The sequence below is a fragment of the Pantoea allii genome (assembly GCF_046529425.1).
GTDB classification, from domain to species: domain Bacteria; phylum Pseudomonadota; class Gammaproteobacteria; order Enterobacterales; family Enterobacteriaceae; genus Pantoea; species Pantoea allii.
On record NZ_CP125960.1, the window covers coordinates 1 to 57,173 of the forward strand.

The 57,173-nt window shown below is 51.8% G+C and carries 54 protein-coding genes and 2 pseudogenes; 20 read left to right on the forward strand and 36 right to left on the reverse strand.

The window, feature by feature from the left end; all coding sequences use genetic code 11:
- The first annotated feature begins 3 nt into the window (after window positions 1-3).
- The 3 genes and pseudogenes from QNH99_RS22570 (at window position 4) to QNH99_RS22580 (ending at window position 2,435) form a co-directional block, all read left to right on the forward strand.
- Window positions 4-879, forward strand: a complete 876-nt coding sequence (locus QNH99_RS22570) for a RepB family plasmid replication initiator protein (RefSeq protein ID WP_088901104.1) — start codon at window positions 4-6, stop codon at window positions 877-879.
- 121 nt (window positions 880-1,000) lie between these two features.
- Entirely contained in the window at window positions 1,001-1,648 is a 648-nt protein-coding gene (locus tag QNH99_RS22575; protein ID WP_109718021.1) for a hypothetical protein, read from the forward strand.
- A 95-nt stretch (window positions 1,649-1,743) separates the two neighbouring features.
- Window positions 1,744-2,435 (forward strand): annotated as a pseudogene (locus QNH99_RS22580) (SOS response-associated peptidase family protein).
- A gap of 27 nt (window positions 2,436-2,462) precedes the next feature.
- Here the strand turns inward: QNH99_RS22580 and QNH99_RS22585 are convergent.
- From QNH99_RS22585 to lsrR, 4 genes are all read right to left on the reverse strand, one after another.
- Window positions 2,463-3,398, reverse strand: a complete 936-nt coding sequence (locus QNH99_RS22585) for an omptin family outer membrane protease (protein ID WP_088901102.1) — start codon at window positions 3,396-3,398, stop codon at window positions 2,463-2,465.
- 182 nt (window positions 3,399-3,580) lie between these two features.
- Window positions 3,581-3,853 (reverse strand): helix-turn-helix transcriptional regulator, encoded by a 273-nt coding sequence (locus QNH99_RS22590; protein WP_088901101.1) that lies wholly within the window; start codon window positions 3,851-3,853, stop codon window positions 3,581-3,583.
- A gap of 218 nt (window positions 3,854-4,071) precedes the next feature.
- Entirely contained in the window at window positions 4,072-5,664 is a 1,593-nt protein-coding gene (lsrK, locus tag QNH99_RS22595) for an autoinducer-2 kinase (RefSeq protein ID WP_410517847.1), read from the reverse strand.
- Between the two features lie 177 nt (window positions 5,665-5,841).
- Window positions 5,842-6,807 (reverse strand): transcriptional regulator LsrR, encoded by a 966-nt coding sequence (lsrR, locus tag QNH99_RS22600; protein WP_088901099.1) that lies wholly within the window; start codon window positions 6,805-6,807, stop codon window positions 5,842-5,844.
- Between the two features lie 243 nt (window positions 6,808-7,050).
- On the opposite strand from lsrR, the gene lsrA reads away from it, so the two are divergent.
- The 6 genes from lsrA to lsrG are packed head-to-tail and all read left to right on the forward strand — an operon-like array spanning window position 7,051 to window position 12,920.
- On the forward strand, window positions 7,051-8,586 hold the full coding sequence (gene lsrA / locus QNH99_RS22605; RefSeq protein WP_410517848.1) for an autoinducer 2 ABC transporter ATP-binding protein LsrA: 1,536 nt from the start codon (window positions 7,051-7,053) through the stop codon (window positions 8,584-8,586).
- A complete protein-coding gene (gene lsrC / locus QNH99_RS22610; RefSeq protein ID WP_410517849.1) occupies window positions 8,580-9,626 on the forward strand; it encodes an autoinducer 2 ABC transporter permease LsrC in 1,047 nt (348 codons plus the stop codon). The genes lsrA and lsrC overlap by 7 nt, the downstream gene beginning before the upstream one ends.
- Window positions 9,623-10,621, forward strand: a complete 999-nt coding sequence (gene lsrD / locus QNH99_RS22615; protein ID WP_410517850.1) for an autoinducer 2 ABC transporter permease LsrD — start codon at window positions 9,623-9,625, stop codon at window positions 10,619-10,621. Before lsrC ends, lsrD begins: the two co-directional genes overlap by 4 nt.
- Window positions 10,622-10,649: 28 nt before the next feature.
- Complete coding sequence (gene lsrB, locus QNH99_RS22620) at window positions 10,650-11,672, forward strand: autoinducer 2 ABC transporter substrate-binding protein LsrB (RefSeq protein WP_088901095.1); 1,023 nt, start codon at window positions 10,650-10,652, stop codon at window positions 11,670-11,672.
- A gap of 18 nt (window positions 11,673-11,690) precedes the next feature.
- The gene (gene lsrF, locus QNH99_RS22625) at window positions 11,691-12,572 is read left to right on the forward strand and encodes a 3-hydroxy-5-phosphonooxypentane-2,4-dione thiolase (RefSeq protein WP_088901094.1); all 882 of its coding nucleotides are present in this window, start codon (window positions 11,691-11,693) and stop codon (window positions 12,570-12,572) included.
- A gap of 54 nt (window positions 12,573-12,626) precedes the next feature.
- Entirely contained in the window at window positions 12,627-12,920 is a 294-nt protein-coding gene (lsrG, locus tag QNH99_RS22630; RefSeq protein WP_058702570.1) for a (4S)-4-hydroxy-5-phosphonooxypentane-2,3-dione isomerase, read from the forward strand.
- A 72-nt stretch (window positions 12,921-12,992) separates the two neighbouring features.
- On the opposite strand, the gene QNH99_RS22635 is transcribed toward lsrG, so the two are convergent.
- From QNH99_RS22635 to QNH99_RS22665, 7 genes are all read right to left on the reverse strand, one after another.
- Window positions 12,993-13,403: a hypothetical protein gene (locus tag QNH99_RS22635; RefSeq protein WP_088901093.1), complete on the reverse strand. Its 411-nt coding sequence runs from the start codon at window positions 13,401-13,403 to the stop codon at window positions 12,993-12,995.
- A 307-nt stretch (window positions 13,404-13,710) separates the two neighbouring features.
- Window positions 13,711-14,055 carry an immunity 8 family protein gene (locus QNH99_RS22640; RefSeq protein WP_410517851.1) on the reverse strand — a complete coding sequence of 115 codons (345 nt, stop codon included), beginning with the start codon at window positions 14,053-14,055 and terminating at the stop codon, window positions 13,711-13,713.
- A gap of 169 nt (window positions 14,056-14,224) precedes the next feature.
- Window positions 14,225-14,608: a hypothetical protein gene (locus QNH99_RS22645; RefSeq protein ID WP_088901091.1), complete on the reverse strand. Its 384-nt coding sequence runs from the start codon at window positions 14,606-14,608 to the stop codon at window positions 14,225-14,227.
- Between the two features lie 188 nt (window positions 14,609-14,796).
- The gene (locus QNH99_RS22650) at window positions 14,797-15,318 is read right to left on the reverse strand and encodes an SMI1/KNR4 family protein (RefSeq protein WP_088901090.1); all 522 of its coding nucleotides are present in this window, start codon (window positions 15,316-15,318) and stop codon (window positions 14,797-14,799) included.
- A gap of 19 nt (window positions 15,319-15,337) precedes the next feature.
- Window positions 15,338-19,537 carry an RHS repeat-associated core domain-containing protein gene (locus QNH99_RS22655; RefSeq protein WP_410517852.1) on the reverse strand — a complete coding sequence of 1,400 codons (4,200 nt, stop codon included), beginning with the start codon at window positions 19,535-19,537 and terminating at the stop codon, window positions 15,338-15,340.
- A gap of 17 nt (window positions 19,538-19,554) precedes the next feature.
- Entirely contained in the window at window positions 19,555-19,992 is a 438-nt protein-coding gene (locus tag QNH99_RS22660) for a DcrB-related protein (protein ID WP_410517853.1), read from the reverse strand.
- A gap of 288 nt (window positions 19,993-20,280) precedes the next feature.
- Entirely contained in the window at window positions 20,281-22,797 is a 2,517-nt protein-coding gene (locus QNH99_RS22665; protein WP_235213027.1) for a heavy metal translocating P-type ATPase, read from the reverse strand.
- 193 nt (window positions 22,798-22,990) lie between these two features.
- Here QNH99_RS22665 and cadR point away from each other — a divergent pair, with 193 nt between their 5' ends.
- The 4 genes from cadR (at window position 22,991) to arsC (ending at window position 25,918) form a co-directional block, all read left to right on the forward strand.
- On the forward strand, window positions 22,991-23,449 hold the full coding sequence (gene cadR / locus QNH99_RS22670; RefSeq protein ID WP_033755771.1) for a Cd(II)/Pb(II)-responsive transcriptional regulator: 459 nt from the start codon (window positions 22,991-22,993) through the stop codon (window positions 23,447-23,449).
- 263 nt (window positions 23,450-23,712) lie between these two features.
- A complete protein-coding gene (locus QNH99_RS22675) occupies window positions 23,713-24,066 on the forward strand; it encodes a metalloregulator ArsR/SmtB family transcription factor (protein ID WP_028722306.1) in 354 nt (117 codons plus the stop codon).
- Between the two features lie 90 nt (window positions 24,067-24,156).
- Entirely contained in the window at window positions 24,157-25,446 is a 1,290-nt protein-coding gene (locus QNH99_RS22680) for an arsenic transporter (protein WP_019106253.1), read from the forward strand.
- A 43-nt stretch (window positions 25,447-25,489) separates the two neighbouring features.
- Entirely contained in the window at window positions 25,490-25,918 is a 429-nt protein-coding gene (arsC, locus tag QNH99_RS22685; RefSeq protein ID WP_028722307.1) for a glutaredoxin-dependent arsenate reductase, read from the forward strand.
- Window positions 25,919-25,984: 66 nt separating this feature from the next.
- On the opposite strand, the gene arsH is transcribed toward arsC, so the two are convergent.
- From arsH to QNH99_RS22705, 4 genes are read right to left on the reverse strand one after another with little or no spacing between them, the layout of a single operon-like run.
- Window positions 25,985-26,698 carry an arsenical resistance protein ArsH gene (gene arsH, locus QNH99_RS22690; RefSeq protein ID WP_028722789.1) on the reverse strand — a complete coding sequence of 238 codons (714 nt, stop codon included), beginning with the start codon at window positions 26,696-26,698 and terminating at the stop codon, window positions 25,985-25,987.
- A gap of 5 nt (window positions 26,699-26,703) precedes the next feature.
- A complete protein-coding gene (locus QNH99_RS22695) occupies window positions 26,704-27,036 on the reverse strand; it encodes an ArsR/SmtB family transcription factor (protein ID WP_028722790.1) in 333 nt (110 codons plus the stop codon).
- A gap of 48 nt (window positions 27,037-27,084) precedes the next feature.
- Window positions 27,085-28,266 carry an MFS transporter gene (locus QNH99_RS22700; RefSeq protein WP_282476122.1) on the reverse strand — a complete coding sequence of 394 codons (1,182 nt, stop codon included), beginning with the start codon at window positions 28,264-28,266 and terminating at the stop codon, window positions 27,085-27,087.
- Window positions 28,267-28,307: 41 nt separating this feature from the next.
- The gene (locus QNH99_RS22705) at window positions 28,308-28,835 is read right to left on the reverse strand and encodes a GNAT family N-acetyltransferase (RefSeq protein ID WP_014606056.1); all 528 of its coding nucleotides are present in this window, start codon (window positions 28,833-28,835) and stop codon (window positions 28,308-28,310) included.
- A 98-nt stretch (window positions 28,836-28,933) separates the two neighbouring features.
- Between QNH99_RS22705 and QNH99_RS22710 the strand changes: the two genes are divergently transcribed.
- Window positions 28,934-29,839 carry a LysR family transcriptional regulator gene (locus QNH99_RS22710; RefSeq protein WP_410517854.1) on the forward strand — a complete coding sequence of 302 codons (906 nt, stop codon included), beginning with the start codon at window positions 28,934-28,936 and terminating at the stop codon, window positions 29,837-29,839.
- Window positions 29,840-30,675: 836 nt separating this feature from the next.
- On the opposite strand, the gene QNH99_RS22715 is transcribed toward QNH99_RS22710, so the two are convergent.
- The 3 genes from QNH99_RS22715 to QNH99_RS22725 form a co-directional block, all read right to left on the reverse strand.
- Window positions 30,676-30,819, reverse strand: coding sequence for a hypothetical protein (locus tag QNH99_RS22715; RefSeq protein ID WP_157179224.1), 144 nt, complete (start codon window positions 30,817-30,819; stop codon window positions 30,676-30,678).
- A 19-nt stretch (window positions 30,820-30,838) separates the two neighbouring features.
- A complete protein-coding gene (locus QNH99_RS22720; RefSeq protein WP_019105492.1) occupies window positions 30,839-31,000 on the reverse strand; it encodes a hypothetical protein in 162 nt (53 codons plus the stop codon).
- A 93-nt stretch (window positions 31,001-31,093) separates the two neighbouring features.
- Window positions 31,094-31,786, reverse strand: coding sequence for a GntR family transcriptional regulator (locus QNH99_RS22725; RefSeq protein ID WP_019105491.1), 693 nt, complete (start codon window positions 31,784-31,786; stop codon window positions 31,094-31,096).
- Between the two features lie 104 nt (window positions 31,787-31,890).
- Here QNH99_RS22725 and QNH99_RS22730 point away from each other — a divergent pair, with 104 nt between their 5' ends.
- The 3 genes from QNH99_RS22730 (at window position 31,891) to QNH99_RS22740 (ending at window position 34,639) form a co-directional block, all read left to right on the forward strand.
- Window positions 31,891-32,820 carry an L-dopachrome tautomerase-related protein gene (locus QNH99_RS22730; protein WP_110268828.1) on the forward strand — a complete coding sequence of 310 codons (930 nt, stop codon included), beginning with the start codon at window positions 31,891-31,893 and terminating at the stop codon, window positions 32,818-32,820.
- 91 nt (window positions 32,821-32,911) lie between these two features.
- A complete protein-coding gene (locus QNH99_RS22735; RefSeq protein ID WP_019105490.1) occupies window positions 32,912-33,751 on the forward strand; it encodes a fumarylacetoacetate hydrolase family protein in 840 nt (279 codons plus the stop codon).
- 60 nt (window positions 33,752-33,811) lie between these two features.
- A complete protein-coding gene (locus tag QNH99_RS22740) occupies window positions 33,812-34,639 on the forward strand; it encodes a helix-turn-helix transcriptional regulator (RefSeq protein ID WP_110268827.1) in 828 nt (275 codons plus the stop codon).
- 13 nt (window positions 34,640-34,652) lie between these two features.
- Here the strand turns inward: QNH99_RS22740 and QNH99_RS22745 are convergent, their stop codons facing one another.
- On the reverse strand, window positions 34,653-35,216 hold the full coding sequence (locus QNH99_RS22745) for a YbhB/YbcL family Raf kinase inhibitor-like protein (RefSeq protein WP_019105488.1): 564 nt from the start codon (window positions 35,214-35,216) through the stop codon (window positions 34,653-34,655).
- A gap of 448 nt (window positions 35,217-35,664) precedes the next feature.
- Here QNH99_RS22745 and QNH99_RS22750 point away from each other — a divergent pair, with 448 nt between their 5' ends.
- The 3 genes and pseudogenes from QNH99_RS22750 (at window position 35,665) to QNH99_RS22760 (ending at window position 40,272) form a co-directional block, all read left to right on the forward strand.
- Window positions 35,665-37,227, forward strand: coding sequence for a DUF4041 domain-containing protein (locus tag QNH99_RS22750; protein WP_019105487.1), 1,563 nt, complete (start codon window positions 35,665-35,667; stop codon window positions 37,225-37,227).
- Between the two features lie 203 nt (window positions 37,228-37,430).
- Window positions 37,431-37,829 (forward strand): annotated as a pseudogene (locus tag QNH99_RS22755) (transposase); the annotation flags it as partial.
- A gap of 505 nt (window positions 37,830-38,334) precedes the next feature.
- Complete coding sequence (locus tag QNH99_RS22760) at window positions 38,335-40,272, forward strand: methyl-accepting chemotaxis protein (RefSeq protein ID WP_014606782.1); 1,938 nt, start codon at window positions 38,335-38,337, stop codon at window positions 40,270-40,272.
- Window positions 40,273-41,814: 1,542 nt separating this feature from the next.
- Here the strand turns inward: QNH99_RS22760 and repA are convergent.
- The 17 genes from repA to QNH99_RS22845 all read right to left on the reverse strand — a co-directional run bounded on the left by repA (window position 41,815) and on the right by QNH99_RS22845 (window position 57,113).
- Window positions 41,815-42,678, reverse strand: coding sequence for a plasmid replication initiator RepA (gene repA / locus QNH99_RS22765; RefSeq protein ID WP_410517855.1), 864 nt, complete (start codon window positions 42,676-42,678; stop codon window positions 41,815-41,817).
- Window positions 42,671-42,742, reverse strand: a complete 72-nt coding sequence (gene tap / locus QNH99_RS22770) for a RepA leader peptide Tap (protein WP_088901001.1) — start codon at window positions 42,740-42,742, stop codon at window positions 42,671-42,673. The genes repA and tap overlap by 8 nt, the downstream gene beginning before the upstream one ends.
- Window positions 42,743-43,144: 402 nt before the next feature.
- Entirely contained in the window at window positions 43,145-43,678 is a 534-nt protein-coding gene (locus tag QNH99_RS22775; RefSeq protein ID WP_088900910.1) for a phospholipase D family protein, read from the reverse strand.
- On the reverse strand, window positions 43,675-43,914 hold the full coding sequence (locus QNH99_RS22780; RefSeq protein WP_088900911.1) for a hypothetical protein: 240 nt from the start codon (window positions 43,912-43,914) through the stop codon (window positions 43,675-43,677). Before QNH99_RS22780 ends, QNH99_RS22775 begins: the two co-directional genes overlap by 4 nt.
- A 198-nt stretch (window positions 43,915-44,112) precedes the next feature.
- The gene (locus QNH99_RS22785; RefSeq protein ID WP_410517856.1) at window positions 44,113-44,616 is read right to left on the reverse strand and encodes a hypothetical protein; all 504 of its coding nucleotides are present in this window, start codon (window positions 44,614-44,616) and stop codon (window positions 44,113-44,115) included.
- Window positions 44,606-44,986, reverse strand: coding sequence for an HNH endonuclease (locus QNH99_RS22790; protein WP_410517857.1), 381 nt, complete (start codon window positions 44,984-44,986; stop codon window positions 44,606-44,608). The genes QNH99_RS22785 and QNH99_RS22790 overlap by 11 nt, the downstream gene beginning before the upstream one ends.
- A 1-nt stretch (window position 44,987) precedes the next feature.
- Window positions 44,988-45,494: a hypothetical protein gene (locus QNH99_RS22795; RefSeq protein ID WP_410517858.1), complete on the reverse strand. Its 507-nt coding sequence runs from the start codon at window positions 45,492-45,494 to the stop codon at window positions 44,988-44,990.
- Between the two features lie 90 nt (window positions 45,495-45,584).
- A complete protein-coding gene (locus QNH99_RS22800) occupies window positions 45,585-46,073 on the reverse strand; it encodes a hypothetical protein (RefSeq protein ID WP_088900915.1) in 489 nt (162 codons plus the stop codon).
- Between the two features lie 214 nt (window positions 46,074-46,287).
- A complete protein-coding gene (locus tag QNH99_RS22805) occupies window positions 46,288-46,947 on the reverse strand; it encodes a hypothetical protein (protein WP_410517859.1) in 660 nt (219 codons plus the stop codon).
- Window positions 46,913-47,353, reverse strand: coding sequence for a macro domain-containing protein (locus QNH99_RS22810; protein WP_088900917.1), 441 nt, complete (start codon window positions 47,351-47,353; stop codon window positions 46,913-46,915). The genes QNH99_RS22805 and QNH99_RS22810 overlap by 35 nt, the downstream gene beginning before the upstream one ends.
- Before the next feature lie 519 nt (window positions 47,354-47,872).
- On the reverse strand, window positions 47,873-48,736 hold the full coding sequence (locus QNH99_RS22815; protein WP_410517860.1) for a glycosyltransferase family A protein: 864 nt from the start codon (window positions 48,734-48,736) through the stop codon (window positions 47,873-47,875).
- A gap of 447 nt (window positions 48,737-49,183) precedes the next feature.
- Window positions 49,184-51,391, reverse strand: a complete 2,208-nt coding sequence (gene trbC / locus QNH99_RS22820; protein WP_088900919.1) for an F-type conjugative transfer protein TrbC — start codon at window positions 51,389-51,391, stop codon at window positions 49,184-49,186.
- 143 nt (window positions 51,392-51,534) lie between these two features.
- Entirely contained in the window at window positions 51,535-52,587 is a 1,053-nt protein-coding gene (locus tag QNH99_RS22825) for a thioredoxin fold domain-containing protein (RefSeq protein WP_088900920.1), read from the reverse strand.
- Between the two features lie 31 nt (window positions 52,588-52,618).
- Window positions 52,619-53,869, reverse strand: a complete 1,251-nt coding sequence (locus QNH99_RS22830; protein WP_410517861.1) for a conjugal transfer protein — start codon at window positions 53,867-53,869, stop codon at window positions 52,619-52,621.
- A gap of 54 nt (window positions 53,870-53,923) precedes the next feature.
- Window positions 53,924-54,613, reverse strand: coding sequence for a plasmid IncI1-type surface exclusion protein ExcA (gene excA, locus QNH99_RS22835; protein ID WP_410517862.1), 690 nt, complete (start codon window positions 54,611-54,613; stop codon window positions 53,924-53,926).
- A 70-nt stretch (window positions 54,614-54,683) separates the two neighbouring features.
- Window positions 54,684-56,747 carry a DotA/TraY family protein gene (locus QNH99_RS22840; RefSeq protein ID WP_249278229.1) on the reverse strand — a complete coding sequence of 688 codons (2,064 nt, stop codon included), beginning with the start codon at window positions 56,745-56,747 and terminating at the stop codon, window positions 54,684-54,686.
- A 162-nt stretch (window positions 56,748-56,909) separates the two neighbouring features.
- On the reverse strand, window positions 56,910-57,113 hold the full coding sequence (locus tag QNH99_RS22845) for an Hha/YmoA family nucleoid-associated regulatory protein (RefSeq protein ID WP_088900924.1): 204 nt from the start codon (window positions 57,111-57,113) through the stop codon (window positions 56,910-56,912).
- Window positions 57,114-57,173 lie beyond the last annotated feature (60 nt).

A 57,173-nucleotide genomic window follows, 5' to 3' on the forward strand; every position in this document is an offset into this window, starting at 1 on the left:
ATTATGGATAACAGTAAGTTAAGCCTTGTTATCGAAGAAACATCCCGGGATACAGGTGAAGTTATCAACCTGTTACCTACCCTCAGACAGACCATTCAGCCCAAAGTTTTGCTCCGGTTGGGGGTATTTGTACCTACTCTTAAATCCACTGGAAAGGGTGGTCGAAAGAATCACAGCATCGATGCCACCGCTTCTCTGTCTCGCTTATCCATTGTAGAGGGTGAAGGTTACAACCAGATCCAGATTTATGGCCCCCGGCTGGACATGGATACAGACTTTAAGGTCTGGGTTGGCATTATCTATGCTCTTTCAAATAAGAAACTGGATGCTGACAATCAGCTGTCGCTCAATTTTGCTGATTTTGCTAAGTACTGCGGCTTTGATACCAAGCGCATTGACAGGCAGCTTAAGGAACGTTTTGATGCTTCTCTGACGCGTATTGCCCGCACCAGTATCAGCTTTGTCAAAGCGTTACCCGGTACAGACGATCGCATAACCATCAACATGCATCTGGTGGATTCTACCTATTACGACAGCAGCACCGGTAAGATCTTCATCAAGCCTAACTCAAAGCTCAATACACTGTACCGGGTAGACGGCAAAACGCGACTGTATCTGAAAGCGTTGCAGAAACTGTCACGAAAGGAATCGGCGCAGGCACTCTATCTCTATCTTGCTGAACTTCCCCCCACGTTCTACCGTATCGGCTTTGACAGGCTTCGTGAACGCCTACAGCTGACCTCACACCTGGGTAACCAGAACGCCACCGTTAAAAAAGCGCTACAGCAACTCAACGACATCGGTTTTCTTGAATACTCTGTGGATAAAGAGGGTTCTGACTATGTGCTCAATATCCTTAAACGGAACACCAAGTTGTGATCCACCCGGTATAGTGGATGCATCTTTTTTCTGAACCTGTCGGCAGTTATGGCTTATTTCCTCCCCGCTCAATCAACCATGTTCTGATGACAGTCAGTTGGTACCAACAGGAGTGGTGGCAATGTGGAATGACGTATTAAGTGAAGCAATCAGACATGGCTGGCGTTTGCAGACTCTGTCTGTGTTGATTTTACTTGCACTTGTTTATAAATGGCTTGCAAGGGCTAACCCGGCAGCACTCTTCAAAAGTCTTTTCAGCTTTCGGAAGTACAGGCTGGAAAGGATGAAATCCCTTGATTATCTGGCTCAGGATGAGCGGGTATGCATCGATCAGGAACTGAGGATGATAAATAACCTCGCTCTGACCGGTCTCAGCACACCAGGTCTGCAAAAAGCGGCCGTTAAATTTGCGTCTTACTGCGGAGTGCGTGGTAAGTATCTTATAAGCTGGAGGAGGTATCTTTCAGAAAAAGATGGAAAAATACTTTTTAATCGTGCTCGATATGATCGCAACCTGAAAATCTCTATACGTATAATCCTTCCTGTTAGTCTGATATTGTTGGCGATTATTGTCGCGTTACTCACCTGGCATTTTGGCAGAAAGAATTTCATGGGCATCCTGCTTTTGAACTTGGATCTCTGGGTGGTTCCTCTGAACTATTTCACATCCCCCGTCTCGATCAAGCTCACGGATGAGATGGAGTCCTACCTCAGGGACTTTAACGCTCGTCCTGATTCTGACGCGTCAGCCATCACAGCTAAATACTGACTATACTCGGAGTCAGTTATGGAGCACGTCAAAGATTACTACCTGACGGACTTGTGTTGGCTGTAATCAACCGTTTGAATTTTCAGGAGGTGCCTGTGTGCGGACGCTTCGCGCAGTTTAGCTGTCGGGACGACTATTTTGAATCAGCCGGCATCTCACCGGATGAACTGCCTTTTGACGCTGAGCCCCTGGAACGCTTTAACGTTGCTCCTGGCACCCGCGTACTTTTGCTGAACGAACGCGATGACCGGCTTCATTTTGAGCCGGTTTACTGGGGATACTCCCCGGAATGGTGGCAACATTCTCCACTCATCAATGCCAGAGGCGAGACTGCCTCAACTGGACGGATGTTCAAACCTTTATGGCGTCAGGGCAGGGCGGTCGTGCCTGCTGACGGATGGTATGAATGGGCAAAAACGGAAAAGGGTAAGCAGCCGTATTTTATTTTTCATAAAGCTCATCAGCCCCTTTTTTTGCCGCGATTGGAAAGGCTCCCTATGACCGCAATCACGGTAAAGAAGGGTTTGTCATCGTCACTGCTGAAAGCAGCAAGGGTATGGTTGATATACATGACAGGCGGCCACTTGTTCTCAGCCCGGACAGTGTCAGGGAGTGGCTAAGCAAAAAAACAAGCCCTGAGCGTGCTGAACAAATCGCTCATGAGGCAGCTCTACCGGAAAGCGATTTTAGCTGGTACAAAGTGACTAAGGACGTGGGCAGTATAGGAAATCAGGGCAGGGAACTGATTGAGGAGTTAGCTGGTCCGGATTTAAAAGACAACGGGTGAAGGTTTTTCACCCGTCAGGTAATAAAATCAGAATCGGTACTGCAGGCCTGCCGTCACGGTATAGTTATGGTTCGCTATTCCCGCTGCATCACCATCTATATTCGCCGATTCGCCGCTGGTGTTATCAATGATCTGCGTCCCACCTTTGCCTTCTTCATATTTACTGTATGTGAATTCAGCAAATACTTTGGCATTAGGCGTAACATAATAACCAGCATCGACAGATGCGCCGTAGTATCGCGAGCTGGATGTTTTTTCTCGGAAGGTCAGTTGACGGACGTAATGCTCGTCATTGTCGTGAGCATTCACCCAGTCACTGAATTTGAGCAGAGCACCAAATTCAAAGTCATTAATGCGGTAGCGGCCAGTTAATCCTACATACGGCATTGAAAAGCGCTGGCTGTAGCCAATACCCGTCTGGTCGCGAGGGAAATCTCCGACCCGCGTACCGTTGTCATAGTCAAATGATCCGCCAATGGCTGTCCAGCTGAACCGGGTTTCCTGATAGCCTGCCACTGCGCCTAAACGATAGTTGTCGCCCTGCAGGAACCACCCTTTGAGATTGAGGTCGTACTCGTTTGCATGGTTCATCCTGGTGTGGGGATGAGAGGAATGATCCGTCCAGTCTCCTTGGTTACTGTTCTGCCAGTCATAGTCGTCAAGATGGCCAGATCCTGAAGCCAGAGAAGTCCATCCACGTGCATTCAGCGTCAGGAACGAATAGGCATCCCACGAAATGTCGCCTTTCAGGATGGCAACGTTCTTTATTTTCCAGTCCAACTGGCTTATTTTACGGCCGGTATCCGGATCATAAACCAGCTCCCCTGATTTACCGCCGAGCATGCCTGTCGAGGCTGATACACTGAGACTGCCGGGTGAAAAGTCCGGTGTGTAGGGACTTTTTTCAGCATGTGCCGCACCTGCAAATACCATCATCATCATTGCTAAAACTTTCTTATCCATTTAAGCACCCTGTTTATTATTATTGAATCAATTAGATATAGATAACTCATGTAAAAATTGATGAGTCTATGTTTACTTACCGCTCCTCCTTCATTAAGTCCAGTTATAAGTGAATCAGCTTAGAGAACCTGAAAAATATAAAAGTTTTCTTTTTCAGAATGAATATTCCGATGTTTTAAGCGTTACTTTTTTTCAGGAATAGCGAGAGCGAGCCTCATTAGCACACGATTTGTAACGGCCACTTTCAGATCTTTGATCGAACTGACCCGAAGCTTCTTTTGAGCAGCGCACATTGATTCTTTAACAGTATTTACAGAAACCCCTCTGAAATCAGCCAGCTCCTCAACGGTAAGATGGCAGAAAACCAGCATGCACACCTGACTGGACTGTAGAGGCGTCAGTTCAGGAAAGAACTTACTTAAAGGTGCAAACTGTTGAGGATCGATTTCAGCCATGATGACCTCCTGGGTGATAAATCAGGCCAGCTGTCTGCTTGCGTGCAGATGCTGTGCAGACTTTGTTTTGCCCCATTCGGTATTGACAGAAAAAATAAGTCATAGTTTTTAGTGAACTGTCTGTCTTTTTAAGCACACTTTACGTTTTGTGAGTAGGGCGTCAGAGATAGCTGTGAGACATCATTAATCAACTCAACCTTGTAGTATCTGCAATTTTTTCAGAGGCCTGGTGCTTTCCACAGAGAGGTTGTTAGGCCTCCGTCTACCAGCCCCAGCTGGTCCTGGTAGATAGCCAGCCATTTCTCCCGGGTCTGCTGATAGATCTCATAATTACGTTGATCGGGTACATGTTCGCGTTCCCAGCGAACGAGACTCTCTCCGACTGAGGCCAGTTCTGGCCAGATGCCTGCGCCAACGCCGGCAGCAATGGCGCATCCCAGCGCGGTGGCCTCCTTGACCACCGGAACGCGAACAGTTGTCCCCGTCGTGTCGGCCAGTATCTGGCTCCAGAGTTTTCCCTTGGCCCCGCCGCCGGCAAAGACCAGAGAGTCAGCCTTCACGCCTGAGAACCTGGCTATCTGCTGCAGATTACAGGCTGAAACAATGGCGGCATTCTCTTCAAGCGCGCGGAACAGCGTGGCCTTATTGCATTTTTCCGGATCGAGCGAAAGGTTGATAAACGACGGCGCGGCGTGGTACCAGTTTTTGTAATGCATCATGTCGGAGAATACCGGCATCACGCCCCAGGCACCTGGCGGCACGGGACTGGCCATATCCTCAAGCAGTGAATAGGCATCTACGCCAAGCCGCTCAGCAATGAGCTTTTCTTCGGCGCAAAAAGCATCACGAAACCAGCGCATCGTCAGCCCGGTAAAGAAACTGATCGACTCTCCCTGAACCATCCCGGGAATAACGTGCGGGTTCACACGCACGTTCATGTCAGGATCGGTCACCGGCGCAGGAAGATTCACCACCTGCTGCCAGAAGGAACCGCCCAGTACTGCCGTCTGACCGGGCCGGACGACACCCAGTCCCAGACAGCCCAGCTGAACATCGCCGCCGCCCACAATGACCGGTGTGCCAGCCATCAGACCACACTGCTCTGCAGCGGCGCGGGTGACCTGTCCCAGTCGCGTGCCGGTTTCTTTAACCGGCGCCAGGATGTCAGCGCGCAGACCGGCCATCTGCAGCAGGCAGCTTTTCCAGTCACGGGTGGACAGGTCAAGCAGCCCCGTGGTCCCGGCATTGGAAGGATCCACGGCCAGCTCACCGCTGAGCCTGTAGGCCAACCAGTCACTGATCATTGTGACCACAGACGCCCGCCGGTATATGTCCGGGCTGTTATGCGCCAGCCACAACAGCCGCGGCAGGGCACTGAGTGCCAGAGTCTGTCCGGAGCAGCGGTAAACATCATCTTCAAAGGTACGGTTTTTCAGCGCTTTAAGGCTACTGACTTCCCGGGCCGCCCGTGCATCCACGTTGGCACAGGCCCAGACCGTTTCCCCGTTTTTATCGTAAAGCACTATACCTTCCCGCATCGAGCAGGCTGAAACCGCCGCTATGGCAGACGCAGGTATGCCTGCTGAGCCGAGCGCTTCACGTATGCACTGGCAGGTAAGCTGCCAGTTCCGGGTCAGATCAAATTCCATCGATCCCGCCACACCGTCTACGGGCAGATGGTGCCATTCGGCCTGGCCTGTTGCTTTCTGGTTGCCGTTCAGGTCAAAAATCACCGCTCTGACGCTGCCGGTGCCGGCATCTATTGCCATCAGATAGTGGTCTGCTGCAGTCGGGTTACTGAGTCGGGCCATGTGCGTGTCCTCGGCTGAAAGTTTCACGCTGTGCGACCGGCTGCGCCGCTTACTGCGTGGCTGGCCGGGCTGTCGCATACAGGTGAAGGCTGTGTGCTTAAACGAAATAGCTGTAATAACTTGATCACATTACTGTCTTTCGCCTGACGCCCGGGTAAACCGCAGGTCTTTTTATGTTCAGGCAAACGGCAGCTTAAGCATCCTTTCTGCTGTAACTTCGTCCGTAACCAGTGCATTGATATAGCCGCCATTCATGGCAGCAACGATGGCTTCTGCTTTTTCAGGACCGGCAGCAACGCCTATCCGGACCGGAATGGTGACAAGTGAGGACAGACACAGGCCGACCAGTTCACGGTGAATGCTGATGTCCGGAATGATCTTTCCGTTTGCGTCAAAAAAGTATCCGAGAATGTCCCCGACGGCCCCTTTGCGACCCAGCATCAGCTGCTCGCCGGCCGTCACATAGCCGGTCCGTGAAATGGTGGCGTCTTCCCTCTGACTGATGGCGCCGATCCCCACGATGGCCACGTCGGCCGCCTGCGCCGTCATCAGCACATCCCTGACGCTGTTTTCATCCCGCAGCGTCAGCGCGATCTCGGCCGATGAAGCCCGCAGCGGAGCGGGCATGATGCTCACGCTGCATGCCGCATCGAGCTGTCCGATACCCGTCATATATGGGCCCACGCCCCCGGACAGCGTGACCAGACGAATTTCGTTCGCGGAGATAAACCCGCTCAGCCGCTTAAGCGTGTTCATGGCGGCCTCACCAAAGCCTATGGCCAGCAGTTGCTTAGGCTGCAGGGATTCCATCAGCATCTGTGCAGCGCCGGTACCGAGCCGTGTGTTCGCTGGCATATCCTGCAGGACCGGCAAAACGCGTACGCTTTTGAGCGAGAAGCGCCTCCGCAGCGCCTCTTCATACTTAAGGCAGCCCTCAAACCGTGAATTAATCTGAATTCTGATAATGCCTGACTGGCGACCTTTCTCAAGGAGCCGGGATACCTTGAGCCGCGTCAGCCCCAACCGCGTGCTGATGTCACCCTGTGTCAGGCCATCGTAGTAGTAGAACCACGCAATCCTTGCGACCAGCTCTTCCTCACACATGGCGTGTTCGGGGACAGGGGTCACGCTCTCCTTTGTCATATCAGGCTCCGGTTGAACATTTAAGTTAGATGAAAACAATTGTTCAGATTGAAATGAGATTATCCGTGATTTATTTCACAAAAAATACAGCGTTTGAACTTTTTACAAAATAAATATCAGTTATTCATAAATTGTGATGTTTGTGGTGTTTTTATAGGGTATGAGTGACTAGTGTTTGAACAAAACTGTTGCATTAAAACTTTTGTTCATCCAGAACGGCCGACCTGACAGTGCGGAGGAAGCATGCAGACCCTGAATAATCCCGAACCTGAACTGATTCATGCGAGTGACATCCGTAAGCAGTATGACGGCGTGGAGGTCCTGAAGGGCGTCGAATTCTCTGTTCTCTGCGGCGAGGTGCATGCGCTTCTGGGCGGAAACGGTGCCGGCAAGTCCACACTGATGAAAATTCTGGCTGGTATCGTGCAACCGGATGGCGGCACCCTGACTGTCTCGGGCAAAGCCTGCCCTCCTTTAACGCCCGCGCGGGCACACCAGTCGGGTATTTACCTCGTACCACAGGAGCCGCTGCTGTTTCCCAGCCTCAGTGTGCAGGAAAACATCCTCTTTGGCCTGCGCGAGACGCAGGCGTCAGCGGATAAAATGCATCTGCTGCTCCGTACGCTGGGCTGCCAGCTCGACACCGCTTCGCTAGCCGGTGCGCTCGACGTCGCGGACCGCCAGATGGTGGAAATTGCGCGCGGACTGATGCGCGATGCGCGTCTGCTTATCCTGGATGAGCCTACAGCCTCCCTGACGCCCGCGGAAACCAGCAGGCTCTTTACGCGTCTTAGTGAACTGCTGAGCACCGGCGTGGGGATCGTCTTTATCTCTCACAAACTGCCGGAAATACGGCAGCTGGCTGACCGTGTCAGCGTAATGCGGGATGGCCGGATTGCACTGACCGGCAAAACGCAGGATCTGTCTGACGATCAGATCATCCGGACCATTATGCCGGCAGCGGCTGAAGCATGTGAAACGGAATGCTCTCCTGCTGCACCTGACCTTCCCGTGGACCTCGGCAGAAATGAGGCTGGCGAGCCTGTTCTCTTGCTGAAAAACGTGACGGGTGAGGGATTCATGCACATCAGTCTCGACATTCGCGCCGGTGAGATATTTGGTCTGGCCGGCCTCGTGGGTGCCGGTCGCACGGAGCTGGCTGAAACACTGTATGGAATCAGGCCGCTTAGCGGTGGACAGATAACGCTGAACGGAGAAGAAATCAGCCGCCTGACCACCCGTCAGCGCCTGGACAGGGGGCTGGTATACCTGCCTGAAGACCGTCAGTCATCGGGTCTGCATCTTGATGCGCCACTGGCCTGGAATGTCGGTGCACTTACCCTCAGCCGGGGGAGTCTCTGGGTCAACACCCGGCGGGAAAACGCCACGCTGGAACGCTATAAGCAGGCCTTGAACATCCGGTTCAGCAGGCAGGACCAGGCGGCACGAACCCTGTCGGGAGGTAATCAGCAGAAGCTGCTCATTGCCAAATGTCTTGAGGCCTCGCCCCGGCTGCTGATTGTTGATGAGCCTACCCGTGGGGTCGATGTCTCCGCCCGTAATGACATTTACCGCCTGCTGCACCTGCTGGCGGCTCAGAATGTCGCTGTGCTGCTCATTTCCTCTGACACCGATGAGGTTGTGCAGCTGGCCACCCGTGTCGGCGTGATGCACCAGGGGGAACTGGCCGGTCCGGTGCTCAGCGGCAGCGCCATCAGCGTTGAGAATATTATGCGCGTGGCCTTCAGCGGGCAGGGCGCAGAGGAGGCGGCATGCTAAACCTTGTTCAGAAACACCGTGAGGCCACCGCGCTTGTGGCTGTGCTGAGCCTGTTTATTATCCCCGGCGCGTTCAACCGTCAGTACCTGAGCGTGCAGACCCTGACCATGATTTTCAGCAGTGCGCAAATCCTGATCCTGCTGGCGGCGGGTGCCACCTTCGTCATGCTGACGCGCAACATTGATGTCTCTGTCGGTTCAATAACCGGGCTGTGTGCGGTGGCGCTGGGCCTGATGCTGAACGGCGGCGTGAGCCTGCCTGTGGCCTGTCTGGCAACACTGCTGCTGGGCATGGTGGCCGGCTGTTTTAATGGTCTGCTGGTTGCCTGGCTGAAGATACCGGCGATTGTGGCCACGCTGGGGACCCTGGGACTGTACCGGGGAATGATGCTGCTCGGGACCGGCGGGCGGTGGATTGAAAGTTTACCGGCCAGCCTGAAAGAGCTGTCAGCGCCGGTCTTTCTGGGGGTGTCAGTACTGGGCTGGTGCACGCTGGCCGTGGTGACCCTGGTGGCCTGGGGACTCGGCCGCACAACGGCTGGCCGGTGGTTTTACGTTACCGGCGACAATCTGCAGGGAGCACGTCAGCTGGGTGTACCGACAGAGGGCGTTCGCATTCTTGCCTTCGCGCTCAACGGCGGCATGGCTGCACTTGCCGGGATCGTCTTCGCCGCCCAAATCGGCTTTATCCCCAATCAGACCGGAACCGGGCTGGAAATGAAAGCGATCGCTGCCTGTGTGCTGGGAGGCATCAGCCTGCTGGGTGGCTCCGGCAGGGTGACGGGGGCCGTGCTTGGCGCATGTTTTCTGACTCAGATAGACAGCGTCCTCGTTCTGCTGCACATCCCGGCCTGGTGGAACAACTTCATTGCCGGACTGGTTCTCCTGCTTGTTCTGGTTGCCGACGGGCGGCTGCGGCTTGCCCTGCAGAGACGGCTGCGGCGTCAGAAGTATGCCCGCTTTGTCCCCACAGCACACATGCAGCAGGCACCGCGTCCGTCAGAGTCTCATATGGCGAAGAAACAGGAGGCGGCACAATGAACCTTTTCCGACGCTGCAGCTGGGAAATCACACTGGGGACGCTGCTTGTACTGGAAGTTCTGCTTTTTGGCGAGATAAACCCGCGCATGCTTGACGTGAATGTCCTGCTCTTCAGCACCAGTGACTTCATCTGTACCGGCATCGTTGCGCTGCCGCTGACGATGGTGATTGTCAGTGGCGGGATTGATATTTCTTTCGGCGCAACGGCCGGCCTGTGTGCGATAGTGCTGGGCATTATGCTGAAAACGGGGGCACCGGTTCCTGTCGCCGTCATCGCCACCCTGACGGTGGGGGCGGGCTGCGGGCTGCTCAACGCCGGGCTGATTATCTTCACCGGCATCAGCCCTCTGGTCATCACGCTCGGCACCATGTATCTGTTTGGCGGCGGGGCACTGCTGCTTTCAGGATTTGCGGGCGCAACCGGATATGACGGTATCAGCGGGTTCTCTGACGCGTTTACCGGCTTTGCCAGCCTTGCCCCCTTCGGCATACCGGTCCCGCTGCTGGTTTTTCTGGCCATGACTGTTGTCTTCTGGCTGCTGCTTCACCGTACCCACGCCGGCCGTAACGTCTTCCTGACGGGGCAGAATGCCCGGGCTTCGGTTTACAGCGCGCTGCCCGTGAACCGCCTGCTCTGCGTTCTCTATGCCCTGACAGGGGTTGCCGCCGCTGTCGCTGCCGTACTGCTTACCTCGTATTTCGGCTCCGCCCGTTCCGATACCGGATCGTCACTGCTGATGCCCGCCATCACCGCCGTGGTCCTGGGCGGTGCCAGCATTTACGGCGGCTCGGGTTCGGTCACCGGCACGGCGCTCGCAACCCTCCTGGTGGGATTTCTTCAGCAGGGACTGCAGATGGCGGGCGTTTCAGATCAGGTTTCCGGTGCGCTGTCCGGCGCACTGCTCATCGTTGTTGTCGTGGGACGTTCAGCCAGTCTGCACCGTCGCCACATTGCTGAGTGGATTGCGCGCCGGCGTTCTCATCGCCAGGCGTGAGGTTATGTTGACATTACGGAGAGTAAGAATGGCAAGACTGAACAGGAAAACACTGGCGCTGCTGATTGCATCCGGCCTGAGCGCACTGGCCGTCACCGCGCCGGCAGCAGAGCGGATTGCGTTCATCCCCAAGCTGGTGGGCGTTGACTACTTTACCAGTGGCGGTAACGGTGCAAAGGAGGCCGGCAAAGCGCTGGGGGTGGACGTCACCTATGACGGGCCGACAGAGCCCAGCGTGGCAGGGCAGGTGAGGCTAATCAATAACTTTGTGAACCAGGGATACGATGCCATTATCCTTTCGGCCGTTTCCCCTGACGGCCTGTGTCCGGCGCTGAAGCGAGCCATGCAGCGCGGGGTGAAAGTCCTGACGTGGGACTCCGACACGAAACCGGAATGCCGGTCGTACTACATTGATCAGGGTACGCCGAAACAGCTCGGCGGTATGCTGGTGGACATGGCCGCACACCAGGTCAGTAAACCCGACGCCAGAGTTGCGTTTTTCTATTCCAGCCCGACGGTGACCGACCAGAACCAGTGGGTGCAGGAAGCTAAAGCCAGAATCGCGAAAGATCATCCGGGCTGGAAAATTGTCACTACCCAGTTTGGCTATAACGACGCCACCAAATCACTGCAGACCGCCGAAGGTATCCTGAAAGCCTACAGTGACCTCGACGTCATTATTGCGCCCGATGCAAATGCCTTACCTGCCGCGGCGCAGGCGGCCGAAAACCTCAAACGTACCAACGTCGCCATCGTTGGCTTCAGCACACCAAACGTGATGCGCCCTTACGTCAAACGCGGCACCGTCAAAGAGTTTGGCCTGTGGGATGTTGTGCAGCAGGGCAAGATATCTGTTTACGTCGCGGATGCCGCCCTGAAAAAAACGCCTCTCAACCCCGGCGACAGGCTGACGGTCCCGGGCGTCGGGCCCGTGGTGGTGTCACCCAACAGTGTGCAGGGCTATCAGTACGAAGCTAAAAACAACGGCATCGTCCTGCTGCCGGAGCGCGTCGTCTTCAACAAAGACAACATCGACAAATACAACTTTTGATATCTGAGGGCTTACACCATGGCTGACCTGGATGACATCAGAGACGGAAAGAATTTTCATACAGACAAACCCCAGACAAATACACTGTTTGCGCTGAAAGGGTGTGGTGCGCTGGACTGGGGAATGCAGTCGCGTCTGTCGCGTATCTTCAGCCCGCGTACCGGTAAAACGGTGATGCTGGCCTTTGATCACGGCTATTTTCAGGGACCGACCACGGGCCTGGAGCGCATCGACGTTAACATCGCTCCCCTGTTTGCGCATACCGACGTGCTGATGTGCACCCGCGGTATTCTGCGCAGCGTCGTCCCGCCAGCTGTCGGTAAGCCGGTGGTGCTGCGCGCATCCGGTGCCAACTCCGTGCTGACTGAACTGAGCAACGAGGCGGTTGCGGTGGCCATGGATGATGCCGTGCGTCTGAACAGCTGTGCAGTGGCAGCGCAGGTCTATATCGGATCTGAGAACGAGCATCAGTCGGTTAAAAACATCATACAGCTGGTGGATGAGGGGATGCGGGTGGGCATGCCCGTGATGGCCGTTACCGGTGTGGGAAAAGACATGGCGCGCGACCAGCGCTATTTTTCTCTGGCCACGCGCATCGCTGCTGAAATGGGCGCGCATATCATCAAAACCTACTACGTTGACGACGGGTTTGAGCGTATCGCGGCGGGCTGTCCGGTCCCCATTGTGATTGCCGGCGGTAAGAAGCTGGCTGAGCGTGACGCGCTGGAGATGTGTTACCGGGCCATCGACCAGGGAGCAAGCGGAGTGGATATGGGGCGCAATATTTTCCAGTCTGACGATCCCGTGGCCATGATCAAGGCGGTACATGCCGTGGTTCACGATAATGAAACGGCTGAAAAGGCACACGCGCTGTATCTGAGTGAAAAAAACGGAGGCTGAGATTACTCAGCCTCGTTTGCGTCTGTTACGTGAACCACAATGAGGAGAGGAATGATGCACGTCACGCTGGTAGAAATTAACGTTCATGCTGACAAAATAGCCCAGTTTCTTGATGTCTTCCGCCAGAATCACCTGGGTTCGGTGCAGGAAGAAGGCAATCTGCGGTTTGACGTCCTCCAGGATCCTGTGACGCCCACGCGATTTATCATTTACGAAGCCTATGTTGACGAAAAAGCAGTGGCACTGCACAAAACCACACCGCATTACAAAACCTGCGTGAGCCAGCTGGAGTCACTGATGAGTGCCCCCCGTAAAAAGACGGAACTCATCGGTCTGCTGCCGGAGTGATCGCCTGACCACTTTAACGATTGGTTTTTAAAAACGGATGACCTGTTTTCCGGGCCATCCGTTATAGAATTTTTAATTATTATATTTCATATACCCGCATTTTATCAGGTAAGGTTCGACAGAATGTTGTGCCCAGAGCGCAGCAAGTATTTCGCGATCTTTTTGACCATGAGCTATGTAATCTTCAATGAAATCATTCTTGATTTTTTTCGATAAAATTACATTCTCAAGAGTGTCTTTCATCGTTTGCTTTACTTCTTCAGGCGCAGATTTGTAGTTTTCGTTGTTATAAACATTGCTTGATATATTGTCCCACTGCGTTGATGCTTGTTTGCCAACATCATGTTCAACGGAATCGAGTGCTGCCTGGAGTAAGGGAATTGATGTCTTGTGGCAATAAGATTGTACTGCTTCAAGTGAAGGGTTTTGAGATGCCAGAGCACCCAGTGAAGTTAGCATAAGTGGCAGAATTAAAAATTTCATAATGACGTCATCCTTGTTGGTTTAATACGTTAATAATCAATGAGTTAGTTCACATAGCGTAAATTATGTTAAATTAAATTTCTGTCTCGCAGTACATTCTGGCCATGCAACAAGTCTTTTCAGATCCGCCAGCGTACCCATTTAAAATTTTTCAGAACCCGCTACCCTTTCTTGGGGTGTTTTAGAGGCCTGCCGTAAGGCGGTACTCCAAAAGCACATCTTGTCCGTCCGTCTAACTCGTTGTGACGAAATCAGAGCAAAAATCCCGACAGCTTGAACTGACCCCATAAAAGACGGGGTTTATAGCTTATGGCTGGTAGTCTTCAAATTCCCAGGCAAAAACGCGGGAGAGTTTTTGCGCTATCTCCATCCAGTCCTTACCTTCGCACTGGTCAATATAATCGGTGATGGTTTTGGTGATCTCATCCAGATCATATTTACGAACTAGAAGCGTGTGGCGCATCAACTCTGGCAACCATTGGTGCTTACAGAGCCATTCGGGGGTGCAAATAAAAATATCAAAGTTGTCACCTGCTTCAGAATCGTTAGAACCTATTGTCAACGTTAACGTTATAGCTACCTGATCGTCTTCGGGTATATAAGTTTTAAAATCATAGTGCATGCAGTCAATGCTTTTTAATGTGGCTTTCATATTTAATCCAAAATATTCAGGTGTCCGTTACCAATTTTCTCTGGCTTAGTCGACTCACTAGTATCTGTTGGCAATCTATAGGTTTCAAAATTAGCTTGTGTCCCAGTCGTAGCAAAAGTGTAGCGTGACGGCCGGAACCACCGCGGGTTTTCGCTTTTTGCGCGCGGCTTCACTGCTGGGTCCGCTCGTTCTCACGATACTCTCTTAGTTCTGTCCACGATATTGATGAGCAGGAATAAAAACGACCATCTGTTTTCAGTGTTCGAACTTCAGCAGTATTGCTGTACTTAGTCAGGTTTTCAATGACAGCTTCGGCCGCGGTGACTGTCGTAAAAAGGGTTGCTATGGTTGGATTTTTCGACCATTTATTTGTATCTGTATTGTAAGACAATGGCTGCGTCATACCCCGCATAATAATAAAACCTAAAAAGGTTTTCTTGGTATGCTCATGTCTGTTATTAGCCTGAAAATTTCTAGCGACTTCGGCTTTCCTGGCCGATTCAGCAATCTTTGCCGCATGTCTTTTTCTTGGATCGCCGGATTTGTTTTTCATGGCTGTGCGGCCTGTATATTCACATTGCGGTAGCTACGATAGTTCACTTAAAGGCTGGAATAAGACATCCTGTTACGAACTTACTTTGGTCCGTTTCCATCCTTTCCTGCCTCACTTCTCCCTGAAGTCCATCTCTGACACTGCCCTTATCCATTTAGCATAGGAATAAGGGCGCTGGCACAGAGCGGTTATAAGCCCGGAGAAACGCTCATTCCTTTCTTGATTGTCAGCCCTGACAATATGTCAAAGAACTGCTGGAAAGTGCCGGAAAGTAAGTACAGATGCTGGGAATCCTCATCACCTGCGATGTCAAAATCCTGTTTTGCATCATCGACGTGCAGGCATGACCGGTCCCAGTAATAAACCCCGGATTGCTCACCTTCCGTAATCAGCACATAACCGTTATCACCCGGATCAATACCGATAATGACAGCATTCTCGACGAAAGAAAGCTCATCAAGGAGCTCATCATTCATAACGGAGATATCATAATTTTCGTTGCTGACATCGTGACCGAATAAAGCATCAAATGATACGTAACCGTTATCAACCTTATCAAAAGGTAAGTCACAGTAGTCGGGTGACTCGACTCTCAGTCCGTTATATTTCGCCAGAAAATCCCTGTAATCATCAGGAAAAGTAACCGCAAAGTTTTTGGCAAGCAGATCGATATCTGACTGACCAATCCCTGCACCCGTTAAAATAGCCACCCGCGCCTCCTAAGCTCTGTTAACAGTTAGCTTTGATATGAGACACACCACCCCTGTGTGTGAACCGGCGGTGTATTTTCTTTGGAACTTCCTGCATTGTGACGCCATTTTCATGATGATGCCAGGTATTCACGTCATAATTCGCCATGCCTTTGCTTGCCTGAGCATCCGCTTTGCCAAAGTCCCCCCCCGGAGACTTACTGTGGTCGCCCTTCAAATCCGGAACGTCCACGCTCTGTCTTTCGTAAGGGGTAAAGTCCGGGTAACCGTCAGGGTATCGGACGACGTTCCCTTCCCAGTCCTGATAAACCCACGCTCTGCCGTCTGTTTCCTGCCAGACCGTGCCACCTTTATCCAGCCATTTAGACATATCTGGTGAGTTCAGCGGTTTTCCGGTAAGACCCAGGGGGTCAATCCAGCCCTGCGGATTCGGGGCATATTGATAAAGGTTCCATCCTCCCTTCAGCCCTATCGGATCCTGTACAGTAAACCGGCCGGTCTGTGGGTCGTAGTAGCGGAACAGGTTGTAGTGAAGGCCTGTTTCCCTGTCAGAGTACTGACCCGCGTAGCGCAGTGGCTGGTGTGGAAGCGTTGCGCTTTTCACCTGACGCAAAAACCCTTCCGTCTGGTAATTAACCTCACCGAAGCTGCCGTAATGTCCACTCCAACGTAAATCCCCGCGTTCGTCAGTCACCTCCAGTGGAGCACCGTTAATGTCGGTGCTGAACCAGTATATCTGGCCATAACCCTCGTACTGATGGTGGTCTACACGGGCCAGCGGACTCCAGGTTTCAACCGGATCGTAAATGTAGGTGCTGCACTGGCCGCTTTCGTCAATCTCCTGAAGCAGACGGTATCCCTGCCACAGGAAACGGAGAGTCGTTGTTCCGTGGCTGGTCGTAACCGTTTTGCGGGTTCGCCTGCCCAGCGCATCATAGTGATAGTTCGCCTCAAAGCGGCCTTCGGGCCCCAGTCCCCGCGCAGATATCAGACGGTTTTCTGCATCATAAACGTAATGCTGCTCATAAAGACCTGAGCGGCGGCTGACCAGGTTGCCCCAGTAATCGTATTTCATGAACAGATTCTGCCAGTGCTCCAGGCGGTTGCTGGTCACCGGCAGGGCGCTTTCATCTTCCGTGAGATTGTCTGCGGCGTCGTAGCTGAAGTGTGTACTGCTGTGCCCCTGACGCGACTCGTAGTGCTTCTGCAGACGGCCCTCGGCATCATGGCCGTAGTGAACCTCGCCTCTCAGCGTGTCGCTGACCCCGGCCAGGTCGCCACGGGCGGTATAACGGTACTGTCGCGCCAGGATTGAATGCTCAGGCAGGGCGATGTCCGTTATCTGTTCGCTGCGCTGCAGCGTGCGCCTGCCAAGGCTGTCGTACTGCCGGAACTGTTCACGGTTTCCCTGCGTCCGCGCCGTTTCACGGTGCAGCCGGTCGCGGGTAAACTCCGAAACCAGTTGCTGGCCGAAACGGACGGCACTCACATGGCCAGAGCCGTAGTGCAGCCAGGACAGGCGCTGATCGCCGGGAAGCGTCAGTGCCGTCAGATTATTCAGGTCATCCCATTCGAAGCCGATCGTACCGTTAACGCCTGATTCACTCAGTACGCGTCCGGCAGCATTGTGCGTGAACGCAATTTCATCCCTTTCAATGCCCAGCGCGGTACCTTCTTCGGTAGGAATGCGCATTACGCGGCTGAGCTGGCCATTCACGTCACGTAAATAACGGTACTCCGCATGACGGTGAACGCGCCCGGTCAGCAGGCCGCTGGTGTCATAGCTGTAACTCTGCAGTCGCCGCGCGATGCCTCCGTCTGCAGCCGGTCTTCCGTTTTCCTCGACCGCGGCAAGAAATCCCCGCGCATCCCACTCCATCCGGAAGACGGTCTCGTCAGGCCGTGTTTCAGTAAGCGGGCGCCCCACGGCGTCGTAGCTGAACCGGTATTCCCCACCGTTGCCGTTATCCAGTCTCAGCAGGTCACCACGGGGGCTCCATTGCCAGCGGCGGGTACGGCCGATCCTGTCAGTCTGGCTGACCGGAAGACCCAGCGCGTTGTACTGCCAGCGCGTCTCACTTTCAAGCGGGTCCCGCCAGGCTGACAGCTGCCCGTGTTCGTTCCAGCGCAGCGCCTCCTGAGTGCCGTCGGGGTGGATGACCGCAGTCAGCTGGCCGCACGCGTTCCATTCACGGCGCGTGATGTGGCCTTCTGCATCTTCACTGCTGATGAGCTGCCCGAAACGGTCATAGCTGAAGCGGGTGATGCTTCCGGAGCAGTCCGTCCGCTCTGTCAGAAGCCCCTGGCGGTTCCATTTCAGAAGGACCACGCCGCCGGCTGCATCGGTAATGGCCGAGGGAAGCGTTTCTTCATCGTCCGGATACGCATACGTCGTGGTGCTTCCGGCGACATCCGTTTCGGATAACAGCCGGTTTTTCAGGTCATAAGTGCCCTGAGACGACGTCTGATCCGGATAGACAACGCGGGCTATTCTGTCTGTCAGGCGATACCAGTGGTATCCGGTCCGCCGGCCGGCCGGATCGGTCTGCTCTTCAAGCCGGCCATATCTGTCCCATTTACTGCGGCGGATAGCGCCTCCGGGTAGTATGACGTCACAGAGCTCGCCATCACGGTAAACGAAAGCCGTCTGGCGCCCGTCATAGTCCGTAAAGGATGCAACGTTATCATCGTCATCAATCAGCCAGCAGGCTTCTGCGCCGTCGTCCCGGACCGCTCGGCGCCTGCCGTTTTCAAAATCGTACTCCAGTGTCAGCTGCTCGCCACCGCTGTGGCGAAACGCCACCACCCTCGGCAGGCCGTCAATTTCCCGCCAGCGATACTCACTGAGAAGGCCGTTGCGGTCTTCATGGGCAATCATGAGACCGTCCTGCCAGCGGAAGCGGCGGCGCACGTTGCCGCCCCGCCCTGTTACCGCGCTTAACTGACTTTCTTCGTCGTAAGCGTAACTGACCAGGCAGATCTCATCATCCAGCCAGGCACCGGCCAGACGGCTGCCGTCATAGCGGCAGACAATACGCTGCCCCGCGCAGTCGGTCAGGGAATGAAGCGTATGGTTATCGTTCCATTCAAAAAGAATATCGTTGCCACAGGGTTCACTTATCCGCTCTAACAGCGACGGTTCGTTTTCGTTCAGCGCGGCGTAGCACCAGCGTTCACCGCTGAGGCCGTACACTGACCAGGTGTCATCGTCGTGGTGTTCCAGCCAGCGTTTTTCTTCCCCGCAGAACGTCCGGAAGCCTTTCGGTATCAGGGGAAAGGAAACACAGTCTCCGGTGGGCGCGCGCCAGACCAGCCCGTCTTCATAACGCTGAAGACTGGACTCCCAGAACAGACTCCAGCCGCGACCCAGTACACTGTCTGAGGGATTACCGCTGCGCCAGTAGCGCTGCCAGCGAACGGATAAACGGGACGGCAGTGTAAAGTCGAGCTCGTCCTCACCATTCAGGAATTTCTGCCCACTGATGATGTCTACCGGCCGGGCGATAATTCCGGCCGCTTCGGTAACAACAAGTGCCTGTTCTGCCCGGCAAAGCGCCTTCTCAAACTTCAGAATACGCGGGAGCTTGCTGAAAAGTTTTGCGAGGGCCCCGGCTTTGCCGGCAATGCCGCCTGCGCCACCCACGAACCCGGCGAAAAACAGGGTGAGGTCAGAGGCTTTATACAGCCATTCCGGCACTTCAGGCTGGATCGGGAGTGTCTGTTCCGCTTCTCCACCGATAATCACGTTATCCGAGCCCGTCATGACACTGGCATCACAGGTGGTGTGGTCGCCGGTTCGCGCTGCAGGCAGGCCGTTGATATAGACACGGGATGAGCCCTCAGCCATTTGCTGTGAGCCGTCGTCAGAACACATCACCATGCTGTCTGTAGCCAGGGCGGCAGGTCTGCCATTGATAAAGACGTTGGCAGAGCCGGTCGTGATGGTGCCCTTCTTAGTCATGCTGGCCGCACCGTCTACAGCAAACTTATCGCGGGCGGCGGTGGCAAGTTCCCCGGTAAGGTATCCGACAGCGAGGCTGGCGCCAATCAGCAGGACCCCCACGCCAAGGGTCGCGGCGCCCAGACCTGCAATAAAAAGGGCACCGGCTGCAATCCCCCCTGCAGCAGCAATCAGCCCGCCGACAATGGTTCCGGCAATCATGCCGGCCAGAGCGCCTGAGTGGCCAATGTCATCACCGACGCGGGCAGCCTCAAACATAACAATGTTCCTTATCGTTAATTATGAAAACGGAAACTCCTGAGCAGTTCGCTGAAGAGGCTGTTATCGCTGTCCTTCAGCTCTTCTGACGAGGACATCGTGAAGACCAGTATGTGGGAATCCCGGGTATTGAAGACGGCCTGCTGCTGCCAGACAGACTTACCCTCCCGCCTGTAACTGGCGTTCACCTGTTCTCCCTGCAAAAGGTCCTCTCCGAGCATCACGGTGCTGCGCCCGCTCTGATTCCACCCTGAGAGGTGTTTTTGCATCAATGCGATCTGGCGGTCGACGTAAGCAGGAAGGGTTTCACCGGTGTCCATGGTGTCTCGCGAAATATTAAAGGCGGGCGTGCCGGATGACGGACGCGTGTATACATTGACGGTACGGTCCTGATATCCGTCAGGCAGGCTGATAACGCCTTCGGCAAACAGGCTGAGCGAAGATTTTTCTGACATTAAGAGGGTCCCACCACATTTCAGAAGCGGAAAGTTTCTCACATGACACAGTCAGTGACTACCGCATCAACTCTTAAAGGTAGCAGACCCCTTATTGCGAATGTTCAATGCACTGTCCTGTATCCTGCCTGCGGGAGCATACCGGACTGACCTGCTCCCCATACATTAACATATCTCAATATGATCATTGTCGGCCTTTGTCACAAGGCGGACAGTCGGCGCTCAGGTCCGCTTTGAGCGAAAAGCAGACGTTGCCCGCCGTTAGCCAGCGGGCAACATAATAACCAGCTATTTACGCAACAGGCGCAGGCCGTTTGCCACAACAAGCAGACTTGCACCCACATCGGCAAATACAGCCATCCACATGGTTCCCATGCCGGCAATGGTCAGGGCCAGAAATATTGCTTTGATGCCAATTGCCATAACGATGTTCTGTACCAGAATGCTGTAAGTCTGTTTTGAAAGCCGGACAAAGGCAGGGATTTTACGTAAGTCATCGTCCATCAGGGCAACATCAGCGGTTTCGATGGCGGTATCGGTGCCCATCGCGCCCATGGCAAAGCCGATATCGGCGCGAGCCAGCGCCGGCGCATCATTGATGCCGTCGCCTACCATGCCAGTGGTACCCTGAGCCGTAAGTGTTTCAATGGCGCGCAGTTTGTCCTCAGGCAACTGGTTACCCCGGGCTTCATCGATACCGACCTGAACGGCAATGGCCTGCGCTGTACTCGAATTGTCTCCGGTCAGCATGAGTGTCCGGACGTCCAGACCGTGCAGCTGGCTCACCGCTTCGCGACTGCTTTCTTTGACTGTATCTGCCACTGCAAACAGCCCGAGTACCTGATGACTGTCACAGAGCAGGATGACCGTTTTACCAGCGGACTCCAGTTCCCTGAGCGTCGCCCTGACAGTCTCCGGGCAGCTGCTCGTTTCTTCAGCCAGTCTCAGATTCCCGAGGCTGTAGGTTCTGTCATTGATGACACCCCGCACCCCGCGGCCCGGCAGAGCTTCAAAGCGCTCAACGTCATAACGCTGCGAACCCTCTAATGCTGCCGTCACGGCCTGCGAAACCGGATGATCGGAGTAACCCGCCAGACTCGCAGCCAGTCTGCGGCCTTCATCTTCGGCAACCCAGGTATAGATAATCACATCCGTTTGTACAGGTTTACCGTGCGTCAGCGTGCCAGTTTTGTCGAGCGCCAGCCATTTCAGTTTTCTGCCCTCTTCAAGATAAATGCCACCTTTAATCAGGATCCCCCGGCGGGCTGCCGCCGTCAGGCCGCTGACGATAGTTACTGGCGTGGAAATGACGAGCGCGCAGGGGCAGGCGATAACCAGCATGACAAGCGCCTTATAAACCCACTCGTGCCAGCTTTCACCTGCCATCAGTGGCGGGAGGATGGCAACCGCAACCGCGATTGCAAACACCACGGGGGTATAAACCTGTGCAAAGCGGTCAACAAAGCGTTGCGAAGAGGCTTTTGCCCCCTGGGCCTCCTCCACGGCATGAATGATGCGTGCGAGTGTAGTATTTCCGGCAGCAGCCGTTACCCGGTATTCAAAACCACCGGAGCCGTTAACCGTCCCGGCGAAAACCGGATCGCCTTCTCCTTTTTCGATCGGCAGGCTTTCGCCGGTAATGGGTGCCTGGTTGATGCTGGTCCTGCCTCGGACAACCCTGCCGTCAAGGGCGATACGCTCACCCGGTTTTACCCGGACCACGCTGTCAAGGGGTACAGATCTGGCATCTGCCACTGTCCAGGAACCGTCCGGCTGCTGAATCGTGGCTGTTTCAGGCGTCAGCGTCATCAGGGAGCCAATAGCATTGCGGGCGCGGTCAAGAGACTTCGCCTCAATCAGTTCCGCGATCGTGAACAGCACCATTACCATGGCGGCTTCCGGCCACTGCCCGAGCGCCAGCGCCCCGGTTACAGCAATGCTCATCAGGGCGTTAATATTCAGATTGCCGTTACGCAGCGCGATCCAGCCCTTTTTGTAGGTAGACAGGCCGCAGGCACCAACAGCGGCCAGGGCCAGAACTGCTTCCAGCCATTCCGGCATGCCTGTCCAGTGCATAGCTTCGGCGGCCGCTGCCGCAACGCCGGCCAGTGCCAGCGGCCACCAAGGATTTTTCTTTTCCTCAGTAGCCGCGTGCCGCCCGCTGCTGTCAGAGAGCTCAGGTTCAAAGCCCAGCGAACGAATGGCGGCCAGAACCGGCTCCAGCGTACCCGGTGCATGAACGACCGTCAGAACGCGCTGCATAAGGTTAAAATCCAGCTCCTTAACGGCCGACATACCGTCCAGCTTTTTACGGATCATGCCCTCTTCTACCGGGCAGTCCATCTGCCTGATGCGGATGCTGGTACGCACTCCGTCAGCGGTCAACTGCTGTGCCTGCAGCTCACCGGAAGTGACAGCCGCAGGTGCGCAGCAGGAACCGCAGGCGCTTTCCGCTTTGCTGCCTGAACAACTGATGCCGGCAGGCCGGGTGACTTTATCAGCCAGTTCCGGGTCAAAACCCAGAGAGCGCACCGCCTGTAGTACCGGCTCCAGTGCCTGCGGCGAGTGGGTCACGGTAAGTACCCTCTGCATCAGATTGAATTCAAGCTCACTGACGTCAGACAGTTTTGTGAGTTTTTTACGAAGCAACGTCTCTTCCGTCGGGCAGTCCATCTGCACGATGCGCAGACGTGTCTGAACGCTATCGCTCCCGTCGCGTTCTGCCACTGGCCCGGAAGGCTGACTCAGACTCTCCGATGAACAGCAGCTTCCGGCACTACAACAGTCCGGTGAGGCATCAGCCATTTTTTGCGAAGTTTTTCCGGAGGCGTCTGCCGTGGCAGCAGAGGTATAGCTGACGGATGTCCGCTCTCCGGACGCGGCAGAACCGCACTTGTTATTACTACAGCAGTCACTCATGTTTTTATCTCGTTCATAGCATATACTGGCATTAAAGACCCTGAAGTAACTACAGGGTCAAGTGTACAAGGAAAAAGTTATGAAAATTGGCGAACTGGCCCGGCAGGCAGGCTGTCCGGTAGAGACGGTGCGTTATTATGAGCGTGAGGGGCTGCTGCAGGCAGCATTACGTGACCAGGCAAATAACTACCGTCACTATGACAGTGCCCATCTGGAAAGACTGATGTTTATCCGCCGCTGTCGGGCGCTGGATATGACCCATGAAGAAATCCGGGTGCTGCTGCAGGCACGCAGTCAGCCTGATGCAGATTGCGGTATGGTTAACGACCTTATAAACGAGCACCTTCTTCATGTACAGGCCCGTATTCGTGAACTTAATATGCTGGAAACGCAGTTGTGCGAGCTGCAGAGTCATTGTAACGCCAACCGTGCAACGCGCGACTGTGGCATTTTGCGCGAACTGGAGCAGGCAGATGAGTCGGATGATGTCCTTCCCGTTATTTCTTCTGGCCATCTTGCCGGCAGCCATCCGCATTAATTTTTTAAGAGCAGGCTCTGTAACGAGCCGTTTTAATTAAAAGATAACGTCCGCTTCTGGCACAGAGCGGACATGCTGACTGAGCTGGAGGTCCGCTATGAGCGAGGAGCGGACCTTGATCGATTACAACTTATTTATCGACGTACTCTATATCTGACCTGCAAGATAAAAAACCACCAAAAATATATGTTTTACCGAATGTATAGTTGCTCGCTACCCCCTACTTAGCGATACTGCTCACTGTTTGTTAAACAGGAGTTGTAATGCTTCAGCTTAATCCTCTACAGCTTTTCAAAACGCTTTCTGACGAAACACGGCTCAGTCTGGTGCTGTTGCTGCGGGAAAAGGGAGAACTTTGCGTCTGCGAACTCACAACTACTCTCAGAGAATCTCAGCCAAAAATTTCCCGTCATCTTGCGTTACTCCGGGACGCCGGTCTGCTTATCGACAGGCGTGATGGCAAGTGGATTCATTACCGACTGTCACCTCATATGCCCGTCTGGGCGGCAGCTGTAATTGAACAGGCTTATCTGTGCCAGCGGGATGACATCCTGCAGCTCAGCCAGCAGGCTGAGCGGGACAATGTAACCACCAACGGCAAGCCAATCTGCATTTAAATTTTTTAACTATTCATATGTGTTTTCCCATATGTATATTTTTAAGTTCTCTGCGCCAGGCCTGACAGGTGCAGTATTAAAGGAGAGTATATGTTTCTGGCGGGTGCGATTTTTGTTCTGACGCTGGTACTGGTTATCTGGCAGCCGAAAGGACTGAGTATTGGCTGGAGTGCCGTTATCGGGGGCGCTCTGGCGCTAATGACCGGCGTGGTGCATATCGGTGATATTCCTGCCGTATGGCAGATTGTCTGGAATGCGACGGCCACGTTTATTGCGGTCATCATCATCAGCCTGCTGTTAGATGAGTCCGGCTTTTTTGAGTGGGCAGCACTCCATGTTTCCCGCTGGGGAGGCGGCAGAGGAAGACTGCTGTTCACCTATATTATTCTGCTGGGCGCGGCAGTGGCATCGCTGTTCGCCAATGACGGCGCGGCGCTTATCCTGACGCCAATCGTTATTGCCATGCTCCTGGCGCTGGGCTTCAGTCCGGCTGCCACGCTGGCATTTGTAATGGCAGCGGGCTTTATCGCTGACACTTCCAGCCTGCCGCTAATCGTGTCGAACCTGGTCAACATCGTCACGGCGGACTTCTTTAAGCTGGGCTTCAGTGAGTATGCTTCCGTCATGGTGCCGGTGAATATTGCTTCCGTGGTGGCTACGCTGGTGATGCTGCATCTGTTTTTCCGCAAAGAGATCCCGGCAACCTATGACCTGGCGAAGCTGAAAGCGCCAGCGGAAGCTATACGCGACATGCGCACCTTTCGGGCCGGATGGTTTGTTTTACTTCTGCTGCTGGTCGGATTTTTCGGCCTTGAGCCCCTTGGAGTACCGGTCAGCCTGGTAGCAGCGGTAGGGGCGTTTGTTCTCTGGCTGGTTGCCCAAAAAGGACAGGTTATCGACACCCGCAAAGTGCTGAAAGGCGCGCCCTGGCAGATAGTCATTTTCTCGCTGGGCATGTACCTCGTGGTATATGGCCTGCGTAACGCCGGCCTGACGGATTACCTCTCTGCTGCTTTGAACCGTTTTGCTGAGCACGGCGTCTGGGGTGCCACACTTGGCACCGGCTTCCTGACTGCGGCACTCTCTTCCGTAATGAACAACATGCCTACCGTGCTGGTTGGCGCGCTTTCGATTGACGGCAGCACGGCTCAGGGTGTGGTGAAAGAGGCAATGGTATACGCCAACATCATCGGCTGCGATCTCGGCCCGAAAATCACACCCATCGGCAGCCTGGCGACACTGCTGTGGCTGCACGTGCTGGCTCAGAAAAACATCACCATCAGCTGGGGCTACTACTTCCGCGTGGGCATTGTGATGACCCTGCCGGTACTTTTTGTGACGCTGGCGGCGCTGGCCCTGCGCCTGTCTTTTCAACCTTAACCCCGGGGCTGCGTCTGTGCAGCTCCTTAACGGAGTACCGTTTATGACTGATATCACTATTTATCACAATCCGGCCTGCGGAACGTCCCGTAATACTCTGGCGCTTATCCGTAACAGTGGCGTGGAGCCAACAGTGATTTTGTATCTGGAGATGCCACCATCCCGCGACGAGCTTAAAAAGCTGATAGCTGATATGGGTATTAGCGCACGCGCCCTGCTGCGCAAAAATACAGAGCCGTATGAGCAGCTGGGGCTGGCAGAAGACCGGTTCAACGATGATGAACTGCTGAATGCGATGCTGGCTCACCCTATCCTCATAAACCGCCCCGTGGTTGTGACGCCGCTCGGCACAAGACTCTGTCGTCCGTCTGAAGCGGTTCTGGACATTCTGCCTGACCCGCAGCAGGGAGCATTTACGAAAGAGGACGGCGAAAAAGTCATTGATGAACACGGAAACCGGATGAGCCACTGATTTTTTCAGTGTGCTGCCGGCAGGAAGGGAGACGCAAAAACAGAAGCCGGCAGATGCCGGCTTTTTTCATATACTGCGCTGATTAACCCGCTCAGAGAGCTGCGCGGTACTTTCTTTCCTTTCGCTGTAGCGATCGGTCAGGTAGTCACTGCGCCCGCGCGTCAACAGAGTGAACTTCATCAGCTCCTCCATTACGTCCACGATGCGATCGTAGTAAGGCGAAGGCTTCATGCGACCATCTTCATCAAATTCAGCCCAGGCTTTTGCCACGGATGACTGATTCGGGATAGTAATCATACGCATCCAGCGCCCCAGAATGCGCATCTGATTAACTGCGTTGAAAGACTGCGAGCCGCCGCTGACCTGCATGACAGCCAGGGTTTTTCCCTGCGACGGGCGAACCGCACCTGACGTCAGCGGTATCCAGTCAATCTGCGCCTTCATGATGCCGGTCATAGCGCCGTGACGCTCCGGGGAGCACCATACCATGCCTTCCGACCAGAGAACCAGTTCGCGCAGTTCCACAACTTTGGGATGCGTTTCAGGGGCATCATCAGGCAGCGGCAGACCGGACGGATTAAAAATTTTGACCTCTGCACCCATTGCCGTCAGCAGCCGGGCGGCTTCTTCCGTCGTCAGCCGGCTATAAGATCGTTCCCGCAGCGAGCCGTAGAGCATCAGAATGCGGGGCGGGTGCGCCACTTCTGCAGCCCTCAGCTTATCTTCCGTCAGCGGCACGTCCAGGAGTGAAGTATCAACATTTTTCAGGGTATCGTTCATGTTATTCACAATGAGGTCTCTTTGTGAGTCGTCGCGGGTGACAGGCTGCAGCTACTGCCTGCGCAGCATTCCTCTGTAAGAAAGGCCATCAGTTGTTCAAGCTGCGTATAGCAAGGTCTGCAAAACAAGGTACGGCTCTGCCGTTCCTGGCTGATCAGGCCCGCGGACATCAGCGCCGAAATATGATGACTGAGCGTGGAGGGCGGAATACCGAGGCGCTTCTGCAGAACACCGACTGGCAGGCCGTCATGACCCGCTCTCACCAGCTCCCGGTATACGCTAAGACGGGTCGGGTGCCCCAGCTCCCGAAGCGCATTTGCTGCTGTTTTTAAATCCATACGCCCTCCTTGAACTATATTTCCAGAATAATAGAAATATAATCAGCGTCAAATATTTTTCCCCGGAATGGATGGCTCGCCCTTATCCCGGTTCGGTCCAGCAGAGGAAGGATGACGACGCCAGATCACTATGGAAATCGCCGTGATGAACAGGGTAAGGATGGCAGATAAAAGCAGCGTGCCGGGTGTGCCGTATTGCTCCAGCAGTATTGCGTAAACTGACGGCGCGAGCGCCGCGAGCAAAAAAGCGGGTGACAGCAGTAAGCCTGTTTTACGGGCATACTGCTGCGGATCAAACAGCACAAGAGGCAGGACGGCCTTAATGATCGTACTCAGTCCGTTTACAGCCCCGTAACTCAGAATAAAGATGGCTGTAGCCACCGGGGTAACATTCCCTGCAAGGCCAACCAAAAAGCATAATGGCAGAATAATGCCGGTAAACAGGCTCAGACGGATCGCTGAAGTACGTGCACCGGAAGCCACGTCCAGCAGTCTGGCGCTCACCTGTCCCACCCCCCACAACATACCCGCTACGGCGGGCATACCATAAGCGGCCAGTATCTGAGGAAAATGAGCGGACACGCCGGTGGAAACAAAGCTTATCAGCGCTATCAACGTGGCGTACCACAGGCCGCTGATAAAGGCTTTCCGGTCTTCTGCTGGTCCGATCGCCTGAAGAGCGGGCTGCCCGGCAACGGGAGGTTGACGCCGATAACCTGCCGGAACGGTGGTCAAAAAAAGCAGGCTGACAATGCCTGCACAGCCGTAAACGATAATGGCATGCCGCCAGTCGGTAAAGTGCAGTAGCGCAGCGCCAGCAGGCCAGAACGCGACTGACGCGAGACCACCCAGCAGTGTGACCAGGGTGATTGCCCGGCGGGCCTCTGCGCCTGCAATTTCTACAAGCAGCGCAAATGCGGCATCATACAGGGCAAGTCGCATGCCAGCTCCCATCAGGAGCCAGACGGCAACCCACGATGTGGTTGAATGGGTAAAAGCCATCAGAAAACAACCGAGGACTATGACGAAGGTTCCCACCATCATCACCGTACGCCCGCCGGTACGTGCTATAAGGGGGCCGGTAAGTGGCGAGACAAGCCCCATAACAAGCATGGCAATAGTCAGCCCGGAGAATGTCACAACTGGTGACCGGCCTGTCTCCGACATGATGGCGGTCCCGAAGACCCCCGGCATATAGAATGTGATACCCCAGTTGATTAGCTGCGTCATGCCAATGCAGAAAATGGTGCGGCCTGTCAGATACCCGTCAGTCAACCCGTGCTCTCCGGAAATGTGGCGTCGCCCTGCCCGAGCGTACGCTGCAGGATGACCGTATCAAGCCAGCGTCCGTGCTTGAAGCCCACAGATCTGAGCGTTCCTGTAATGCTGAAGCCTGCCGCGCGATGCAGGGCAAGAGAGGCGCTATTTTCGCTGTTTCCAACTACGGCCACGAGCTGGCGAAAGCTACGGTCCTCTGCCCATGTGACCGCACTCAATAACAACTTTTTTCCGATCCCCTGGCCCTGAAAATTGGGGGCAATATATACAGAATTCTCCAGGGTGAATCTGTAGGCACACCGTTCCCGGTAGAGTGACAGGTAGCAGTATCCGCGGACATTGCCGTCCTCAACAGCCACAAACCAGGGCAGTCCTGCTGCACGCACCTTTTTCAGGCGGGCTGTCATTTCAGCCGGATCCGGCGGTTCAGTTTCAAAAGTGGCGGTGCCATGCAATACGTGATAAGCATAAATCTGCTGGATGGCAGGAATATGTCGTTCATCTGCTTCGGTTATTTCCATCGGTACGGCTCCTTCTGCGGTCATAAGCAGAGACTAACCGGAATGAACAATTTCAGACAGGCAGCAGGACTTATCAGCGGCATAAGGAAAATTTTGGCATGACAAACCTGAACCTCGATCACCTGGCTACTTTCAGACTGGTCGTCAGCCGGGGCAGTTTCTCCGGGGCGGCTGAAGCACTTGGTCTGTCGCAGCCGGCAGTGAGCCTGCATATAAGACAACTGGAGCAGGCGCTTCAGGTCCGGCTTATTGAGCGAACCAGCCGGGGAGTAAGGCCCACGCCAGCCGGGCTGACTCTCGTTGAGCACAGCATGAAAATTGATGCAGTGGTAAGTACAGCAGTTGAATCGGTGTGCCAGCATTCTGATGAGATAACCGGCACTGTTACTGTTGGCACAGGCGCAACGGCCTGTATTCATTTACTTCCCCCCTTACTACAGCAACTGCGGCAGGCCCATCCCCTGCTGAAGGTGGACGTACGCACAGGTAACACTTCCGATATAGTGCGGGGCGTGGAGGAAAATCGTATAGATATTGGCCTGGTGACTCTGCCAGCTGCAGGTAAAAACCTGAGCATCATCCCGCTGGGTACGGATGAGTTTGTTGTCATCATGGAAAAGGATGCATCAGATCCGAGTGCGAAAATATGGAATCCGGGCGCTTTGTTGCCGCTGCCGCTGATTATCTTTGAACCGGGAAGCGGGACACGCGCCCTGATTGACCAGTGGTTCCGGGAGACGGGACATATTGCCTGCCCGGTCATGGAGCTTGGCAGTATCGAAGCTATTAAAAGAATGGTCCGTGCCGGTCTTGGCTACAGCATTGTTCCCAGAATGTCCGTTGCATGCATTGAGGAAAGATCGGGGCTCGATCTTTACTCTGTGACGCCCTCTCTTCACCGGACTCTCGGGACAGTCATGCGGGAAGACCGGATTGTAAGCAGAGGTATCAATGAAGTGCTGAAAAACCTAAACAGCAGTTTTGCAAAAAACGAAATCAGATAAATATTCTTCGATATCTAAACCGGACAGGTCTACTCTCTCCGGCGAAGTATCACTACAGCTTTTACCAGCTACCAACGTCCGCTTCTGGCACAGAGCGGACTTGCTGACTGAACTGAAGGTCCGCTATGAGCGAGGAGCGGACATTCAGCCTTTATTAATACCAAGTCTGAAAACTGACTGGTGATGTGGCACACCCCTTCAAACGGAGTTCAGGCGCTAAAAGTCATTCACTTATTAATCTTCGATAGTTGCGTGATCCACGTCGAAAAAACATCTTCTAAATCCACCTTGTGGTACACATCGTTTATCCGCTCACGATAATCAAATCCGCTCTTTTACCCGCTTCAACCGTTCCTCTGTCATTTAGACTCAGCGTATCTGCTGCGAACGTGTAGCAAGATAAAGTGCTTGTAACGCGTCAGGCCCGCACGGACCAGTTAAGCCAGCTCGTGATGCTCTACAAAGCCCGGAATACGCATGGGGTTAGCGCCTGAGTCTGTTCCGGATCCCAGACGAAGTCCGCTTTTATAAACAGTGAAAGTATTTTTCATATTCGTTTCAAAGCCTGCTTTCAATGTTTTGTAAGCCGGGCTCGACAATTGCTTCTGCGCCCATGCTTGGCTGCTGAAAAGTTTACGCTGCTCCGGGTTAAGGGCCCGACTGACTTCAGGCGTTTTAAGCAGTTCAGGCTGTTCGGCGAAAAGATAAAAAGACTCATCCCCCCAAGCGTTGGAATATAAACCGTCCCGTGTTCCTTCATCAGTTTCAGAAACTCATCGTCAACGCCAAGAGACATCACGGTCGTCACACCGTATTTCTGGTAAGTCATGAGCTGGTTAATAATTTTTTTCGCGGGTATACGCATCCGGTGAAGGCGTAACTCCCTGATACTGTGCCAGGTGGGCGTGGTCGGAAATCAATCCGGGTAGGGCGGATTTCCCCGTGTAGTTTTTCACATCGGCATCTTTAGGAATGGCCATAGAGGCCACGTGCCCGACCTCACTGATTTTTTTGCCCTCTAACGACGATACGCATGTGTTCCTGCGGAGGCTTTCCCGAACCGTCGATAAGGTGGACTTCGTCCAGCACATAAGACTGCGCGGCCCAGCCATTAACGGCAAATAACGCTAACAGGCATCCAGAGAGGTATTTCTTTTTCATAAGGGTTCCTTTTTTTAAAAACCTTATGAGTCTGGATGAATTTGTCAGGGTTCACCCGCCAGAAACGTGCAAACCCTGCCCCGTATCGCTCAGTTATTCGTGCAGTGTCAGTGCACCGTAGTCATCAAACAGTTTCACGATAACGTCAGTGGTTTTCTGAATATGCTCCTGCATGAGCTGTTTTACCTGTCCGGTGTTTCTGTCGAGTGCGGCCTCCATCAGTGCTTTGTGTTCCGCATTCAGGTCTCTCTCTCCGCGCGTCAGATTGACGGAAAGTATGCGGTAGCGTTCGTTCTGAATAAAAAGCATGCGTTGCATACGAAGCAGCCAGGTGTTCGGACAGGCGGACGTCAGGGCATCGTGAAACCGGTTATGACGCCGGTTCCACTCCGGCGTTCCGGGGTGTTCATCCTTCCCGTTACCGTAGCGTGCCAGGAGATGAAACGCCGAAAGAATTTCCCCCTCCCAGTTTACATCCCCGTTAGCCAGGGATTCACTGAGGCATTCGCACTCAATCAGCTTCCGGGTGGCAGTCAGGTCAAGCAAATCAGCAAGAGAGACAGGCGTAACGCGAAATCCTTTCTGCGGTTCAGCGATTACGAGGTTTTCTGACGTCAGGCGGGACAGCGCTTCACGAATGGCACCAACGTTGGTGTCCAGCGTTTCGGCAAGCTCTTTAGTGTTCACACGAGTGCCCGGGACGAGCTGGCAGGAAAGCAGAGCATCGCGCAGACGGGAGTATGTCGTCTGGGTGAGGCTTTCTCTGGAAGCGAGGCTTTCATTCATAGAGATAACAGTGCCCTTTGATTAAAATCAATTACCATGTATAAAATAGATTTTTATACAATAAAATCTATTTTACAGCGGTGAATCATCTTTAGGAGCATATTATGACGGCTCAGCTTCATGAGGTCTCTACTTCAGATAACTTTTTATGGAACGGCGTGGTGACAACGGAATGCGGGCGGCTGTTTGCGAGCATGCCTGGCTGGACCGGACCCACGCCAGGCGTGGTGGAAATACTGAAAGACGGCAGCTGGAAACCTTTTCCTGGCAATGAGTGGAACAACTGGAGCGGCCAGGACGATTCTCTGAAACACTTCGTCGACGTGAACAGCATTTTCAACGACGGGCGTGGAAGCCTGTGGGTTCTTGATGCCGCAGCGCCTGATTTCAGCGATGCTATTGAAGGCGCGGAGCTGGATATCACCACTGGTGAAACCCGAAGAACGCTGGCATTCAGGCCTGAAGATGCACATGCAGGTACCCGGCTCGCACATATCCGCTTCTGGAAGCATTACGCCATCATGGCCGAGTCGCGGGAAGGGTCATTTTATGTCATTGACCTGCGCGATAATTCATACCGAAGAATTCTGGCGGGTCACCCGCTGATGCGCTGTCACGCCGAAGATGTGCCTGTTATTGAAGGACGAAAAGTGACGCTTCAGAACGGACAGCCCATGTATATCCATAACGACCTGCTGGAAATTCATCAGAACAACCAGACGCTGCTCTTCATGTGTCTGTTTGGTGCCCGCATTTTCCAGGTCGATCTGAACCTCATCACCGATTTCGCCCGGAGTGAAGACGAAATCGCTGCCGGGGTTTCAGTTTATAAAGAGATCGGTACCTGGATTGCAGGCATGTGCCGCGACAAAGCCGGAAATATCTACCTGAGTGATGCGGAAAACAACGGCATTTCTGTCATGAATCCCGCCGGAGAGAGCACCCCCCCTCATCCGGGATGCGCGTATTGTCTGGCCCATCGCCCTTTCCGTCGGCCCGGACAGCCGCGTTTATTTTCCGTCCACTCAGCTTAACCGCATCCCTATGTTCTCGGGTGGAGAGGACAAGGTACAACTCCCCTGGGCTGTTTACAGCTATCCCGTCTGATTACGCTTTGAGGTATGTATGAAAATTTGTCGTTATGGTGACGCCGGCTTTGAAAAACCCGGTGTGATGGACAGTAACAATCAGCTACGTGACCTGTCCGGTATTGTCGGCGATGTGACCCCTCTGACGCTCCCGGTCATCCTCGAATCGCTCCAAAGTGAGGAAGATATTTTACGCCTTCCGGTCGTCCCGGGCAGCCCACGGCTGGGGCCCCCGCTCAGCACCGTTTCAAAATTTGTGGCCATCGGCCTGAACTACCGCGACCATGCCCTTGAAGCCAGTCTACCCATACCTGATGAGCCGGTTGTGTTTTTCAAGGCACCAAGCTGCATCAATGGCCCTGACGATGACATCATCATTCCCCCGCATTCAACCAAACTCGACTGGGAAGCCGAGCTGGGAATCGTTATGGCCCGAAAGGCAAAGCAGGTCAGTAAGGAGGATGCGCTGGAGCACGTAGCAGGCTACTGCATTGTGAACGATGTATCTGACCGCGGCTTTCAGTTTCAGTCGTCACAGTGGGATAAGGCCAAAAGTTGCGACACATTTGGCCCGATGGGACCTTATATCGTCACGCGGGATGAAGTGAGCGATCCGCAGAATCTTGCTATCTGGCTTGAGGTTAACGGTGAAAGACGACAGGACAGCCACACCTCGCAGATGATTTTCAGCGTTGCAGAGATAGTCTCTTATGTAAGCCACTACATGACGCTTATGCCCGGGGATGTTATTGCCACAGGCACGCCAGACGGCGTCGGTCTTGGTATGAAACCCGAACCGGTCTGGCTCAGGGAGGGCGACACCATTCGTATTCATGTGGAAAAACTGGGCTATCAGAATCAGATCCTGAAACGTTGACCCAGCAATCTTGACAGACGATGAGACCGGCATGATGTTGGTTTCTTTACGGGAGGCAGGATGGCAGAAAGGAATATCTCATTCAGGGCCGGTATCGGCAGCACCGCGCACGTTCTTCAGGTTCAGCCGCTGCTTGCGCGAAATATTATTATTGATGAACCCACTGTCATACTGGTTCGTCAGGGAAGTAAATGCATTCGCACGGGGGAGAAGGAGCTGGTCATTAACCCCGGAGAGGCGGTCATTGTGGGTGAAGGAGAGTCATTCGATATCACCAACATACCGGCAAAAGGCGGCAATTATGAGGCTGACTGGCTCAGTTTTAACACCAGTCTTGTCAAAAATTATACCCGTACTAACTGCAATGCTGCTCCAGTCACCGGCGTGCATAAATTAGAAGGTGCCAGCGAAAGTTTCCGCCGCGCTTTTTATCATACCCGGGAGGTGTTTACGGATCCGGCAGATATTCCTGAAGCGATTGCCGTGGTGCGCATGCGGGAAATGCTCAGTTGGCTGGATGAATACGGCCTCTGCTTCGGTTATTTTCAGCGGGCCGGAATCGGGAACAAAATCAGAAAAATCATTTCTGCAGATGTCTCACATGGATGGAATATTAATGAAGTATCCTGTCAGCTCGGCATGTCAGAAGCGACGCTCAGACGCAGGCTTACGGCAGAAAAGACCTCTTTTTCACAGCTTATTGCTGATGTACGCATGTGCCGTGCGCTGACATTACTTCAGGTCACTGACCTGTCAGTCACGCAAATAGCCTATGAAGTGGGTTACGTCAGCCCGTCAAAATTTTCAGCGCGCTTCCGTAACCGTTTTGGATTTTGTCCGGGTCAGGTCCGGACGTTGAAAAATGCTGAGCAGCTAATTCCTGCCTGACCCGTGTCGTATGCTACCTGCCCTGGATGATACGAATATTTGCTTCTCCCAGCGCATTGGCTTTGGTCATGAAACCGACCATTGCCGGGGTTGAATCAGCCGTAATATTCGGCAGTTTATCAACCTTTAGCGCAGTCAGCGTGACTACATAACGATGCGTCTGGCCTTTTGGAGGGCATGGCCCACCGTATCCTGGCACGCCAAAATCAGTGCGCGTCTGAACGGCGCCTTTTGGAAGACCGCTGTTATCTTTAGCGACGTCCGCCGGGAGTGATGTTGCATCAGCAGGAATATTTACTACCTGCCAGTGAACCCAGCCCATACCTGTTGGTGCGTCACGGTCGTAGATCTGTAGCGCGAAACTTTTTGTTCCGGCTGGTGCGCCTGACCATATAAAGGAAGGTGATTTATTTTCGCCGGCACAGCCGAATCCGTAAGGCTCACTGAGCAGCTGAGAATTACTGAAACGACCTGCACCTAGTTCTTTACTGGTAAGAGTGAAACCAGCAGCCAGGGCTGACTGGCTGAGCATAGCCAGGCACAGTGTACCGGCCACCGGAAGTGGAAATTTTGACATTGGGCATCTCCAGAAGGTTTGTTGCCCCTGATTTTAGTCACTGCAGGACAAGGTTTCGCTCCTGAAACAGTCAAAGACTGTCCCAGTACGCTCATTTGAAATGATTCTGTGACGACCTGCTTAGCGCCTCTTCCATAAACCAATAACATGCCTAAGAAGTCCGCTACGAGCTAGAAGCGGAAGTACGCAGTAGCTCTAAGCACTGCTGAAGGCATTATTGACATTGATATGGGTTAATTAACGGGGACCAGGTCATCATTCGAGCATAATCACTTCCGCCATAGGATTTTTCTCATTACACTGAAGGCTTACCACCAACTGGTGATGATTGTCAGAAATAGCAAAATCTTTGGAATGTCACTAATAAAATTGCTGAGAAAATGCTGGAGCCAGATTCCCCCGCAGTAGTCGGGTGCGCCGGTAAAAGCACTCACCAAGGTTATCCTCAATGAATATTATGTATTACTCCATCGCAGGGGCTATCGCTTTTGTGGGCATTTTAGCCGCCCTACTTGTTACCGCGAAGAAATTGAAAACAGCAAGGGCGGATTCTACCGATAAGGCAGCACAGCTGGCGCGTTATGCAGTCATTATTGATGCTGAAGATGAAGCGGCGCGCATCGTGACTCAAGCAAAGACGGAAGCAGCCACCACAATTTCAGTAAGCGAAACAGACGCGAAGTTTATTACTGACTTAGCCAATGCGGTCTTAGAAGATGCCCGCACGGCTGCCGAAAAACTGAGTAATGAGACTCAGCAAACCGTTGCCCTGCAGCTCGCAAAAAAAGTCGAAATTGAAGAACAGATCCAAACCCTGCGCGCTTCTTACGCCAGTAAGAAAATCACGTATGACGAGCTGGAGTCTGCGCTTTCTATCTACAAAGAAGATATGGATTTTGCTGAAATGGGCTTCTACGCGCCGCATTTCGATTTCGATACGTCGGAATTGTTCCAGATATCTATCCGTAGCAATCGGCAGCAGCAGAAAGATTTGTTTCGCAACAAAACCACTTTTGGGGCCATTTATTGCACCACAGAATGGACGGTAAGTGGTTCAAAGGCCGAAGGGAATAAAATGACCACGCGAGGCATAAACATGACTGCCCGCGCCTTTAACGGTGAATGTGATGCGGCCATTGCCAACGTCACTTTTAAAAACATCAACACCATGGAATCGCGCATCTACAAAGCTTTTGAAGTATTGAACAAGCTCAATGAAGTAAACCAGATCCACATTAATCATGCCTTATTGGATCTAAAGCTGACCGAACTGCGTTTAACCTATGAATACCGGGCCAAAAAGCAGGAAGAAAAAGAAGAACAACGCGAAATCCGCGTCCAGATGGCCGAGGAACGCAAAGCCCAGGCTGAGATCGACCGTGCTATTCGTGAGGCTGAAGAAGAAGAACGCCGCGCCCAGAAAGCCCTGGATAAAGCTCGGAAAGAAATGAATGAAAAACTGGCGAAAATGACCGCCGCTCAGGCCGAAAAGTATCAGGAGAAGATCGATTCCCTTCAAGAGGCGCTGACCGAAGCCGAGTTGAAAGGACTAAAAGCCCTGAGCATGGCGCAACAGACCAAGCGGGGCCACGTTTACGTTATCTCTAACATCGGCTCTTTTGGTGAGAATGTCTTTAAAATTGGCATGACACGCCGCCTTGACCCTCAAGACCGTGTTGACGAGCTGGGTAGTGCATCGGTGCCGTTCCTATTTGATATCCATGCAATGATCCACAGTGAAGATGCACCGGCAATGGAATATGCCCTGCACCAGCATTTCGCTGAAAATCGCACTAACCTCATCAACAGACGCAAAGAATTCTTTAACGTTAGTCTGGAAGACATTAAAGCAGCCGTATTTGATGTGGCGGGTGATGATGTGGACTTCATTGAGACGGCGACCGCACAGCACTATCATGAGACGGTGGCAATGCGGAAACAAAAGGCTGACGCTCTTGCGATGCCGGTTGAAGTTGAGAAGAAACAGCTACGCTTTGCAGAAGCTATTTAATCCCCGGTACGAAAAAAACTGCCTAAAAGGCAAGTTTTTTCGTTTAGCTAGTAACGGAGAGGAAATGACCTGCTCCCCGTTGATTAACACACCGCGATGTGAGTAATGTCTTCATAAGCCACATGAGGACATCCCCATGAAGAAGCGTTTTTTCCAAGCGGCCCCCAATAAGTCCTTGCGACACCGAATAATGCATCAGTGGATATGCGCTGCTGACGTTGATTAAATATGTCGGGCCTCTGCTGGGTATGCACATACTGGTTGTGCTCCGCAGCCATCACTTTAAATCAGCAGACCAGGCGGCGGCTTTTCTGGGCGTGGTACCTGTGGAGAAGCGTTCCGGCACCTCGGTTCGTGGACGCCCACGCATGTCTAAAATCGGCCTACCTCAGCTGAGAGCAAAGCTTTAAATGTCAGCTCTGTGCGGAAAGATTCATAACAAACGTATGCGTAACATTTACGAGGAAATGTGCCTGCGGGGAAAACCCAAGATGGTGGCCATTGGTGCACTGATGCGAGAACTGGTTCACTGGTGTTATGGCGTACTGAAGACGGGAACTGCTTACAATGACGGAGGCCCCCGTGCTGCGCTGAATACCTGACTCAGGTTGAGTTGGCACTTTACTGACAGAATCGCTCATGAGGGCAACCGGGCAGAGTCCGCTATGAGCGAGAAGCGGACATTGCTAATAGCGTTATGAGTGAATCAACGGGGAGCAGGTCACTCGCAGCGATCAAAGCGCCTGCCAGGTCAGATAGTTTTGCTTCACCTTACACCCCCGAGACAACGTCCTTCGGCGACATATTAATAATACATGTGCGCGAACCGCATTTAGTTCAGCCGACTCATTCAAATCTCAGTAAAAATTCTCAGATGAAAATCCAGCAATGGCTAATGCCGCTGCGAACAGAACTTCATCCCGAGAAAAAATGATTATTTAGCTTAAGTGCTTTATTTAACGTTACTAAAAGTTTATTCCGTAAAGCAGTAAATCAACAATGCGGTATAAAGTTAATGAAGGAATAACCGATAAAAAGGTTAAGGTGCTTTGCAAATGTATCTTTTGCAATTGTCACTAAAACGAACTAATTCACCAGGAATTATAAATGAATAAGATTCTAAACAATATAAGTCTTACCGCCAAATTTGCCATTCTGGGCCTGTTTTCCCTTGTTCTGTTCTCAGTTCCTACCATGCTTTTTGTGTCCGAAGGTAATAAATACATTCAGGATAAGCAACGAGAGGTAACAGGTGTACCCGTAGAAAATAAGATTTTAGCCCTGCTCAATTTGATACAGCGCCATCGTGCAGAAACCGCCCTTGCCATTGCAACCAAAAATCCAGCAACACCGTCCCGCGTTCAGGTCAGAGATGAAATTGAAAACATCACTGATGTTATTACCAAAGATATGGCCAAGACAGAAGGCAGCGCTGCCATAATCAGCAAAATCAATGATGTGCGCACACAGTGGAGCCAGCTACAGCAGAGAATCGATTCTTCACAACTGACTCTGACAGCCAGCCTTGATGCGCATGCCCTCCTCATCCGCAACCTTTTGAACGCGAACCGTGATGTGCTGGATTTTTACGGCCTTTCACTTGATTCAGATATCAACACGTACCGTTTAATTACGAGTAATTTTTCATCATTGCCTGAGCTAACCGAAAGCCTTGGGAAAATACGTGCATTCGGCACGTCACTTCTTGCCCGAAATGAAACCATAAGTGAAGCAGACTCTGTCCGTATGGAGTCTTTAATCAGTAATGGTTCGTATAACCTGAATTTATTTGCTCAGGATTCTGAAAAACTATTTTTATCTGATAACACACTTAAGCAAAAATTTAGCGCAAATGCAGATGCAGCCGTTGAGGAGGCAAAAAGTGCTCTCAAAACCGCTGAAGCGATTTTCATTAACCGGAGCATGACGAATCAGAACCCGAAGGACTATGCAGCGCTCTTTACGCACGCTATTAACAAATTCAGCGACTACGCCATTGCCGGAGGTAATGAACTGAATGAAATGCTGAATGGGCAGATTAAGGAACACCGGTATGCACAATATGCACTACTGACCGTTCTTGTTTTTATCGTCCTGTTGGCAGTAATTTTCGCTCTGGTTATCATTCGCTCCGTTACCAGACCTGTCAATGTAGCATCAAAGCTGGCGCTTGAAGTCGCAGGTGGTGACCTTACGTCAACATTTACGGTGACAGGACGTAATGAAACTGCCGGGCTGCTCAAGGCATTACTGCAAATGAGTCAAAGACTTACACTTACGGTTGAAAACATCAAAAGCAACGCTGCCACTATCGCTACCTCATCTGAAGAAATTGCTCGCGGAAATGGTGATCTTTCTGCGCGAACTGAACAACAGGCAGCCTCTCTGGCTGAGACTGCGGCCAGTATGGAGCAGTTATCGTCAATTATCGGCAATAATGCAGATAACACGCGCCATGCTGCTGAAATGGCCAACTCCGCTACCAGTGCGGCCTTAAGAGGCGGTGAGGCGATGGAGTCAGTACTGGATTCAATGGAAAAAATAAGCAACAGTGCGGGGCAGATTAAAGAAATCATCTCCGTTATTGACGGGATAGCGTTTCAGACGAATATTCTTGCTTTAAATGCAGCCGTTGAAGCTGCCCGGGCAGGTGAGCACGGCAAGGGCTTTGCTGTTGTTGCATCTGAAGTCAGGGCACTGGCACAGCGATCGGCTGGAGCGGCGAAGGAGATCAAAGGACTGATTGAGCAGTCAGTTGAGCATGCCGAACAGGGAATTTCGATGGCCCGGGATGCCGGTGAAAAAGTTAAGCAAAGCGTGGAAGCTATTGAGCAAACATCTCAATTAGTCAGAGAGATTGCATCTTCTTCTGAAGAACAAAGTGCGGGCATATCTCAGATAAATATTGCGGTGACACAGATGGATCAGGTTACGCAGCAGAATGCCGTACTGGTTGAAGAGTCTGCATCATCTGCTGATGAACTTGCAAGCCGGGCCGCAAGCCTGAGGGATGCTGTCAGCGTATTCCGCACAAACGCTGTATAATTGGTTCAAATACTTTGGTTGTGTGCCATTTAATGCGGCAACATTTTTACAAAACTGCGTCTGTATTTGCATTTGATAAGCCATCTTCAGGGATGGCTTATCTCATTTAAAACCATGATAAAGCTATACTTTTGCACTTAAAGGCCCGGTGGACTAATTAAACGCCTGTTGAAATATTTGGCATTACCCCCCAATTGCCCATATGAGCTACGCTCATAACATCCGTTATGCAACCTGCAACGCGTTCCTCTTTAAAGTTGTTTCTATTGCAGATGGCCTTCATAATTCCTCTCGTGCCGGACGGCGCGTTACACCTTCCCCCTGGGGCGCTGTTCTGCACCCGCGCCATCCGGCCATTCAGTCAAATCTCTTACTACGCAGTTTCATAAATCAGACTTCAAATTTGAAAATGGCGATATGCAGAAAATCATTAGATGCGGGGTTAGCTGCATAGAGGCGCTGACCTGCTCCCGGTAAACTAACATTCCATGATGCAAGCAACGTCCGCTTTTGGCACAAAGCGGACGTTTTAATATGAATTACCCCTGGAGTGAGAGCCGTATCCAAAATGCCGCTTCAGCGGCATAAAGGCGCCAGATGACGTAAAAGATGGCGCAGAAGCTGAACGGCGCCGTACGCCCGGCGTAGCCGGTTTTAGGCGTGTAAATCGTGCCCTACTCCACCTTTCCCTGAACAGCTCTGCGGACTTTCAGCAATCAAGAAGTTTAGGTAACCCCTTTCAACCCCGGTGAGCGGGCTTCACGGCGCCTGCGACGTGAAGGGCGTGATTTCCGGGGCCTTGGCGTCGGCAGCCTGCTGCTGACGCTTAGGGGGGTGTTCACTGTAAGCAGAAGCAACTCTACTTACAACGACACCGAATCATTAGTTACAACACCCATTAATCAGCCACTCCTGTTCCGGCCCGTTGGGCCGGGGCGGGGGCGGCTTTTCATGGGGGAGAGGGGCGATGGGTTATCAGGTACAGCTCCCTGCCCTTATTACAGTCAATGAATGTATGATGTAACTAAAAATATTTTTGCCCGCCTCTGGCGGGTGCTACCTCAGGCCGCGTAGCGGACTCATCGAACCGGCGCGGACGAAGTCCGCTGCAAGGTCGTTCGCTTATGGAAACTGTCCACAGGACAGGTGACGTTTAGGTCAGTCATTTAAAGGAAAGTCTTTACTGTTTTTTAAAAGAGAGAAGATCAGAAGTTTAAAAGGATCATGGCGGTTTAGGAAAAGTTCGCTTGTCAGCTACTGTAGCCCCCGAATGCAACTCACGGGCATTAACCTCTGTCAGTTAATGGGAATAACTCAGCGCTTACGTGCTGAAAGAAGCATTCCGGTGTTAACCGGCGCCAGTGATGTGGCAATTATTGGGTCAAAACACAGTTATGAGGTTTTTGAAGACGTGCAGAAGCCTCCGGCCGTGTCCGGAAAACTGAATTAGGTGGGAAAAGGATGCAGGGTAACGGCTGCTGAACCGTTGGTTTGAAAGCAGAACAATACGATAAACGTCGGGCTGGATAACTAAGCAGTCTGTCAGAGAGTCAGCCTGAGATCGTCGAGTCGTGTTGTGTGGCCACGTGAGAGAACAGTCCGCTCTTTCACACGACGTTCTATTTCTGTGAGTGCGGCATGCAGGCCCCCGTGGAATTTCCCCTGGCGTATTTCCTGGTTTAACTGTCTGCGCACCAGTTGCTCAATTTCTTTACGGCTTCGTTCGGCATCTTTTCTCGCCTGGTGCCGCTTCAGACCATGGTCATGCCGTTTTTTCTGATATTCCCGAAACCCTTCACGAACAAAACTCCATGCTTTACGAGCAAGCTCCGCGACGTCAAGACGGGACAACCCCTTCTGTTCACGCCGGCGGTTTTCCATCTCAGCACTGCTTTTTCTGGCTGCATCAACGGCTTCCTCAGAAACATCTAGCAGTTTCCACATCAGAGGCAGGAATGTTATGTCGGTCGGAATATTACAGCCAATTTCCGGATCGTATTCCGTGTTGTAAGTGATTAGCCCCAGCAGCTCCAGGAACTGGCAGGCCCCCGTAAAGCGTTTAATGGAGAGGCGTTTTTTCTCCGTGGCCAGACCACAGCAGATGCTCATGGTCGTCAGTGACGCATTGACTCTGTTGGCCAGCGGGCTGTAATACCAGCAGAGAGCCTGCAGCGCAGCTTCAATCGCCCGCATCCGCAGCTCAGGCGGACGACGTTTGCGCTTCCCCTCGCGGATCAACATGGCAATTAACACCATAAAGAGAGTGCTCTGCGTAATGCCCCTGGCTTTTTCACAGAGTTTACGGCAGAACTTCAGCGTACCCTTGCCGCCGGCAGGAAAAAATTCAGGATAAGGATTCTTTACCTGACGGTAAAATGTAGTTTTTTCAGCGTTCTGTTCAGTCACGTCTTCCTGCGCTTATGTTGCACGGAAGGAGTGAGCACAGAAGGTATTGCAGTTTTCTGGGCATGAATCTATACTCCCCGCATAGAGCAACAGCTTCTATGCAGATTCAGTGAGCCCCGTTAGTCTTCTCCGGTCGCCAAACTCAGGAAGATTATCGGGGTTTTCTTTTTTCTGGTCTTCAGTTGTCCCTCAGTCCCAGTCTCCTGCCACCTTTCGGCGTGGCCCGCCAGAATTGCTCTCGATCCTAAATCTGACTCAAACCTTTTCGCTAAGATCGTTTTGCTTTGACCGTGGAAGTACATTTGTTGACTGCCTGCGTCATATGTACTCTCCCAAATAATCAGGCATTTAACATGTCGCAGAGCATACTACAGATTTTTCTGAACCGCGACCCTGCCCTGTAGGGCAGGGTGTTGTGTTGGCGCACTTGGCTGGAAACGTTGAAATTTACTGATATATGAAAGAGTTAGTAGCTTGAGCGCCAGTCAGTCCCTCCTTCCCACCGGGACTGCCAGTGTGTAAGATAATTCTGAGCGAGTGCCGGCACATCACTGATCAGTAGTGCATTTTCAGAATTATATTCAGCTGCACTCCGGGTGTAATTGAAGGATCCTGTTTCGACATTCTTACCATCAGTAATGATCACCTTGTCATGCATGATTCTGAACTGGCCATTAATACGCAGAGGGATCCCTGCATTGACCACCACATTCATGGCAGCCTGACTGGCCTTACTGCGGTTGCCTTTGTCATCAATAACTACCCTGACATCCACTCCCCTTTTTTTGGCCGCTACCAGCGATTTCACGACTTCCGGAGAAGTGAAGCTGTACCCCATCAGACGAATACTGTCATGTGCATCATCGATTGTCCTAAGCACCACTTTTAGGGCGCTGCCTTCCGGAGAGAAACCAACATCGATAGATGGAGCTGCAAATGACGCACCGGCATGGAGCCATAGCACAGCCAACAGGACGACAGCAGAGATCGTTTTGTTCATTTTCGTTTTTCCTGATTGAGTTCGTTGAGGTTTATCGTAAATTTTTCAGCCCCCTCAGAAACCGCTACGCTTTCCAGCGCTCCGGCTGCCCTCACTGGAGTGGGCTTACAGGTGTGAGTTTCTGCATAATGTTTAGCGAATGACATATCTCCAATAAAAAGCAGGCATCCGAACAACCCTGCGATCAAAAAAATAGCGAAACAATGAACAACAGTTTTAAAAGTGATAGTGACCATAAATTGTCCTGTTGACAGATGATTGTGTAAAACGGGCGTTTAGGTATGAAAACGCAGTCAAACCGGAACCGAGATTCCGTTAACAAATCAGCAGTATCAAACGGAGCGGTTTACGACCTAGATAAGTGAATCTTTTGCGGATTCTTTTGCATTTCGGCGGTGAGTGGCGATGCAGCGGTGCTGAAAACATCTATTATGTTAAATAGGGCCGTTTTCACCGAAATTATCCGGCGCAGCGGCAAGCATTGCCTTCCAGATGCGTTTACGGTTTTTATGGTGCATACAATCCTGATCGTCGTGATGCCTTGTACACCCATCGGCTGAAAGCATTTCCCACGTAGGCTCAACCGGAACCAGTTTCCATCCTTTCGGCAAATCGGCCTGGCGCAAAACCTGTACGGGCGGCGCATGGAAAACGGGGATGTTATATATGCCTTGTGGTTTGGGCTGTACTCGGAAACCCACTCCATAAGGTGTCGGCCATACCGGATCAACATCTAGGGCACCTTCGCCGTGGTAGCCGCAAGGCTCACCCATCAGCGCTACGAGTGCCACTTGCTGGCGCTTTAGCTTGCTGGCCCTTCGCCCGCTTTCATCGCCGTATGTTGAAATTTCGTATTGAATTTCTTCAATATCATTCAGGCAATCAGCAATCAACGCCTGCACATCTCCTACAAATGGATTGGGGGAATTAGTTGTCATGGTTGGCCTCCTGATATTTCTCAAACCAGAAAACAATGGGGTCGTCTTTCATTTCAACGAGGCCCATTCTGACAAGCGCTTTGCCTTTTCCTGAGCGTAAAAACTCCTGACGCCCTCTATGTATGATTTCCCTGTAGTGCTCAACATCAAATGAATGTTTGTGAAGGTTGCAGCCATGACAGGCAGGAACAAGATTTTCTAAAGCATCTAGTTCGGGATTAACCATGCTGTATCCTTGCGAACCCTTAAAACGGATTACCGGCTTAACATGATCAGCGTGCCATTTATCAGCAAGCTCGCAACCACAATAGGCGCATAGGCCACCAAACTTCATGCGCAATGCGGCGCGTTGAGATTGAGTTAACTTCATATCAACCTGCCTTATGCGCAGTGTCATTAGTGCCTGAGCGGTTTTGATTAACGACCACCACTACGCGCCCCTCAGCAGGAACAAACAGGAACATCCGAAGTTTTTTGTTGATCGCAATCTTTGACGGGCTTGTATAAGGCCTCTCTGCTGTTGAAATTAAAGTGAGAGCTAAGGCTCCTACAGCACTAGTGGAAACTAATTGATTTATCACACCTCCGACAGCATCAGGAGAAGCAGTTCTTAAAAAGTCTTCAAATGCTGGTAGTGATATTGAAGAATAAATTTGAAAAACCAACACTAATAAAAAAGCCATCACAAGAAAGGATATAAAAAAGTAAATAGTAGCCCTACCCGCTAAAACAACCAGGTAATAGAAGAAAGCGAATATCTCACGTCCCTTGTAACCTTTTTCATTTTTAACCTCTTTGATTATAGACTGGTATTTGTCTAATGACATACCGCCGACATTTACATCATTAATATAAACACTAACTTGATCGTCATGCATATAAAACCCCCATATATTAAAAGTTGGCTTTAGGCCTAGGTAGAAGTGCGTTAAAGGCGCCATTATGTTGAATATAGGTGATTTAACAATTCACATCGAAAGAATGTAATGCAGAGAAAATGCTAGCGGAATGAGCAATACAGCTGCAATTATAATTAAGATCCCCACGCGCATCATATTAAAATAAAGAAAAGGTACTTCTATAATTTCAAACTTAACTGGTTCAGACTTTTCTTTTTTATATTTCTCGTAACGCTCCACCCTTGAAGCTTGCACATAATTTCTTTTGGAACGCTTGAAATAAAATCCATTTGACCAGTTAATGATATGTCTTATGCATCGTTCCTGATGAGGGGTAAAGGTTTTGGATATTCTTGAAATCTGTAAACGATGAAGAAAATCAAGAAGATCATAAATACCCAGTCCATCCAATTCCGTGTTACGTGCATCTTGGATAAGACGTACATTCAGAAGCATTTCTCTTCTGTATTTGGCAGGGCAGATTTCCATAACATCCAGCATAATACGCCGGAGTTGTTTTTCTTCATGCCTTGATTCATATTTAATCATTTCACCCATAAACAATGCCTTTGTTATGTTAACAATAATATAACTTGACTAACGAAATCATTGACAGAACCAAAATAAATAAAGCAGGAATAAGCTCAACCTGATGAAACGTTAAATACAACCCTATAAATCTAATTCTCGGCTTTCTCTTCATTTCTTTTAACTTTTGCTTATCACCTTCTGATTCAGGCACCACTCACCCCCAGTCAGTTCTATTTTACGCCTAACGTGTAAAGAACGCATATATCATAAAAGAGATACATGCGAGTGAGAACACTACCGTTGCCGTAAAAGCCAGTGTATCAAAAAACAAATCCGGCTTTTTTTCATTATTAATTTTATCTGAGGGATCTTTAGCTATATCTTCGTACTCTTTTTCAAAGGACTCTAATTTCAGTGCCGCATCCTCGATGATGGAGTCAGTGAAGTCCTCACTCTTCCACGACATACTGCGTAACCAGAGATCACGGCAAACTGAGCAATTCACTCTTTCGTCCCGTAATCGCTTAGTCTCTTTTGCATCTCTTTCAGCGCCACACAGAGCGTGCCAGGGCTCAGATTCTATATGCCGGAGGTTGGTAGCCCACTTCTTACCGTTGTATGTCAGTGTGTTATCCACTTCCAGCACGTAACGCACGGGTCGTCTTATCGGATAATTACCCGGTTCTGCTCTCCCAACAAGAAGGATGAAGCTACCCTCTCCTGTAGAAATACTGAATGTGAACTGCACCAGTTCGTGACAGCCAGGTAAATCACGCAATATCAACTCAACCTCTTCGCCCGACATACCTGTGGCTGCAGTGAAGGGAACCAGGTCAAACTCCACGCCCCCATCAGCAAAAGTATGTTCATCCGCAGGATGTATGGTCAGATATTCTTTCAAGATATTCTCCTTCAGCTGATGGCCATAATATGAGACGGACTTCTCCCCGAAATGAACTGATTGACACCGCAGCCAGGATGGCTTCGTAACTTTGTTCATTCGTAAGCCCACCTGTTCCGGCTCCGATTAATGGCATCGCCACTGAACCGACACCCGTTGAACTGGCCAGCGCCAGCGCTGAAAGCACACATCGGTAGACAATAGCTTCCGAACTTCGCCAGAGTAAGTTCAGCCCTGCTACGTGTATAATGGGTCGGCCAAGGCTTCCACCATTCGTCATGCACGCGGTACCCGGGCGCATCATGCCCAGTGATGCGAGTTCTCTGAAAGGCTGCTTCCCTGCCCTCTTCATCAGTTGCCCGGATACGCCTCCGGGTACTATTAACCAGTGAGGAATTATGTTCATATTCTAGGGGTTAACCAGACAGTCTGTATCCTGGGAGAACAAATCCCCCTTTAGGATTTTCATCAGAAAAACTCCTCACATTGATTTACAATCTTGTGACTTACCTTCGACATTGTTTATCAGGCCGGATAGTCACAGAAATGAATGGCTTGCTTTAGGGAAGTAATCCGGCATTTAGCTGTTTGATACAGCGACGTTGTTGAGTGTGTCCTGCCGGATTTCTGAACAGTGACGAGAATAGAGAAGAGACAGATTTACAGCAGAATAATGGATTAACGTTGATGCTGAATTAACTTGCGGAAGTTCCTGTTGCGCAAAAAAAGCATCATGACTGTCGTGTCACTTCAGTAGGCCTTTGTTCATTTTCAAGATATGCGTTAAGCCCCTGCCTTGCATCCCTGAATTCAGCATGACGCAGAAACAGACAATCATCACAATATTCAGTGTCAGTGCTGAATATCCACTTTATGAAATTCCTTTTCTTTCCACACATGGAACAGCACCGCTTTCCGGATACTTTCATCTTGACGCCCAGGGGTTCAGCCAGCGCCACCACCAGAGCGGTCGCCAGTAAGAGCGTATTTTGGGTAAGTCACTGGGTCTGCGCGTTCCCTGCCCCAGCGTAACCCAGTTGAAATTCAGGAACATCCGGCTGTGACCATATTCCGGGCCAAACGTACTGCATTCATTCTTTTTTCTTAGATCAAGTGGCGTATTGGCCGTAAGATCCCTCTCCAGTGAGTGGTAACTGTCTTCCCTGTTGAGCTCTCTTTCATAACACCAAGCTTTTGCAGGCAGATAACATTGTCTGGAACCATGATATTTGTGGAATTTAACAAACCGGTAATCTTCTGCGCCGTAATTTCCACAATATTCTTCATCATATCCGTAAAAACGAAGAAACCGTGCCCGGCTCATAAAAAAGAGATTTGCATGCCCGGGATACAGTTTTCCTTCCGGGCTTTTCCGCCTGAGTTTATAAAAACAACGCCCCGGATTGGGCCTGCTGGCCAGATAAGCAAGGGTTTCAGCCGGAAAAGCATGATCCAGATCTGACATCAGAATTTTATCTGACTTCGCGTACATCACGCCCAGATTCCTGGCCCCGCCCTGATTCCAGGGGATATTGTTTGTTATTCTTAACCAGCGATAATTTAAATTAAGCTGAGGTATCTCATAATTAATCGGCGAACAGTCGTCAACAATAATAAACTCAACCCGATCAAGAATGCTCTGAGGATAATGTTCATACTGCCGAAGGAGGTCTGTCACAGAATCAATCGTTTTTTGATTACAGTAAAAATGCGTGACATAAGTCAAATCAATATGAGATTTATCGTAATCATGCCTTTGCCTGATCAGCATGTTATAAATACTGTCCATTTCTTCTACCATTTAATTTGTGAGTTAGAGAACATTCTTATAGACATCATTATGATTACATAAGATTTATATAAGAAATGCGTTTACAAATGTAAGATATTTTGACAAAGAAAAGACACAACCATTTAAAATCAAAATGTTGGATTTAATGTGAACCTTTTATTACAGATAATCTATATATACCCGGGAGTAAAATAAGCAGGACGTGTTGGTTCTTTAAATCATTAAACCCACAAAACAGAATATTCACCTTATAAAAAGGAAAATAATTAACAGGAATAAAGTAAATTTCACTTAAATTAGTGAAGTGACTTAAAACCATATGTTGATTAAAAAAAGAGGGACCGGACGGTCCCTCAAAGCTAACTTCAGATTATATTTTACGCGAATATCTCAGGACGGAGGTCAGTCTGCCCATGGCTGTTATCGGCATCATGTGACAGTACCTTAGTACCGATAACTGAAATCATCCTGAAAATCTTCCTCTGACGACAAAGGTACATAGTGCTGTTTTGCCCGCTCGATGGCGTCAGGAGCAACCTGAATAAGCTGGGGAACACGCAGGCGTACAAGGTAACCTCTTCCGCGTTTTGGCAGGCTGGACAGAACCATATTCCACAGTATGGACGTCCTCACCGCAGCTGAAGGTGGCCGTTGCCACAGGAGTGAACATTCCAGATCAAACCGGCAGGCTGCAGCGAGCGCCGGGTCGGTCAGTACCAGTCCTGACGTATCCTTACGGTCGGGTGCGGCATTTAAGACTTTGAGGATATGTTTTACTTTCTCCGCACGGACAAAGCTGCGGCGCTGCCGGTACGGTGCAGTTGCAAGCAGCGCGGCATCTGACGGAGCTGAAACCTCCATAAATCGGTTAATCCGTAGCTTCTCTGACGTCAGCTTGTCCGCGTCTTTAATGTACAGCGAGTTGCCTCTTACTAACTTCCCGTTAAAAAGACTGATCGTTTCACCCTCCTTGAGGGCCTGCACTTCCTGCGCTGTAACTTTTTTCTGCTCGCGAAGATGGACACGGTTATCATCGGTGAATGTTCCCCCCATCAGCCCGGCCTGGTGCACCATGGTATCCATCTGGGGCTGATATTCTGTTCCCGCCATGCTCTGCAGAATTTCCAGTGAGTCTTTTGTGTCCTTGATTTTTCCTGTAAAACGCAACCCCATGTTCGCCAGAAGCGTCCAGACGGATTCACCGGCAGCGCTTTTCAGTCGCTGAATGTCCTGACCAGCCAGAACCAGGCAGAAAAGCAGGGCACGGATCTGCGTGGCCAGCTCGCCCAGCTTTTCGCTGTAACCTGCCCCAACTTCGTCGATAATCCACAGAAACGGAAACTGCCCCTTAAATTTTCTGACCTTCATGTTGTCCTTTGGACGTCCCTCGATTTTCTCTCCCAGCTCCTGACTGATAATCATGGCCATCTGTGACTGGTAAAGTCTCCCCAGCGTGGCACTTTCGTTTGAAGACAGTTCAAGTGCGGGGACCAGCATGACTAAAATGCGGTCATTGAGGATCACGTCATACAGGTCAATATCGCCAGCATCCTGTGCAAACACGTGACCATAAGTATCACTGAACAGGCTCAGCATTCGGGTGAACTGCTGCATAAGGAAACCATGCTGCCGGTTTGCCTCAGGATCCCATTCCGACGGCGTAGCCACCTTTTCCATATCAAAGCCAGCCAGTGTACTCAGGTAGTTTTCAAGAACCCGTGCAATATCCGGGTGCCACTGCTTTTCGATTGCCTCGACGTAAAGCGCCGCAATTTTTCTGAGGGGCAAATGAGCCTGTATGGTGCGCTGTGACATGACTGTCCCTTCACGCCTGCACTTATAGACGAGCGCATAAATCAGAGCCTGATTCATGGCTTTAGCTTTTTCCTGCCAGCCTCCGTCTCCATTGCCGGTTTTTGGCATCATGGAGTCCATCAGGTTAATAATGTAGCTCTCTTGCGCCAGTCCGAATGCATTGACAGTATTTGTCTGTGGCCTTCCCTTAGTATCTTCCAGCAGTTCCTGCGCGTTGGAACGCCCCCCGTTGATGTAATTGATAGCCAGGAGATCATCTTCACGGCCAAACCGCCTCGCCAGAGAAAAAACGGCCAGCGGCAGGTCATTCTGCGCTTTATGGTCACTGAATATCAGACCCTTGCCCCAGCACAGGCCGTTGAACACCCAGCCCAGAAGCATCTCTGTTTTGCCGCCGCCAGTCGTCGCAAGCATGAGCACATGACCACAGAGATCAGACATTGTCAGCCACAGTTCGCGTGCAAAATCTTTCCCTCTTTCATATCCCGCAAACAGAATCCCCGATGCTCGTTCGGTATGAATACGGCGTGTAGCAACAGGAAGGAAGCCCAGAAGTCGCCCCTGCACCTGACGCGCTGTGGATGGGTCGTCACGATTCATGTCGGTGGGCATACGCATAGGCATCTGCCACTGGTCCGCCGGTGCCGATACCATTGTCCAGAAAATCAGTACCGGGAGACTGAGGAGCAGTGTAGCCGGAAACACGAGCCCGGCGACCACCCCACAGAACAAGGCCCATCCCAGTGAAGAAGGTTGTGACAGCGTGTCAGTAAGCCATTTATTGCCAACACGTCTGCTTATTCGTGCGCGGTCTAGGCCATTGTTGTCATCAGACATCAAATTCTCCTCTCAGCAGAACCTTTGCTGTCCAGAACAGGGACGACATTTTGTATGCCCTGTAAAATTTGAACGTTTTAGTATCCGTTCACTCTGGGCTTGGCTTATCGAAGGTGTTAAAGAATGAGTGGGGTCGTTCAGAGTCACTGAGCTTTCGTGAGGAATGCGTTTAACGCTTCGGGCGATGCGAGTGCCGCCTGAGGTACATAACGACCGTCATCTGAAATTGTCCAGGGTGTGCCAGGTATCCGGTATTCCCTGTAAGCCACATCGTTGACGCCCACTGCGCCACGTGCCAGCTCGGCTTTGGCTTCCGCGTCTTGCGCCCGAATCACGTCTTTCTGCCCGGGAATACTCATGCCGGCATCAGCCGAAAAGAGTGCTTTCCAGGCCACTGGCCGTTCGGATAGCGGCAGTGCCAGAACCTGTGCAGCTGCGTGAAGAGAAGACACGCCGCCAATTACCGTAACGGGAAACATAACTACATTTACGCTGCCTGACACTGATTCGAATCGTTTCTCCATTTTCTGGCATTCAGGACATCCCGGATCAGAAAAAACATACAGAGTGCGTGAGTGGCCCGTTGACAGTGGCACAGTAAAAAGTCCTGTTGATGCTGCTTTCTTCAGAATCGCCGGCAGTTTAATCCTGAATGCCGGAGAAACTGACCAGCCGTCAGTGTTCCGCGCTGAGGACGCAGTTGGTGAAATAACGGGAGCCAGTGTAACGGGTGTAGGGACCATGCCAGATGGTAAACCAGTCTGCCCACGAGCAGGGTTTGTCATGAATTGCGGAACATCGACAGGTGAAAAGTTTGATAAATTTGAGAAAGATGTTTGCCTCTGATTAAGGCCACCATCGTTTGAAGAGCCATTATGAAAAGTAACTCCCCCCAGCGCAAAAGACGCCAGTAATACTGCGGCTGCCAGAGCGGTGTAAATCAGTCCCTGACGCATGACAGCACGGCGCTCGAGTAATGACGAAATACAGTCAAGCAGGACGCCGGCATCGCTGCCTCGGTATAACGGAGTGAGGCCGTCCCTGTCGTTCTGTGCATAGAGACCATCACTGTGCAGCACAAACCAGGGTAGCGGTGAAAGTGGAAGTGTAAACAGCCGGGAATTATTGTGGCTGACAGACAGCAGACTACCGCGCCGCTCTGAGGTAAAAGCGCCGCGTTTTTCAGTAACAGTCATGAGATTACTCCGGTAAGGCGGCGTCGCCGCCTTAAGAAAAGGGATCTATTTCGCCCTCTGACGGGCTGTAAAGGGTATCGGGAAAGGTAACGCTTTGACGTCGTTTACGATGTCGTTCGATGGGTTCGGCAGGATAAACCAAACCGAGAAGCTCAAGTTCCGACTGGAGACCATTAATGGCCTCATCCGTCATCAGTGGCGGGCGGGCCAGTTTAAGTCGTGCTGCTTTCTGTTCCGCACGAGCCTGAGCAACTATTCCCGCCCCTTCTACGAACACCTTAGGCACGTCGGCAGTGTTCAGCCCGTACCAGAGCGTCCGATCAAGGCCCTTAAGCCAGCGGAACCTTGCTGGTGCGAGGCGCAGTCTGCGCCCATAAAGTCCGACCAGCGCCGTTCTGACAGAGCAATGCATAGCCAGCCACTCCTCGATACCCTTACAACGCAGGACCCGGGCAACGTGCCGCTCCGAAATTCGCCAGTCGGGCACGCTGCGAAACTCCGTGGGACGAAACCAGCGACGGACCATACAGGAACGGTTCAAATCGTCGAGCAGCCGTGTCGCCGCTTTTCTGTCGTCAGCAAAAACCTGCAAACCAAAAACGGCCAGTAACGCGCGTTCATAAGGGCGCCACTGGGAGGGAGGTAGCATTGCCGGACCGATCTGCGCATCAAACAATTGTCTTGCTGCTTCGCGGTTAAGCACTTTTCCCCTGACCAGTCCGTTCTCTGACGCAAACTCCTCCGGTTTCATTGCCCAGGCATGTTCGGGAGACGTATCATTCATCAACCCTTCGGCTTTATAGCCTGCCAGTACGGGGATTATCGTTGGCGCAAACTTGGCCATGATTCGCGGCAGCGTATGAACATCAATGTATCGTCTGCTTCTGAAACCAAACGCTGGATGCTTATAAATGGCCCAGGAACCAAGGACGGTCAGCGGAATAAGTGGCACAAAAAGGATTCCGGCTGTTCTGTTCATCACATCTGTCCACTGACTCAGCGTTACTGACCCGGCTGTTTTATACGTTGCGGCCAGCAGGTTTATTCGCTCTGCAGCGTAATAATGAATGCGTGGAAATTCGCTCAGCTTCCAGAGCCAGTAAAGCGTCCAGCAGCTGCAGCGGACAAAATCGGCAAAATAAAGCCAGCACAGCAGCGCAAAGAGAGACAGAACGACAAGCGGCAGCATCATTTCGTTGTCGCTGCCGCCATGATAAGAGGATGTCTGCATAAGAGATTCCTGGAGTGTAATGCTGCCCCAAGGGCAGTAAACAGGAAACAAAAAAACACCGGCTAAAAGCCGGTGTCAGGGGGGGGGGCACAAGAAAAAGACTAATCAGATTGTTTGCGTGGTTTGCGCCTTCAGAGCCTGTGGGACTGTCACATTGTACTGATACTCAATAAAATTACTCTGATGGCCTACATACTCTGTCCAGGGTTCATCAGGGAAAGGCTCTGAGTAGCTGTTGCTGCTCATCGCGCTCAGCGTATCGAAGAGACGTCGTGCAATATCCTGATGCGTATAGATCGACAGAACCGGGATGTCAGGCTGGCGGGTGTAAATGCGCAGCCAGCTTTCTTCCTGCTGACAGTTTGTCCAGTCAGCCGTTGTAAGAGCAATAATGTCAATCACGCCCTCCCTCAGCAGATGGATGTAAAGGATAGTGCCGTGGCGGGTATCAACACCGAGGTATTTTCCCTTAGCGGCATCCAGAATCTGATGCTGAGACTGTGGGGAGAAACGGTCTTGACGACTTAGCTGCGCTACCATTTTTTCTAAACGCTGGCGTCGGGTTCGAACGTTATAAAACCGAATACTTAGCGGAACAATGATGACCCCATACAACGCAAAGATAAGAACATAGTCGCTAGGTCGGAACTTGAATAGTAATGAACTACTTATGAACATAAGTATGGTCATCGCTGCCAAAATCAGCGCACAGGGCAGGATCACAAAGTAATAAAACGATTTAACCAGAGCCAGTGAGGCGTCTTGGCCTGTAACATTACGCTGGATAGTGTTCATGGCATGCTCCTGCCGCTGTTCAACTGTCTAAATTATACCCACACCTGTAAATAAAGCCAGGTATATCTGATCACCCTTTAATCCCGTCCTTACCATCACTACCGTTAGTCTTATCCCGAACCCCCGGCACTTTGCGTGCGCCTCCACCAGCTGAGGCAAACAATCCTTTAACGTCATCCACCATGCCGCCCATAATGCCAGCCATACCTGAACCACCCAGGAAAGAAATGACATAATCCGCAAGGGTTGCCTGTAACCCAAATACCCGGCTGACGCCAAACGTAGCACTGCGGGCATAGACCAGCAGCCATCCCCACATTTTTACAAGTCCGGTCAAGGAATCAGCGTTGGCATTTGCAATGGCAGGGCCAAACAGAAGGTTGAGTAACGTTCCCCCGGCCACCGCCGCTGCAGCCGCAAAAAAGAAACCAAGCACCATGATTGAGGGGCGAAGCATCATATCGATGAGAAAGATATACCCGTAAGCGCTGCGGCTACCTCTGTCTTCTTCTGCTCCAAGATGCGTTGCGGACCACATAGGGCCGGCAGCGCAGCCCACCAGGACACTGACAAGCCAGTTAAATACGCCGACCATCCAGTAAAGAAACGGTATGGCCGGGAGGAACACCGCCAGTGAGAATCCAATTGAAAAAAGCAGCAGAATAATAAACCAGAAAGGCGGCGATAATCCTATGATGACGTCTTTCGCTACGGCACCGGGATTCCAGGCCACCAGATTTCCAACAGTCCCCAACAGGGAATGATCTGCACTGGATGACACGGCTAGGGCTGCCGTATAGGCTGCCATTCCAGTTTCAGTTGTCCAAAGGGTATAATCGCCAATATCCTGCATTTTTATCAAGGGATTAACCTGGTTAGAGAAACTAGCCGCAGTACCAATTTTTGCAGTAGCAAACATATTGGTAATGTATTGCATAGGGCTACCAAAAATTCCTACAAAAACAGCGCCTGGGTCTGCCGTACTGGATGCTGCTGCATCATCTTTAGCGGTATGAGTGCCGAGAGGCGCAGTATAGTTGCTGTTCTGTTTTTGTGACCGGTAGGCCGATAAAATCTGACGATACAGATCACCTGTCCCGGTTTCCCCCTGCAGACTGCTGCCTGACGTCACTGGTATGGCGTTCGCTACAGCATTTGTTTTGCTGTTTGCCACCGCAAACGTGTGATACCAGGCTCCCAGTGATATCCATCCATTACTCTTCAGCTGACTTAACAACTGACTTTGCAGGGAGTCCTTGTAATTCAGCTGAGTGAGGGCGTTATTAACGGTCGTTTCATATGCAGCAGCTGCGTTTTGAATGGCCGTCTCGGCATCCGGGATTGTACCGGTATCTTTATCGCGCCGGCTGAGGTAGCTGCTAACCCAGTCGTTAGCGGCAACGTCGAGCGTTGACATCATGGTTTTCAGCGCCTGACGTTGCGCATCTATTATGCTATCCGTACCGACGGACATAGGATATTGGCCGTAATACATCGGTTTTGGCGCATCAGGTATGCGCGCGGTTCCGCAAATCGCACTTCCGTTGCCAATGGTGTAATTACCGTTGTCTCCGGTTTGCGCCATCTGGGCCGTTTGATTCTTCCCGAACTGGCTGAGTGTGGCCAGCTCACTGTTGGTGGCATACTTGCAGAGGTTCATTTCAAAAATGGCACGGGCGGCCGATCGCGTCGATGGTGCGGTAGGTTGCACCACAAGTGTCATCCCGCTGTCTATGAGCTCTGCAGCTTTGTCGACCATAACGTTTGCACTGCCAATACCCATGGTTGATGCAGACCACAGCATGATCAGCTGGGAAAGTGCCCAGCCTGAACCCGTCGGCACCAGCGTAATAAAGCCCGCAAAGCTCATTATGGGATACAGCGCAGTTCGTCCCGCACCGAATACTTTACCTTCCTGGCCACTCCTGTAGAGAGCTTTCAGCGTCACTACGGCAAAGTACACAAACGCAACGGTACACAATACGCCGTTTAGCAGAGCGAAAAGTGACCCGATAAGTGTAGGCTGACCGGGCTGGAAGGGGGAAATCACCACATTGCCGAAAATCATTACCAGCGCCTGACGCGACAGGTCAGTGGAGCGCTGTGCCGCATCGCTGATGGTCTGGTAATCCACATCCGCGGCAAACGCCTGGCAGGATGCCAGGCACAGCCAGGCCGCCGCCTGAATTTTAGTCAGTAGCTTCATAGTGAACCTGTGAGTCAGGCCGGCGGGTTACCGGCAGAATTTAGGGGGGCATGCAGAGCCACAGCGATGGTGGCATGGGGCTGAGAGGTGTTACTTCACGAATTTCCACACGTGCGCAGGCACGCGGTCGAACAGTTTATTGGCAGCAAACTCAGCTTTGCGGTGGTCATAAGCCTGAGTAATGGCCATTTCTTCTTTGTGATCGCCAGAATACATCAGTCGTTCATACACGGTTTCAAGTGTCTCCAGCTTTCTACAACGCCGGAATCTCATAAGCCAGTCGGTTTTTGTCATCGTAGTCTCAGAGGGTTAAAGTGCTCACAGGTAGAACTTGCTTAAACATAATCGCATCTT

What these genes read in the sequence shown, in the direction of transcription:
- lsrR (WP_088901099.1), bottom strand. Translation starts at nt 6,807, where the DNA reads ATGACAAAGGAGAGCGTGACCCCTGTCCCCGAACACGCCATGTGTGAG.
- trbC (WP_088900919.1), bottom strand. Translation starts at nt 51,391, where the DNA reads ATGTCTGATGACAACAATGGCCTAGACCGCGCACGAATAAGCAGACGT.
- lsrG (WP_058702570.1), top strand. Translation starts at nt 12,627, where the DNA reads ATGCACGTCACGCTGGTAGAAATTAACGTTCATGCTGACAAAATAGCC.
- lsrK (WP_410517847.1), bottom strand. Translation starts at nt 5,664, where the DNA reads ATGGCCCGACTCAGTAACCCGACTGCAGCAGACCACTATCTGATGGCA.
- QNH99_RS22825 (WP_088900920.1), bottom strand. Translation starts at nt 52,587, where the DNA reads ATGACTGTTACTGAAAAACGCGGCGCTTTTACCTCAGAGCGGCGCGGT.
- lsrA (WP_410517848.1), top strand. Translation starts at nt 7,051, where the DNA reads ATGCAGACCCTGAATAATCCCGAACCTGAACTGATTCATGCGAGTGAC.
- QNH99_RS22790 (WP_410517857.1), bottom strand. Translation starts at nt 44,986, where the DNA reads ATGAAGTTAACTCAATCTCAACGCGCCGCATTGCGCATGAAGTTTGGT.
- QNH99_RS22635 (WP_088901093.1), bottom strand. Translation starts at nt 13,403, where the DNA reads ATGAAATTTTTAATTCTGCCACTTATGCTAACTTCACTGGGTGCTCTG.
- QNH99_RS22665 (WP_235213027.1), bottom strand. Translation starts at nt 22,797, where the DNA reads ATGGCTGATGCCTCACCGGACTGTTGTAGTGCCGGAAGCTGCTGTTCA.
- QNH99_RS22800 (WP_088900915.1), bottom strand. Translation starts at nt 46,073, where the DNA reads ATGGGTGAAATGATTAAATATGAATCAAGGCATGAAGAAAAACAACTC.
- QNH99_RS22680 (WP_019106253.1), top strand. Translation starts at nt 24,157, where the DNA reads ATGTTTCTGGCGGGTGCGATTTTTGTTCTGACGCTGGTACTGGTTATC.
- QNH99_RS22645 (WP_088901091.1), bottom strand. Translation starts at nt 14,608, where the DNA reads ATGAAAAACAAATCCGGCGATCCAAGAAAAAGACATGCGGCAAAGATT.
- QNH99_RS22715 (WP_157179224.1), bottom strand. Translation starts at nt 30,819, where the DNA reads ATGGCCATTCCTAAAGATGCCGATGTGAAAAACTACACGGGGAAATCC.
- QNH99_RS22740 (WP_110268827.1), top strand. Translation starts at nt 33,812, where the DNA reads ATGGCAGAAAGGAATATCTCATTCAGGGCCGGTATCGGCAGCACCGCG.
- excA (WP_410517862.1), bottom strand. Translation starts at nt 54,613, where the DNA reads ATGAACACTATCCAGCGTAATGTTACAGGCCAAGACGCCTCACTGGCT.
- arsC (WP_028722307.1), top strand. Translation starts at nt 25,490, where the DNA reads ATGACTGATATCACTATTTATCACAATCCGGCCTGCGGAACGTCCCGT.
- lsrC (WP_410517849.1), top strand. Translation starts at nt 8,580, where the DNA reads ATGCTAAACCTTGTTCAGAAACACCGTGAGGCCACCGCGCTTGTGGCT.
- QNH99_RS22590 (WP_088901101.1), bottom strand. Translation starts at nt 3,853, where the DNA reads ATGGCTGAAATCGATCCTCAACAGTTTGCACCTTTAAGTAAGTTCTTT.
- QNH99_RS22810 (WP_088900917.1), bottom strand. Translation starts at nt 47,353, where the DNA reads ATGAACATAATTCCTCACTGGTTAATAGTACCCGGAGGCGTATCCGGG.
- QNH99_RS22760 (WP_014606782.1), top strand. Translation starts at nt 38,335, where the DNA reads ATGAATAAGATTCTAAACAATATAAGTCTTACCGCCAAATTTGCCATT.
- QNH99_RS22695 (WP_028722790.1), bottom strand. Translation starts at nt 27,036, where the DNA reads ATGGATTTAAAAACAGCAGCAAATGCGCTTCGGGAGCTGGGGCACCCG.
- lsrF (WP_088901094.1), top strand. Translation starts at nt 11,691, where the DNA reads ATGGCTGACCTGGATGACATCAGAGACGGAAAGAATTTTCATACAGAC.
- QNH99_RS22750 (WP_019105487.1), top strand. Translation starts at nt 35,665, where the DNA reads ATGAATATTATGTATTACTCCATCGCAGGGGCTATCGCTTTTGTGGGC.
- QNH99_RS22795 (WP_410517858.1), bottom strand. Translation starts at nt 45,494, where the DNA reads ATGCATGACGATCAAGTTAGTGTTTATATTAATGATGTAAATGTCGGC.
- QNH99_RS22780 (WP_088900911.1), bottom strand. Translation starts at nt 43,914, where the DNA reads ATGGTCACTATCACTTTTAAAACTGTTGTTCATTGTTTCGCTATTTTT.
- QNH99_RS22660 (WP_410517853.1), bottom strand. Translation starts at nt 19,992, where the DNA reads ATGTCAGAAAAATCTTCGCTCAGCCTGTTTGCCGAAGGCGTTATCAGC.
- QNH99_RS22710 (WP_410517854.1), top strand. Translation starts at nt 28,934, where the DNA reads ATGACAAACCTGAACCTCGATCACCTGGCTACTTTCAGACTGGTCGTC.
- QNH99_RS22655 (WP_410517852.1), bottom strand. Translation starts at nt 19,537, where the DNA reads ATGTTTGAGGCTGCCCGCGTCGGTGATGACATTGGCCACTCAGGCGCT.
- QNH99_RS22640 (WP_410517851.1), bottom strand. Translation starts at nt 14,055, where the DNA reads ATGAAAGCCACATTAAAAAGCATTGACTGCATGCACTATGATTTTAAA.
- QNH99_RS22775 (WP_088900910.1), bottom strand. Translation starts at nt 43,678, where the DNA reads ATGAACAAAACGATCTCTGCTGTCGTCCTGTTGGCTGTGCTATGGCTC.
- QNH99_RS22735 (WP_019105490.1), top strand. Translation starts at nt 32,912, where the DNA reads ATGAAAATTTGTCGTTATGGTGACGCCGGCTTTGAAAAACCCGGTGTG.
- cadR (WP_033755771.1), top strand. Translation starts at nt 22,991, where the DNA reads ATGAAAATTGGCGAACTGGCCCGGCAGGCAGGCTGTCCGGTAGAGACG.
- QNH99_RS22675 (WP_028722306.1), top strand. Translation starts at nt 23,713, where the DNA reads ATGCTTCAGCTTAATCCTCTACAGCTTTTCAAAACGCTTTCTGACGAA.
- QNH99_RS22705 (WP_014606056.1), bottom strand. Translation starts at nt 28,835, where the DNA reads ATGGAAATAACCGAAGCAGATGAACGACATATTCCTGCCATCCAGCAG.
- lsrD (WP_410517850.1), top strand. Translation starts at nt 9,623, where the DNA reads ATGAACCTTTTCCGACGCTGCAGCTGGGAAATCACACTGGGGACGCTG.
- QNH99_RS22585 (WP_088901102.1), bottom strand. Translation starts at nt 3,398, where the DNA reads ATGGATAAGAAAGTTTTAGCAATGATGATGATGGTATTTGCAGGTGCG.
- QNH99_RS22730 (WP_110268828.1), top strand. Translation starts at nt 31,891, where the DNA reads ATGACGGCTCAGCTTCATGAGGTCTCTACTTCAGATAACTTTTTATGG.
- arsH (WP_028722789.1), bottom strand. Translation starts at nt 26,698, where the DNA reads ATGAACGATACCCTGAAAAATGTTGATACTTCACTCCTGGACGTGCCG.
- QNH99_RS22700 (WP_282476122.1), bottom strand. Translation starts at nt 28,266, where the DNA reads ATGACGCAGCTAATCAACTGGGGTATCACATTCTATATGCCGGGGGTC.
- QNH99_RS22570 (WP_088901104.1), top strand. Translation starts at nt 4, where the DNA reads ATGGATAACAGTAAGTTAAGCCTTGTTATCGAAGAAACATCCCGGGAT.
- QNH99_RS22845 (WP_088900924.1), bottom strand. Translation starts at nt 57,113, where the DNA reads ATGACAAAAACCGACTGGCTTATGAGATTCCGGCGTTGTAGAAAGCTG.
- lsrB (WP_088901095.1), top strand. Translation starts at nt 10,650, where the DNA reads ATGGCAAGACTGAACAGGAAAACACTGGCGCTGCTGATTGCATCCGGC.
- QNH99_RS22745 (WP_019105488.1), bottom strand. Translation starts at nt 35,216, where the DNA reads ATGTCAAAATTTCCACTTCCGGTGGCCGGTACACTGTGCCTGGCTATG.
- QNH99_RS22815 (WP_410517860.1), bottom strand. Translation starts at nt 48,736, where the DNA reads ATGGACAGTATTTATAACATGCTGATCAGGCAAAGGCATGATTACGAT.
- QNH99_RS22720 (WP_019105492.1), bottom strand. Translation starts at nt 31,000, where the DNA reads ATGAAAAAGAAATACCTCTCTGGATGCCTGTTAGCGTTATTTGCCGTT.
- QNH99_RS22725 (WP_019105491.1), bottom strand. Translation starts at nt 31,786, where the DNA reads ATGAATGAAAGCCTCGCTTCCAGAGAAAGCCTCACCCAGACGACATAC.
- QNH99_RS22785 (WP_410517856.1), bottom strand. Translation starts at nt 44,616, where the DNA reads ATGACAACTAATTCCCCCAATCCATTTGTAGGAGATGTGCAGGCGTTG.
- QNH99_RS22575 (WP_109718021.1), top strand. Translation starts at nt 1,001, where the DNA reads ATGTGGAATGACGTATTAAGTGAAGCAATCAGACATGGCTGGCGTTTG.